Source organism: Bradyrhizobium huanghuaihaiense, assembly GCF_007830635.1.
Classification (GTDB): Bacteria; Pseudomonadota; Alphaproteobacteria; order Rhizobiales; family Xanthobacteraceae; genus Bradyrhizobium; species Bradyrhizobium huanghuaihaiense.
On sequence record NZ_VLLA01000017.1, the window covers coordinates 1 to 57,671 of the forward strand.

General features: G+C 62.7%; 39 protein-coding genes and 1 pseudogene (1 of these 40 running past the window's edge). 17 read left to right on the forward strand and 23 right to left on the reverse strand.

Annotated features, from left to right (window positions below):
• The coding region (locus tag IQ16_RS45245; protein ID WP_035666438.1) for an immunoglobulin-like domain-containing protein at positions 1–1,190 on the reverse strand (1,190 nt) is incomplete at its 3' end.
• Between the two features lie 1,021 nt (positions 1,191–2,211).
• Between IQ16_RS45245 and atzF the strand changes: the two genes are divergently transcribed.
• Positions 2,212–3,594: an allophanate hydrolase gene (gene atzF / locus IQ16_RS28655; protein ID WP_035666440.1), complete on the forward strand. Its 1,383-nt coding sequence runs from the start codon at positions 2,212–2,214 to the stop codon at positions 3,592–3,594.
• On the opposite strand, the gene IQ16_RS28660 is transcribed toward atzF, so the two are convergent.
• The 9 genes from IQ16_RS28660 to IQ16_RS28700 form a co-directional block, all read right to left on the reverse strand.
• A complete protein-coding gene (locus IQ16_RS28660; RefSeq protein WP_018642942.1) occupies positions 3,591–4,316 on the reverse strand; it encodes a Crp/Fnr family transcriptional regulator in 726 nt (241 codons plus the stop codon). The two genes, atzF and IQ16_RS28660, sit on opposite strands and share 4 nt — an antisense overlap.
• A 67-nt stretch (positions 4,317–4,383) precedes the next feature.
• The gene (locus tag IQ16_RS28665) at positions 4,384–5,259 is read right to left on the reverse strand and encodes an ABC transporter ATP-binding protein (protein ID WP_020607871.1); all 876 of its coding nucleotides are present in this window, start codon (positions 5,257–5,259) and stop codon (positions 4,384–4,386) included.
• A complete protein-coding gene (locus tag IQ16_RS28670; protein ID WP_080648053.1) occupies positions 5,247–6,026 on the reverse strand; it encodes an ABC transporter permease in 780 nt (259 codons plus the stop codon). Before IQ16_RS28670 ends, IQ16_RS28665 begins: the two co-directional genes overlap by 13 nt.
• On the reverse strand, positions 6,023–6,931 hold the full coding sequence (locus IQ16_RS28675) for an NrtA/SsuA/CpmA family ABC transporter substrate-binding protein (protein ID WP_244635876.1): 909 nt from the start codon (positions 6,929–6,931) through the stop codon (positions 6,023–6,025). The genes IQ16_RS28670 and IQ16_RS28675 overlap by 4 nt, the downstream gene beginning before the upstream one ends.
• Before the next feature lie 325 nt (positions 6,932–7,256).
• A complete protein-coding gene (locus IQ16_RS28680) occupies positions 7,257–8,216 on the reverse strand; it encodes a fatty acid desaturase (RefSeq protein ID WP_018642949.1) in 960 nt (319 codons plus the stop codon).
• 300 nt (positions 8,217–8,516) lie between these two features.
• Positions 8,517–9,494: a HEAT repeat domain-containing protein gene (locus tag IQ16_RS28685; protein ID WP_026311983.1), complete on the reverse strand. Its 978-nt coding sequence runs from the start codon at positions 9,492–9,494 to the stop codon at positions 8,517–8,519.
• Between the two features lie 2 nt (positions 9,495–9,496).
• Entirely contained in the window at positions 9,497–9,730 is a 234-nt protein-coding gene (locus IQ16_RS28690; protein WP_007593252.1) for a 4Fe-4S dicluster domain-containing protein, read from the reverse strand.
• 31 nt (positions 9,731–9,761) lie between these two features.
• A complete protein-coding gene (locus IQ16_RS28695; RefSeq protein ID WP_026311984.1) occupies positions 9,762–11,504 on the reverse strand; it encodes a fumarate reductase/succinate dehydrogenase flavoprotein subunit in 1,743 nt (580 codons plus the stop codon).
• Positions 11,505–11,606: 102 nt separating this feature from the next.
• On the reverse strand, positions 11,607–12,380 hold the full coding sequence (locus IQ16_RS28700) for a ferredoxin--NADP reductase (RefSeq protein WP_018642954.1): 774 nt from the start codon (positions 12,378–12,380) through the stop codon (positions 11,607–11,609).
• Between the two features lie 200 nt (positions 12,381–12,580).
• On the opposite strand from IQ16_RS28700, the gene IQ16_RS28705 reads away from it, so the two are divergent.
• The 5 genes from IQ16_RS28705 to IQ16_RS28725 all read left to right on the forward strand — a co-directional run bounded on the left by IQ16_RS28705 (position 12,581) and on the right by IQ16_RS28725 (position 17,217).
• Positions 12,581–12,880, forward strand: a complete 300-nt coding sequence (locus IQ16_RS28705; protein WP_026311985.1) for a gamma-butyrobetaine hydroxylase-like domain-containing protein — start codon at positions 12,581–12,583, stop codon at positions 12,878–12,880.
• 192 nt (positions 12,881–13,072) lie between these two features.
• Positions 13,073–13,846, forward strand: a complete 774-nt coding sequence (locus tag IQ16_RS28710; RefSeq protein WP_018642958.1) for a Crp/Fnr family transcriptional regulator — start codon at positions 13,073–13,075, stop codon at positions 13,844–13,846.
• 181 nt (positions 13,847–14,027) lie between these two features.
• Positions 14,028–15,449 carry an ABC transporter substrate-binding protein gene (locus IQ16_RS28715; protein WP_026311986.1) on the forward strand — a complete coding sequence of 474 codons (1,422 nt, stop codon included), beginning with the start codon at positions 14,028–14,030 and terminating at the stop codon, positions 15,447–15,449.
• On the forward strand, positions 15,446–16,348 hold the full coding sequence (locus IQ16_RS28720; RefSeq protein WP_018642962.1) for an ABC transporter permease: 903 nt from the start codon (positions 15,446–15,448) through the stop codon (positions 16,346–16,348). Before IQ16_RS28715 ends, IQ16_RS28720 begins: the two co-directional genes overlap by 4 nt.
• Complete coding sequence (locus IQ16_RS28725) at positions 16,345–17,217, forward strand: ABC transporter ATP-binding protein (RefSeq protein WP_026311987.1); 873 nt, start codon at positions 16,345–16,347, stop codon at positions 17,215–17,217. The genes IQ16_RS28720 and IQ16_RS28725 overlap by 4 nt, the downstream gene beginning before the upstream one ends.
• Positions 17,218–17,514: 297 nt before the next feature.
• Here IQ16_RS28725 and IQ16_RS28730 read toward each other — a convergent pair whose 3' ends face one another.
• Together IQ16_RS28730 and IQ16_RS28735 are read right to left on the reverse strand one after the other, a co-directional pair.
• Positions 17,515–18,330, reverse strand: a complete 816-nt coding sequence (locus tag IQ16_RS28730) for a sulfotransferase family protein (protein ID WP_018642966.1) — start codon at positions 18,328–18,330, stop codon at positions 17,515–17,517.
• A 30-nt stretch (positions 18,331–18,360) separates the two neighbouring features.
• Positions 18,361–35,391, reverse strand: coding sequence for a VCBS domain-containing protein (locus IQ16_RS28735; RefSeq protein WP_018642967.1), 17,031 nt, complete (start codon positions 35,389–35,391; stop codon positions 18,361–18,363).
• A 39-nt stretch (positions 35,392–35,430) separates the two neighbouring features.
• Between IQ16_RS28735 and IQ16_RS28740 the strand changes: the two genes are divergently transcribed.
• Positions 35,431–35,739: a hypothetical protein gene (locus tag IQ16_RS28740; protein ID WP_145831886.1), complete on the forward strand. Its 309-nt coding sequence runs from the start codon at positions 35,431–35,433 to the stop codon at positions 35,737–35,739.
• 140 nt (positions 35,740–35,879) lie between these two features.
• On the opposite strand, the gene IQ16_RS28745 is transcribed toward IQ16_RS28740, so the two are convergent.
• Complete coding sequence (locus IQ16_RS28745) at positions 35,880–36,743, reverse strand: hypothetical protein (RefSeq protein ID WP_018642969.1); 864 nt, start codon at positions 36,741–36,743, stop codon at positions 35,880–35,882.
• 268 nt (positions 36,744–37,011) lie between these two features.
• Between IQ16_RS28745 and cysD the strand changes: the two genes are divergently transcribed.
• Together cysD and cysN are read left to right on the forward strand one after the other, a co-directional pair.
• On the forward strand, positions 37,012–37,950 hold the full coding sequence (gene cysD / locus IQ16_RS28750) for a sulfate adenylyltransferase subunit CysD (RefSeq protein ID WP_018642971.1): 939 nt from the start codon (positions 37,012–37,014) through the stop codon (positions 37,948–37,950).
• Positions 37,950–39,827, forward strand: a complete 1,878-nt coding sequence (cysN, locus tag IQ16_RS28755) for a sulfate adenylyltransferase subunit CysN (protein ID WP_018642973.1) — start codon at positions 37,950–37,952, stop codon at positions 39,825–39,827. The genes cysD and cysN overlap by 1 nt, the downstream gene beginning before the upstream one ends.
• A gap of 16 nt (positions 39,828–39,843) precedes the next feature.
• On the opposite strand, the gene IQ16_RS28760 is transcribed toward cysN, so the two are convergent.
• The 5 genes from IQ16_RS28760 to IQ16_RS28780 all read right to left on the reverse strand — a co-directional run bounded on the left by IQ16_RS28760 (position 39,844) and on the right by IQ16_RS28780 (position 44,977).
• Positions 39,844–40,083, reverse strand: coding sequence for a hypothetical protein (locus tag IQ16_RS28760; protein WP_244635878.1), 240 nt, complete (start codon positions 40,081–40,083; stop codon positions 39,844–39,846).
• A gap of 180 nt (positions 40,084–40,263) precedes the next feature.
• The gene (gene metA / locus IQ16_RS28765) at positions 40,264–41,391 is read right to left on the reverse strand and encodes a homoserine O-succinyltransferase MetA (protein ID WP_018642975.1); all 1,128 of its coding nucleotides are present in this window, start codon (positions 41,389–41,391) and stop codon (positions 40,264–40,266) included.
• Positions 41,388–42,689: an O-acetylhomoserine aminocarboxypropyltransferase/cysteine synthase family protein gene (locus IQ16_RS28770; protein ID WP_018642976.1), complete on the reverse strand. Its 1,302-nt coding sequence runs from the start codon at positions 42,687–42,689 to the stop codon at positions 41,388–41,390. The genes metA and IQ16_RS28770 overlap by 4 nt, the downstream gene beginning before the upstream one ends.
• Positions 42,690–42,721: 32 nt before the next feature.
• Entirely contained in the window at positions 42,722–43,726 is a 1,005-nt protein-coding gene (locus tag IQ16_RS28775; RefSeq protein ID WP_018642977.1) for an amino acid--[acyl-carrier-protein] ligase, read from the reverse strand.
• Between the two features lie 24 nt (positions 43,727–43,750).
• Positions 43,751–44,977, reverse strand: a complete 1,227-nt coding sequence (locus tag IQ16_RS28780) for an acyl-CoA dehydrogenase family protein (protein WP_018642978.1) — start codon at positions 44,975–44,977, stop codon at positions 43,751–43,753.
• Positions 44,978–45,221: 244 nt separating this feature from the next.
• Between IQ16_RS28780 and IQ16_RS28785 the strand changes: the two genes are divergently transcribed.
• The 5 genes and pseudogenes from IQ16_RS28785 to IQ16_RS46670 form a co-directional block, all read left to right on the forward strand.
• The gene (locus tag IQ16_RS28785; RefSeq protein WP_026311989.1) at positions 45,222–45,491 is read left to right on the forward strand and encodes a phosphopantetheine-binding protein; all 270 of its coding nucleotides are present in this window, start codon (positions 45,222–45,224) and stop codon (positions 45,489–45,491) included.
• Positions 45,488–47,398, forward strand: a complete 1,911-nt coding sequence (locus tag IQ16_RS28790) for a long-chain-acyl-CoA synthetase (protein ID WP_080648055.1) — start codon at positions 45,488–45,490, stop codon at positions 47,396–47,398. Before IQ16_RS28785 ends, IQ16_RS28790 begins: the two co-directional genes overlap by 4 nt.
• A gap of 35 nt (positions 47,399–47,433) precedes the next feature.
• The gene (locus IQ16_RS28795; RefSeq protein ID WP_018642981.1) at positions 47,434–47,679 is read left to right on the forward strand and encodes an acyl carrier protein; all 246 of its coding nucleotides are present in this window, start codon (positions 47,434–47,436) and stop codon (positions 47,677–47,679) included.
• Positions 47,666–49,051: a class I adenylate-forming enzyme family protein gene (locus IQ16_RS28800; protein ID WP_018642982.1), complete on the forward strand. Its 1,386-nt coding sequence runs from the start codon at positions 47,666–47,668 to the stop codon at positions 49,049–49,051. Before IQ16_RS28795 ends, IQ16_RS28800 begins: the two co-directional genes overlap by 14 nt.
• Before the next feature lie 34 nt (positions 49,052–49,085).
• Positions 49,086–49,217, forward strand: a pseudogene (locus tag IQ16_RS46670) (SDR family NAD(P)-dependent oxidoreductase); the annotation flags it as partial.
• A gap of 95 nt (positions 49,218–49,312) precedes the next feature.
• Here the strand turns inward: IQ16_RS46670 and IQ16_RS28810 are convergent.
• Entirely contained in the window at positions 49,313–49,567 is a 255-nt protein-coding gene (locus IQ16_RS28810; protein ID WP_018642983.1) for a hypothetical protein, read from the reverse strand.
• 504 nt (positions 49,568–50,071) lie between these two features.
• A complete protein-coding gene (locus IQ16_RS28815; protein ID WP_018642984.1) occupies positions 50,072–50,719 on the reverse strand; it encodes a response regulator transcription factor in 648 nt (215 codons plus the stop codon).
• Positions 50,720–51,495: 776 nt separating this feature from the next.
• On the opposite strand from IQ16_RS28815, the gene IQ16_RS28820 reads away from it, so the two are divergent.
• The 3 genes from IQ16_RS28820 to IQ16_RS46330 all read left to right on the forward strand — a co-directional run bounded on the left by IQ16_RS28820 (position 51,496) and on the right by IQ16_RS46330 (position 55,024).
• A complete protein-coding gene (locus IQ16_RS28820; protein ID WP_244635881.1) occupies positions 51,496–52,239 on the forward strand; it encodes a LuxR C-terminal-related transcriptional regulator in 744 nt (247 codons plus the stop codon).
• A gap of 801 nt (positions 52,240–53,040) precedes the next feature.
• On the forward strand, positions 53,041–54,144 hold the full coding sequence (locus IQ16_RS28830) for a Wzz/FepE/Etk N-terminal domain-containing protein (RefSeq protein WP_080648056.1): 1,104 nt from the start codon (positions 53,041–53,043) through the stop codon (positions 54,142–54,144).
• A 544-nt stretch (positions 54,145–54,688) separates the two neighbouring features.
• On the forward strand, positions 54,689–55,024 hold the full coding sequence (locus tag IQ16_RS46330) for a hypothetical protein (protein WP_208751646.1): 336 nt from the start codon (positions 54,689–54,691) through the stop codon (positions 55,022–55,024).
• Between the two features lie 277 nt (positions 55,025–55,301).
• Here IQ16_RS46330 and IQ16_RS28840 read toward each other — a convergent pair whose 3' ends face one another.
• The 3 genes in view from IQ16_RS28840 to IQ16_RS28845 are tightly spaced (at most 4 nt apart) and all read right to left on the reverse strand, a layout consistent with a single transcriptional unit that may run on beyond the window.
• Positions 55,302–57,131, reverse strand: coding sequence for a carbamoyltransferase family protein (locus IQ16_RS28840; protein ID WP_018642990.1), 1,830 nt, complete (start codon positions 57,129–57,131; stop codon positions 55,302–55,304).
• A gap of 4 nt (positions 57,132–57,135) precedes the next feature.
• Positions 57,136–57,288 carry a DUF5989 family protein gene (locus IQ16_RS45250; RefSeq protein WP_018642991.1) on the reverse strand — a complete coding sequence of 51 codons (153 nt, stop codon included), beginning with the start codon at positions 57,286–57,288 and terminating at the stop codon, positions 57,136–57,138.
• Positions 57,288–57,671, reverse strand: partial view of a hypothetical protein gene (locus tag IQ16_RS28845; protein WP_244635882.1) — the 3' portion only. It continues 231 nt past the right edge of the window; 384 of the gene's 615 nt are visible here — the last part of the coding sequence; its start codon lies off the right edge, out of view; its stop codon occupies positions 57,288–57,290. Before IQ16_RS28845 ends, IQ16_RS45250 begins: the two co-directional genes overlap by 1 nt.

Consider the following 57,671-nt stretch of genomic DNA (forward strand, 5'->3'; position numbering starts at 1 on the left):
GTGCCGACCACCAAATGCTCGAAGTTGCCGCCTGACGTCCCCGTGATCGTTGCCGTCAGGCTGCTGGCATCCTTGTAGACATCCTCGCCGTTGCCTACGGCAATCGTCAGCGTGCCCGTGGTCTGGCCGTTCGCAATCGTGATTACGCCCTTGTCGGTCGTGATCGTGGTCACACCCTGCGAGGCATTCGACAACGTCGCAGTGAACACGTAGTTGGCAGCAGCACCCTCCAGCTGTGTCGACGCGCTCAGATTGACCGTAGTATCGGTGATGGTGTCGTTGACATGCGCCGTCGCTGTCGCCGTGCCGACCACCAGGTTCTCTAAACTGCCGCCCGACGTCCCGGTGATTGTCGCGGTCAGCGATGAAGAATCCTTGTAGACGTCCTCGCCGTTCCCCGCAGCAATCGTCAACGTGCCCGTAGTCTGCCCGTCGGCAATCGTGATCACGCCCTTGTCGGTCGTGATCGTGGTCACCCCCTGGGACGCATGGTCCAAGGTGGCTGTGAACACATAGTTCGAAGTCGGCCCTTCGAGCTGGGTGGACGCACTCAGGTCGACCCTTGTCGTGCCTTCGGCATTAAGCACTACGATCTGTTCGATGCCTGTAATCTTGAGATCGAGCGTCTTGAAGGTATAGGTTGAGCTGTCCGCCTGTCCGGTTTGCGCGTTGATGTGCTGCGGAAGCCAGACGTTCCTCACATACGCAATCTCTGCCGAGATGGCGGCGTCGTTCAACTGGGTCGGACTCAGCCAGATCTGCAGAGTGTCAATATCCGGCGTAGACCCGGCTTTGCCGAGCTGCACCGCGCCATTACCCCCGTCATAGGAGTCATAGCCTTGGAAAGCATTGCCTACGACCACGGTCTGACTGGAAACCGTACCGAGGACCGTCTGATCTGTTCCCGACCAAACAGTCCCGCCGCTCAATGAAAAGTCGGCACTCGTGATGGAGTAGGTCCCACCCAAGACGTACTGGTTCTCAAAACCCTTGTAGATCAGGGTATCGGTCCCCGATCCACCAAGAACGGTGTCAAAGCCGCTGCCGCCATTAAGGATGTCATCTCCGGAACCACCATTGAGACGATCATTGCCCGCGCCGCCGGACAGCACGTCAGCGCCGGAGCCACCGACTAAATTGTCGCTGCCGGAAGTGCCTGTGAGGATGGTGGTGCCACTGGCGCTTGCCATTGATGATGCTCCAAAATGTCGTGGTACAAAAATTCGCGCGTGCGTATGAATTCAGGTATTTTATGAACTAGATGCCGTAACGGTTTCGAATTTTTCAGGCCTCGATTGACGGGGTGGCAATGAGCTCTCGCCGTCGCAGCGCACCTCAAATAAAGCATGCCGTGCAATCGCCGGCAGTGCTTCCGCCCCCGGCGCAACATTTGTCCAAGACGGACTCGAAACTGGCCGGCCGATCGGAAGCGATCGGCGGCCTTCCGGCTCGCCGCTAAAGAAACAAGAATTTGGGAATCCCGGAGGACGCGATTCAAGCTCGGCCTTCCGAATGAAGCTAACGCGACCCAATACACACTCCTCAAACTCTGCGGACACAGAGCAGGTGTGATTGCAGTCGAAAATCAATTCACCGTGCTATTAACACTCGTTCGAGGCAATGAGGCGAACGTCTTGGCCGACAAGAAGTCGCAGCTTCTGCGCTGTGCCAGTCTGCCTTGCTGTGAAAGACTCCGAACGCACTAACCTGTCCACTTCCGATGCGGCCCTGCATTCCGCACGCGTTAAAAAATCTCTTGCGCTTAAAGTCATTGGCTTTGTGAAGTCTCTGCCTGGTGGTTACGCGTAGGCCCGACAGAACTTAACCCAAACGTAAAGATTTATTTAAGCATGCCGAAAATTTGCGCATCCGTCTAGAGCCGGTGGAGAATGCGCGTCTTAACTATTAATGCCACAGCGTCAAAGGGTTACTTGGCGGCGTAAATAGTTCCGTATTCCGGGAAACTACGGTCGCCCTTTCTGACCTGATGGCATTCACCGGAAGTGCCACGAATGCGTCTCACAAAGAGGGACGAACGTGGCCGAACGTCACGAAAAACAGTGACAGATCAACGGCCTCATCTTTTTTCCTGCCGCGCATAACGGTCTGCTCGCAGGTCGACTCGTGCCGGTGCGGCAGAGGCACTTAGTTGCTTTCCCTGCCGGGCAGCGGCTTCATATTTGTGCGGTCATGCCCTCAGGAGTTTATTCCGTGCCGCAAGCTATCTTATCCGCGCAGAGCCGACCTCAACGTTCGCCTGCCGAGTTGGCCTCCATCATCACAACCGCCTATGAGCGCATCGAGCGGGACCGGCTTCGCAACTGCTGGATCTATGTGCGGCCCATGGAAGAAGCGCTGGCCGAGGTTGATGCCCTTGCACAGCGAGCGGAGCGGGGTGAAGTCCTGCCGCTCCTTGGCGTGCCATTCGGCGTCAAGGACAATATCGACGTCGAGGACATGCCAACGACAGCAGCCTGCCCGTCATTCGAATATGTGGCTGCGCAATCAGCCAGATGCGTCGAGAGATTGACGGCCGCGGGTGCGATCTGTCTTGGCAAGACCAACCTGGATCAGTTCGCAACCGGACTGTCAGGCACCCGCTCCCCTTATGGCGCCTGTTCCAGCGCGGCCAACGATCTGTATGTCTCCGGCGGTTCGAGTTCCGGTTCGGCTGCTGCCGTAGCATCCGGCCATGTTGCCTTCGCTCTCGGCACAGATACCGGCGGCTCGGGCCGGATTCCCGCAGGCTTCAATGGGATCATTGGGATCAAGCCAACCGTCGGCCTCGTCTCATCCCGGGGGCTTGTGCCGAACTGTCCGACGCTCGATTGTCCCTCGATCTTCTGCAATTCCATTGCCGAGGGTCGAATTCTGCTCGGGTTGATCGAAGGATTCGACGACAGCGATCCTTATAGCCGCCAACGGATTGCCTCGTCCTCCCCGTCTCCTCGCAAATTCCGGTTCGGCCAGGTCTCTGTTGGTCATCTGAATTCATTCGGCATGCCGGAATGCAATGACCTGTACAGGCAGGCCTGCACGAGGCTTTCGGGACTGGGAGGCCAAGCCAGGCAAATTGACTTCGCGCCTTTCGCCGAAGCCGGTGAAATGCTCTTTTCAGGGCCTTGGATTGCCGAACGTCATGCGGCGATCGGCAAACTCCTGGACATCGATCATGGAGACCTGCTTGACGTCACCCGCAACGTGCTGAGCGCAGCTGCCCAGTTTTCCGCAACAGATGCGTTCGCCGCGCAACATCGGCTCTTGAAGCTGCGACGCCAGATCCAATCGGCTTTCGAGGAGATCGATGTCCTGGTGGTACCGACCGCGCCACGCCCCTTCACGATCTCGGAGATGATGGAAGATCCCATCACGCTCAACAGCCGCCTCGGTTATTACTCCTATTTTGCCAATCTCGTGGACTTGTGCGCGGTGGCAGTTCCCAACGCAACGCTCGGCAACGGCATGCCGATGGGCGTCACTTTGCTAGCGCCTGCGTGGCGTGATCAGGCTCTTCTCGACCTTGCCGAGCGATGGCTGCCCGATACGAAGGCTGCACTGTTCGATCTAAGAGTATATCCGAAGGCCGCGTCCTAGACGACCTCGAGATCGAGAGCGCGCAGATTGAGGATCACAATCAGGCCCCGGTGATAACGGATGACGCCCCTTGCCTGCATGCGGGAAAGCTGCACCGTCACCCATTGTCGGGTTGAGCCGATCAGATTGGCGAGATCACCATGTGTGAACGGGATCCCGATCACGATCTCGCGGCCCTGCTGCGAGCCGTAGACCTTCGAGAGAAAGATCAACAGACGATGCAACCGCTCAGTCACCGAACGGGTCCCCAGCATTTGCGCCATGGCCGAGTAACACCTTGCCTTGAAGGCGAGCGCATCCAGCAGCGCGACCGCGATACTTGCCGATTGAAGCGCCAGCGCGCGCAGAGCTGGGCCGGGCAAGAACGTCACCTGGCTCCGCTCCACCGCAACTGAAGACCATACGTGGGCACCAGTACCGAACAGATCCGGGCCCCCGACGAAATTGCCGGCGAACCAGTAAGCCAGCGTCACCTCGCGACCGGAAGGAGCCGCGTAGTAGCTGCGAATACGTCCCTCTTCGATCAGATAAATGCCGTTCTGCAGGTCGCCCTGCCGCCAGACATGCTGGCCTGCCTGAAAGACCTCCTTGCGGCCGATGGCAAGGATACGACGCCGGTCAGCCTCACAAAGCGGATCCAACAAGCTGGGCAGCGACCCGACCTGAGCGTCCGATCCGGCCAGCATGATGCTGGTCGCATTCCTGAGACTTGCCGCTGACATTTGCTCGCTCCCTTGCCGCCGCAAGGAAAACCATTCAAGAGCCATGCCAGACCATGGCATCAGGCGCCTATGTCCTGATTTCCATTTGCTCGAAGGCCCGGCGACCTTCCGAGCGGATCAGATCAAGGCAATCCCGCTTGAGGGCGAGATAGGCAGCCTCCGCAACGATGGCGCTGGAGCGCGGTCGCGGCAGGCTCACCTGAAGATCCCTCAGGATGCGGCCTGGTCCCGCGCTCATGATCAGCACACGGTCAGAGAGAAGGATCGCCTCATCGATGTCGTGTGTGACGAAGACGATTGTTGCGTTGATCCGCTCGCGGAGCTCGAGCAGATTGTCCTGCATGACCGCCCGGGTCTGCGCATCCAGCGCTCCGAACGGCTCGTCCATCAACAGTACGCGCGGCTGATTGGCGAGGGCACGGGCAATCGCAACCCGCTGCTGCATGCCTCCCGATAGCGTGTGCGGATATGCCGACGCAAATCTGGTCAGTCCGATCATCTCGATGAGGTCGTCGGCGATCCGCAGCGCCTCCGCTTTCGGCTTGCCGAGGGCGCGGGGCCCGTGCGCGATGTTCCGGCGCACCGATTTCCACGGAAACAGATGTGGCTGCTGGAAAACCATCCCGATCTCGGGCCGTGGCGCGCGCATTGCTTCGCCGGCTATGAGCACCTGGCCTTCGAACGGCCGCTCGAGGCCGGCCATCGCATTCAGGAGCGTGGACTTGCCGCAGCCGGATGGACCGACGATCGAGACGAATTCTCCCTGGGCTACCGCCAGGGATACGCGGTCAACCGCGATGACCTGTCCGCTCGGCCCATCGAAGACGATGCTCAAATCCTCGACCCGGATGATTGCCTGAAGCGCCGGGGCGGAAGGCGGGTACGTATCCACGAGCCTGAGCGGCTGGTCGGGACGAAGCAGGCTCGGGGTCATCGCCACCACACGGCACGTTCGGCAAGGGTGGCGAAGGAACGGTCGGCGACGAAGGAAAGCAGCCCGAGAGCCGCCAACCCGCCCATGACCTGACCCGTTTGCATGTTCTGTTGCGCAATTTCGATACGGTAGACGATACCGGAAAACGCTCCTGCCAACTCGGCGGCGACCAGCGTGTAGAAGGAGATACTCACCGCGGTCCGAAGACCGACTGTGATGTAGGGCAGCGCGCCAAGAAGGACGATCTCCCACAGCATGTGGCGCTGCGGCGTGCCGAGCATCTGGGCGGCGCGGATAAGTCCGCGGTCGACTTTCTGCACCCCGATGTGGGTCGCGAGCCATACCGTGAAGAACACGCCCCAGACGACCAGGAATAGCTTGCCTGTCTCCGAGAGGCCAAACCAGAGGATGACGATCGGCACGAAGGCGATGGGAGGAATTGGACGAAGGATGTGAAACAGGGGTGAAAGCAGGCTGGACACCAGCCGGAACTGGCCAGTCAGGACGCCGAGCACGATCCCGCCCGCAGCCCCGATGGCAAATCCCGCGGCCACGCGCGAGAGGCTCGCCACCAGGTCGCCGAAGAACTGTCCGCTGCGGATCCATTCGAGAACGGCGACAGCGACGGTCGATGGCGGCGGAAACAGCACGGCGTTCACGATGCCGGAGCGCGCAACCAGTTCCCATACGCCTGTGAAGGCGGGCACGGAGAGAACGGCGACCAGAACGCTCAGCCGTGCGGCCGTGCTCGTACTCCTGCGTCCCCCACCGCTCACGGGCGCGCCTCCAGTGTGACGCGAGCCGGATCGAGCGCCTTCAGCGGCGCCGTCACCAGGACTTTCGAGAAATCGGGCATGCTCGCGCCAGGGGGATGATTGCCGGTCTCGAGCCGCCAGGCGGCATGGGTTTTCAGAGTCGTGAGAATCCTGTCGTCGAGGCGCACATGGTAGACATAGTCCAGCCAGATCGAAGCCAATTCGTCGCGTTTCATCCCGGTCGCTGCGGCGATGACGTCGATCGCTTCACCCGGATTCGCCCTGAGCCAGCCCTCGGCTTCGATGAGGGACGCCAGGAACTTGCCGACGATCGCAGGATTGGCCGCGAGGTAGGACTGCGTCACGACAATATTGAATGTCTCCGAGTAGAGACCTTTGGTCTCAAGCGGGATCGCGCCTTCGCCCAGAGCCTTCTTCGCATTCGCGACGTGCGGCTCCCAGGTATCGAACGCGTCGATGCTGCCGGCCGCCATGGCGGGGAGCATCTCCTGAGGTCGCAGATTGACGAGCGTCACGTCCTTCGACGTCAGGCCCGCGGCTTTCAACAGAACCGAGGTGTAAACTTCGCTGCCGGTTCCGGCCGTAAAGGCGATTCGCTTTCCACGCAGATCAGCCTTCGTCTTGATCCCGGCAGAAGCCGCGGTCATGGTCTTGAGATCCGAATATTCCATCCCTGCCACGAAGGCGATCGGTTGTTGCGCCATCGCGGCCGCCGTGACCGGCGCCTCGGCGGTTGTCGCGATATCCGCCCCTCCCCCAAGCACCGTATCGAGGCACTGCTTCCCGCTGGTGAAATTGGAGACCGAGATATCAAGCCCCTGCTTGGCGAAAATACCCTTCGCATTGGCGACAATCGCCAGTCCCGAGATCGGCCCAAGATTCTGGGCGAGCCGCGCCTTCAGCAATTCCTCGGCCGTCGCGCGCTCAGACGGTGCAAACAGGAAGGACGCAGAAAGCACGAACACGGCGAAGCGAAGAGCGGTTGTTGATCGCATGCCAAACCCCTGTGATGCCGGCGACCGGAGTGATCGACCTTGACGATAGGATCGTCTGAAGATGGAAGGCCATGAAGCAATTAATCGACAAGGCCCTCCTGTCCAGTTTTTGCGCAAGCAGACCAGCTTCCGACCGTGACCGGGGCAATAAATTCATCAAGCTGCTCACACCTTGGGCGCAACATAGCCTGCGGCAACGGCACTCTGCTGGCTTTCGCCAAGCCCTGATCCCGATTCAATCAGAACCGATCGGGCTTTCGATGCCGTTGCGCGCGCGGCGAAACCAGGCCCACGTTTGCCGCGTCACTGCGATGTAGCCCGGGCCCCGGTAGACGATCTGATCGGCGACGATCCGGTTCAGTTTCGGCAGCGCATGGAACGGAATCGAAGGATAGGCATGGTGTTCGACATGATAGGGCATGTTCCATGCAAACCAGCGCACGAACATGGCGGTATAGGTGGTGCGGGTATTCTGGAAGGCGCTGCGCGTGCGATCACAACCGGTGTGTTCGGCAAGGAGATATGGACGCAGAAACAATTGACCGACGATCACGGGGACGACCCAGACCCACAACAGGATCATGGTGTGCAACGCGACCGATGCCAGCAACAGCGCGACGTAGCCTGCCAGATGCAGGCGCGCTTCCATCACGACGATGTGGCGTTTGCTTTCCGGAATCCAAGGCGACGTGGCATTGCCGGTCAACGCATGGCGAAGCATCAGTCCCACCCGGAAGGCAACCTGCCGCAAGCCGCTGTAGACGATCAGCAGTTGCGTGTTCGAGGTTGGGATCGGAACCGACAGCAGTTCCGGATCCCTCTTTGGATCCTGCGTATAGCGATGATGATCCCAGTGGAACAGGCAGTAATATTCGTAAGGCAAGCCGACCGCGAACGAGGAGAGATGACCGAAGGCGAGATTAAGCGCGCGGTTGCGGAACGCCGTCTTGTGGGCGGTCTCGTGTACCACCATGAACAGGAATGCGACAAAGTAACCTTGGACGACGACCAGCGGCAACGCCCATACGATTCCGTATCGCGAAGAGACCAGCCAGATCAGCGCGCCGACAACGACGATGACGCCGTAGTGGCTGGCCGCGCGGACCAGACCTTGCCAATCGGACCGCACCGACAACTCGCGCAGCATGGCCGGAGTCAGCGGCTTCTCTCCGGTGGCAGTGATGGCATTGCTCATGATCGTAGTCGCCTCTTTCCGGGATCACACTTGACCGTGCTCGAACCGACGCTGGAATTTCGTCAAGCACAGACCGATCCTAGGGAGCGACGCCGTAACGCAGAAGCAATTAATTTCGCTGGCGTTGGCCGCCGGGCATCCCGAGATTTGCGGCCCTCGCTTCACCACATCGACCTCGCGACGAATCGTCGCCGGGCCGATGCGCCGTTAGGGGCAGTCAGGTCTAACTCCTATTCCGCGGGCTCTGCGTGCGGCATATCGACGTGCGCGGTATAGGTAATGTCGAACTCAGATCTTGACCTACGATTCTGCTCGCGCCCTTTTCGCCGCGATCTGCTGGAGCGCCCAGCGCGCGTTCTTGCGCACGTCGGGATCGGGATCGTTGGCGACCACGGCGAGGTAAGCCTCACCCTCGGGATCGGCGATCTCGCCGAGCGCGGCGGCCGCCTCCTTTCGCAAATTGGCATGGTCGTGGTTGACGCAATTGCCGATCGGGCGCACCGCACGCTCGATCTTCATCTTGCCGAGGCTGCGGATCGCCTTCAGCCGCACCTGCCAGAACTCGTCCGCGAGGCAGATGACCAGTTGATCGGCGGCGAGCGAACCGTTGATGTTGAGGCCGAGCGTCTCCGCCGCCATCTCGCGGACCATCCAGTCGGAATCCCTCAACGCGCGCGTGATGGTCTCGGCCGCCGGCTTCATCTGCGAGAACGCAAGCGCGCTCACGGCGGCACGACGGACATGGGCATCGGGATCGTTGATCAGTGCGGTCAGCGCCGGAATGGATTCCTCCAGCTTAAGGAAGCCGATCACGCCGATCGCCTGCACCCGCACGGCGGCATCGGAATCCTGGAGCGCTTCCAGAGCGGGCTTCAGCGTGTCCTTGCAGCGCAATTCTTTCAGCGCGCGCAGCGCACCCATGCGGACGAAGGCGTGGGCGTGCTTCACCAGCGGCAGGATGATCTCGGCACAGGCCGGATCCTTGAACTCGGCCATGCTGTCGGCCGCGGCCGCCGCGACGATCCTTTCGGGATCGACCAGCAGCTTCACCAGCGCGCTCGCCGCCTCCGGCCCATCGAACTCGCCGAGCGCCATCGCGACCTGCTGGCGCACGCCGGCGTCGGGGTCGGCGACCATGTTGGCGAGATGCGCCACCGCCGCGGGGTCGCCGGAATGGCCGAGCGCGATGATGGCGACGCGGCGCTCGGCGGGATCGGCGGCCTGAAGCCGCTCGTCGGCGTCCTCTAAGTCGTCGTAGGATTCGAACGGGCTCGACATGATCACCTCAACAAATAGGGAATGTTGACGGTGACCGCGCCGGTCGGGCAATCGGCCTCGCAGGGCATGCAATACCAGCACTCGTCATAGGCCATGTAGGCCTTGTTGGTCATGTCGCTGATGCGCAGCACGTCGAGCGGGCAGACGTCGACGCAGACGGTGCAACCCTTGTCCGCGATGCATTTGGCGTCGTCGACGACCACCGGAACCGATGTCTGATAGGACGCGAGAGGCATTTGATGTCTCCTGTTGCTGTGTTCTGGTGGATCAGGCGGTCGCGCGGATGCGCTGCTTGTCGTAGAGGTCCTTCTCGTCGTCGGCGATCGGCACGACGTACGGCTCGACGGCGCGCTTTTCGCTGGTCATCTTGCCGTCGCGCTTGCTGAGCAGCGTGTGGCAGAACCAGTTCTCGTTGTCCTTCTCCGGAAAATCCGTGCGCCAGTGATAGAGGCCCCAGCGGCTCTCCTCGCGATAGAGCGAGGCATGCGCGGCCATGTCGGCGCAGTCCATGATCGACTGCACTTCGAGCGCGCGGAGCAGCTCGTGCGCGTTGCGCGCGATCATGCGCTCCTGCATGTCTTCCCTCGCCTCGGCAAGGCGGCGCATGCCGAGCTCGTACTTGCGCGTGACCTTCGGCGGCTGGAGGTAGTCGTTGACGAGGCGGCGGGTCTTGTACTCGATCTGGTTCGGCGGAATGCCGTCCTCGCGCTTGGTCGGCGCCATCACGCGGTCGCGTTCAAGGGCGACGTCGGCGGCGTCGAACTCCGCAAAGTCATGGCTGTCGGCGAACTCCATCGCGTCGATGCCGGCGACCGAGCCGTTGGTGAAGGCGCCGAGCATGTAATTGTGCGGCACGCTCGCCATGTCGCCGGCCGCGTAGAGGCCGGGCACGGTGGTGCGCGCGTTGTCGTCGACGAACACGCCGGAAGCGCTGTGGCCGGAGCAGAAGCCGATCTCGGAGATGTGCATCTCGATGGACTCGCTGCGGTAGTCGACGCCGCGCCCCTGCTGGAACAGGCCGCGCGTCGGACGCTCCACCTTGTGCAGCGTCGACTCGATCTCCGAGATGGTGTCGGGGTGGAGATGCTTGAGCTGGAGGAACACCGGGCCCTTGCCGGACAGCAGCTCGTTGTAGAACTCCAGCATCATCTGGCCGGACCAGTAGTCGCATTCGATGAAGCGCGAGCCCTCGTTGTTCGCCGTGTACGCGCCGAAGGGGCCGGCGACATAGGCGCAGGCCGGACCGTTATAGTCCTTGATCAGCGGGTTGATCTGGAAGCATTCGAGGTTCGCGAGCGCCGCGCCGGCGTGATAGGCCATGGCATAGCCGTCGCCTGAATTGGCCGCGTTCTCATAGGTGCCGAACATGTAGCCGGAGGTCGGCAGGCCCAGGCGGCCGGCGGCGCCCATGCAGAGGATCACGGCCTTGGCCTTGATCACCAGCATCTCGGCGGTGCGGGTGTTGACGCTGATGGCGCCGGCGATGCGGCCGTCCGACGATTTGAGCAATCGAGTCGCCATGTAGCGGTTGGAAATCAGAATGCGGGCGCGGCGAAGCTGGCGGTAGAGCGCCTTCTTCACGGTCTCGCCGTTCGGCATCGGCAGCACATAGGTGCCGATGTGGTGTACCTTCTTGACGGCGTAGTCGCCGTTCTCGTTCTTCAGAAAGCGGATACCGAAGCTGTCGAGCTCCTCGATGATTTTGTAGCAGTTCTGCGCGTATTTATAGACCGCCTTCTGATCGACGATCCCATCGTTGGCGATGGTGATTTCCTTGGTGTACTGCTCCGGCGTCGCATAGCCGGGGATGACGGCGTTGTTCAGCCCGTCCATGCCCATCGAGATCGCGCCGGAGCGCTTGACGTTGGCCTTTTCGAGCAGGACGACATTAGCCTTCGGGTTCTTCAGCTTCGCCTTAAGTGCCGCCATAGGGCCGGCCGTGCCGCCGCCGATCACCAGCACATCGCAGGAAACCTCTGAAAGTTCGTCGACGATCTGATCTAGTGCCATCACTTGCTCCTGGTTCGCCGATCCCCGGCGCCTTTGCATCAGATTTGTTCAGAGGGCGCGCCCGCGATAGCAATTAGTTGTCGCCGCGATACGATTTGGGCCTCAGCGCTGGACGAAGGCCTTTTCGATGACGAAATGGCCGGGCTGGCTGTGATTGCCCTCGACAAAACCGCGCGCGGCGAACATCGCGTGCAGCTCCTCCAGCATTCCCGGGCTGCCACAGAGCATGATGCGGTCGGTCTCGATATCGAGGCCGCCCTGTCCGATGTCGTCGAACAGCTGATTGGAGGCGATCAGGTCGGTGATGCGGCCGCGGTTGCGGAACGGCTCGCGGGTGACGGTCGGGTAGTAGACGAGCTTGTCGCGGATCAGGGGGCCGAAGAACTCGTGATTGCGCAGGCCCTCGACAAGGTGCTCGCCATAGGCGAGTTCCGAGACCTGGCGGCAGCCATGGGCGAGCACGATGGTCTCGTAATTCTCATAGACGTCGGGGTCCTTGATCAAGCTGGCGAAGGGCGCAAGGCCCGTTCCAGTCGAGAGCAGCAATAGGCGCTTTCCCGGAATGAGATTGCCGGTGATCAGCGTTCCCGTGGCCTTGCGGCCGACCAGGATGATGTCGCCTTCCCTGATCTTCTGCAGGCGCGAGGTGAGCGGGCCATCCTGCACCTTGATCGAGAAGAACTCAAGCGCCTCCTCGTGATTGGCGCTCGCCATGCTGTAGGCCCGCATCAACGGCTTGCCTTCGACTTCGAGCCCGATCATAGCGAACTGGCCGTTCTGGAAACGGAAGCCGGGATCGCGCGTCGCGGTGAAGCTGAACAGGGACTCGGTCCAGTGGCGAACCGACAGAACCGTTTCCTTCTGAAATGCGCTCATGGTCTCTCCTTCTCGATGACGCCAAGGTCTCGGAGAGAAGAGAGTCCGGCAATTCGGAAGTGAAATTCCCGGTCGATTAGTTTCACATTTCGCGGGTGATGATCGAAGAAGAGGCACGCGATCGCGTCCGTGCCGGCAATTAGTTGCTATTCGCGCGAAACCGCACCGGCGTAGATAGAAGCCGGAGGTTCGTCACGACCATGACCGCATTTGTGGCACCGACGGTGGCCGACTACGAAGCCAGCCCCGATCTCGCATCGCTCCTCGTCCGCACCACGCAGGACGATGCGCTGAGCGTCGCCGCCGAAAAGCTCCGCCTCTCTTGCAAGTGTGCCCACTGCACCCGCGCCCGCTTCGACGGCCGCTTTCCGGAAGCATTTCCGGGCATCGCGATCACCGAGATCGGCGATCTCGGCTATGGGCTGAATATCTCGTTCTCGGACGGGCATAACAGGGGGATTTACCCGAAGATGTATTTGCTGAGCCTGGCGGGGCGCTGACCCGCATCTACACTCGTCATTCCGGGGCGCCCGAAGGGCGAGCCCGGAATCCATAACCCCCGCTCGTGGCTATGGATTCCGGGCCTGCGCGCTGTGCGCGCATCCCGGAATGACGCAGGAAGTTTGCGCTTTCCCATCTGGCACGGACATTGCTCCTCTTTAGAACGATTTGAACGTTCCGGAGGCAGACCAATGTTGCAGGCGGCCAATGCGGTTCGCGGGGCTGTGCCCCCGGCAGTCCGGTCTGCCGGCAGTTCCTCGCTGCTGCTGACCGAGAACCAGCAATGGATCGGCGGGCCACCGCCGCTGATGGACAAGCTGTCACCGCGCGAGCGGGAGCTGGTGCTGAAGCAGGGCCGGCGCAAAGTGCTCAACCGCGGCCAGACGCTATTCAGCCAGGGCGGCAAGCATGACGGCATCTGGCTGATCGAGAGCGGCCGCATCCGCGTCTTCTACACATCGCCCCTGGGCCGCGAGATCACACTCGCCTACTGGCATGTCGGCAATTTCGTCGGCGGGCCCGAAGTGTTCGAAGGCACCGTGCATCAATGGTCCGGCGTTGCATCCAGCAATTGCAGCGTCGTGCATCTGCCCGGAAAGGAACTGCGGTCCCTTGCGGCAGAGATCCCGAACCTCGCGATCGGCCTCATCGAAGGCCTCACGTTCAAGGGCAAATGCTACTCGGCACTGGCGCAGATGCTGGGAACGCGCTCGATCACGCAGCGCCTCGCGCATCTGCTTTTGCATCTGGTCGAGCTCTACGGCGTCGAGGACGCCGACGGGCGTGTGATTGCGGCTGCCTTCACTCATGCCGACATCGCCCACATGGTCGGCGCCACCAGGCAATGGGTCACGATCAGCCTGAAGCGCATGCAGGAGAAGGGAATCGTCCTGACGAAGCGGTCTCAGATCGTGGTGTGCCGGACCGACGTGCTGGAGGAGATGCGCGGCCAGGGCTCGGATTAAAGAGCCTCGCGACCACGGCCGGTGCACAGGCAAGCGGCTTTATCGTGCAGGACTGCTCAAGGAGTATGCAATCAGCTTTTCCCGGCAACTAATCGACTGCGGCGGCCACTCCGGATTTGCCCTGCCGGTGCCCTCACCCAATCATGGCAACCACAGCACATCCAACCGAATGAGGATGAGAATGGTCCGCCATCTTCCCACGCTCTCGATCGCGATGTCGGTGACGTCGCTGGCGCTACTCGTCACGCAGCCGGCTTCGGCAGAGACCGTCACGCTCGGCATTGGTACGCAGGACACCACGACCAACACGGTGACCGCGGGTGTCGTCATCCGCCAGTTGCATCTGCTCGAGAAATATCTGCCCAAGGACGGCAAATACGCCAACATCAAGTTCGAGCTGGAGTGGCAGAATTTCACGTCCGGGCCGCCCGTCACCAATGCGATGATGGCGAACAAGCTGCAGATCGGCATGATGGGTGACTATCCGCTGATCGTGAACGGCTTCACCTTCGAGAGCAATCCGGAGAGCAAGAGCCGTCTGATTGGCATTGCCGCCTACAGCCTCTCCGGCTCCGGAAACGGCCTCGTCGTCCACAAGGACTCGCCCTACTATGACCTCGCCGATCTCAAGGGCAAGCTCGTCAGCGTGCCCTTCGGCTCCGCCGCGCACGGCATGGTGCTGAAGGCGATGCAGGACCGCGGCTACGCGTCCGACTTCTTCCAGCTTGTCAGCCAGAGCCCGGAGGTCGGCTCGACCAACCTGCAGGAGAAGAAAATCGACGCGCATGCCGACTTCGTCCCCTTCGCCGAGCTGCTGCCGTTCCGCGGCTTCGCGCGCAAGATCTTTGACGGCGTCGAGACCAACCTGCCGACCTTTCACGGTATTGTAGTCCGCACCGATTTCGCCGATAAATATCCGGAGGTCGTCGTTGCCTATTTCAAGGCGGTGATCGCCGCCAACCAGTGGCTGCGCGACGATCCGAAGCTGGCCGCAGAAAAAATCCAGGAATGGACCGGCATCAGCAAGGAAGTCGTCTACATCTTCCTCGGCCCCAGCGGCAACATGACCACCGATCCCACGATCAAGCCGGCGCTCATCGATGCGGCCGCGACCGACGTCAAAGTGCTGCAGAATCTCGGCCGCATGAAGGAGTTCGACCCGAAGAAATGGGTCGACGACAGCTACGTCCGCAAGGCCTATGCCGAGATGAAGCTCGACTACGACGCGCAGCTCGCGAGCACCAGGAACTACGAGATCTCGGGCGAGGACTCGTTCTGCAAGAAGCCGATCACGGATCCGCGCAAGGCCGGCGAGGTCTGGGTGGATGAAGCCGGCATCCTGCCGTTCTCGTCAGCCAGCTGTACGCTCGGTGCCTACGCCGACTTCAAGGCCAAGGGCAAGAAGATCAACGTCGCCTATGTCTTCGACACCACCCGCGGCATCAAGCTGTTCGCCGACCAGGCTTTCTTCGCGGTCGGTAACGGTGATGTCGCACCGTTCCTTCTGAAGAAGGACGCCGAAGCCTATGCCGCCAAAATCGGCGGCAAGGTGCTCGGCTTCGATGACGCCGTGAAGGCGGCAGTCGGCGGAGGCAAGACGTGAGCAGTCCCGCCCTCCTCAGACATCCCGAGGACAACATGCCGGCAATTGCAGAGGCGGGCCCTGTGCCCGCCGTCACGCCGCCCGCAACGCCCCCCTCCTTCGGCACGCTCGCGCTGCGCTGGTATCGGCTCAACCAGGGTCGGCTGCGTGCAACCGCGATCGGCATTGCCTCCCTGATCGCCTTCCTGCTGGTCTGGCACCTGCTCACGACCTACCGCGTCGTGTTCTTCGTGCGCTTCACCAACGTGCCCTCGCCGCTCACGGTCTATGCTAGCTTCACCAAGGCGATGCACGACCCCAAATTCCTGATGCATATCCTGCTCAGCTGCCGGCGCATCTTCATCGGCTTCTCGCTTGCGGCCATCGTCGGTGTGCCGCTCGGCCTGATCATGGGCCGCTTCAAGCTGGTGCATGAGATCATCTTCCCGGTCGCCGAAGTGCTGCGGCCGATCCCGGCGATCGCCTGGGTGCCGATGGCGATCATGCTGTGGCCGACAAACGAGCAGAGCATCGTCTTCATCACCTTCCTCGGCTCGTTCTTCCCGATCCTGGTCAACACGCTGCACGGCATGTCGCTGGTCGATCCGGTGCTGGTGCGCGCGGCGCAATGCCTCGGCGCGCGCGAGCGCTCGATCTTCCGCGAGGTGTATTTCCCGGCGTCCCTGCCGCACATCTTCACCGGCCTCACCGTCGGCATGGGCGTCGCCTGGGTGTCGCTGATCGCCGCCGAGATGATCTCGGGCCAGTACGGCATCGGCTATTTCACCTGGGAAGCCTATTCGCTGGTCCAATATGCCGACATCGCGCTCGGCATGATCGCGATCGGCGTGCTTGGCCTCGGATCGAGCCTGTTGATCCGCGGCGCCGGACAATTGGTGATGCCGTGGAGGTCGACATGAGCGAGATGCTTGCGAGCACGTCGAAGGGCCACATCGAGGTCAAGAACTTTTCCCTCGCCTACGAGACGATCGAGGGACCGGTGCAGGCCGTGACCGACACGCAGATCCACGTCAAACCCGGTGAGTTCGTCTCAATCGTCGGCCCATCCGGCTGCGGGAAGTCGACGCTGCTCAATGCGGTCGCCGGCTTCCTCAAGCCGACCACGGGCGTGGTGACTGTCGACGGTGAGTTCGTCAACGGCCCGAGCGCCGAGCGCGGCATGGTGTTCCAGCAATATTCGCTGTTTCCCTGGAAGACAGTGCGGGAGAATGTCGAGTTCGGCCTGAAGATGCGCGGCATGCCGCGCTCCCAGCGCGAGCGTGCCGCGCGCACGCTGCTCGGACTTGCCGGGCTGGAGGCCTTCGAGAAGCACTATCCGGAAAAACTCTCCGGCGGCATGAAGCAGCGCGTCGGCATCGTCCGCGCGCTCGCCACAGGGCCGAAGGTGCTGCTGCTGGACGAGCCTTTCGGCGCGCTCGACGCGCAGACGCGCGTCATCATGCAGCAGATCCTTACCAATATGTGGCAGCGGCTGAAGATCTCGGTCTTGTTCGTCACCCACGACATCGACGAGGCGATCTTCCTCTCCGACCGCGTCTACTGCATGACCGCGCGGCCCGGCTCGATCAAGGCGGAGATTCCGATCCCGCTGGAGCGGCCGCGGCAGCAATCCATGATGATGTCGTCGGAGTTCCTGGCGCTGCGCCGCGGACTGATGTCACTGATCCGCGAGGAGAGCCTCAAAGCGATGGGCGGCGAGATCAACGATTTGGGCATGCAGGGATTGAACATCGAGCTGCACGGGCATTCGCTGGTCGAGGTACTTTAGGCGAGAACACTCTTAACGTGTCGCTCTTGCGAGGAGATAGAATCGCATTGCAGATGCACGTCGTCCTTGCACTGCCGCGCTATGAGCCGGCAGACGTTTTCGCAACGCTCTGGCCTATCGCGTTGCGAGCAGGATTCGTGTTCTCTCGTCTTGGAAGTACTGAATCAGAAAAACGTCGGGATCCCACGGGGGGCAAAGCGCAATGGCAGGTATCGTCGTCACGCGAAAAGGCTTGAAAGTCGGCATGGCGCATCGGCGGCCTTTCGCCCCGCGAAACCTGATCCCAGGTATTCGCTCCTAGATCACCTTCACCTGGTTCGGGTTGCGCGCGGGATCGCCCCAGAAGGCATCGTTCTCGTATTTGCGCCAGAGATCGCCCGGCAGCACGGTTTTGCGACCCGGGGATTCCACGCGCTTGCCAACCTTGTGCAGACCCGGCGTGCCGATCCTGCGGTCGAACTCCTCGGCGTCGAACTCGATGTTCTGGAAATCATGCGCGAACGGCTTCTCGCCGATGAACTCGTAGACCGCCGCGATCGCCCGCTCCGGCTGGCTGGTCAACGTCTCGTAGGTCAGCGCCAGCAGGCAGGCGGTCTGCTCGCCGCAAAACGCTTCGCGCAGCGCATTCCAGGCAAAGCCAACCATGCCGTTCGGGGCCGCCAAACCTTCCACGCGCGAATACACCGTGCTGCCCGGTTCGAAATTGAAGATGCCCGACGGCTGATACTTGTTCTTGCGAATAAGCCGCTCGACCGAATCCAGGATCCAGGGAATTTGGCGCACGCAGCAGATCACCTTGGCGCGCGGAAACAGATCGGTGATCAGTGGCAGCCGCGCGCACCAATTGCGGTTGGTGTCGAACACCACATGCCCTTTCGGCAGATCGGCGTAGTAGGTCGAGAAGATCGACTTGATGAGGTCCCGGCGCTGCTCGTCGGTGATGAAGATCGCGGTCTCGTTGCTCATGCTCATGCTGCGCAGCATGCCGTCGACCAGCGAGCCGACCGGGCCGGTCATCCCGGCACGAAAGCGCGGGTTCTGCCGCAATATGGCCGACAGCAGCGTCGAGCCCGCGCGCGGAAGTCCGGAGATGAAATGGATATCGCCTTGCATGATCCTGCAAACCTGACCGGAGATTCGTGACTAGACTACCAGAAAATCCCGCTGCTGCAGCAGGTTCGGGCTGACACCGTACAGCGTGACCGAGTGAAGGGCATCGAGCGCGATGACGGTATCGGCCGGATTGCCGGCGTTGTGGGGATCGGCCGTGATCGCGGCCAGCGCTGCCGCCGCGTCTGCATAGACGGACTGGCTGAGCTGCAGAACGTCATGCGCCACGTCGAAATTGCTTATAGTCGCTGTGGCCGCCACCTGCGAATTGAACTGGAACACGTATGTATCGTTCGTACCCGAGGCCGTGAGCGCGGCGTTGGCCCCCTGCACCGTGACCGTGTGCGATCCGTCATTGTTGGTGACGTCCTGCGCGACCACGGCGCCATTTGCGTCATAGCTGACCAGAGACTTGGCGTAAGGCGGATTGGCGCCGAGATTGAAACTGGCGACCGTCTCATTGGCCGTCGACGGCGTCAGCAGCGTGTTCAGATGCGCATCATCCGTCGGCGTCGTGTTCTGGAATTCGATTTCCAGCGGGCCTGAGCCGACGTCCTGCACCAGGATATGCGCCGTACCGCCAGAGACGGTGATAGCGATGTCGGCGTCGTGGCCGCCATTGACTGATGTCACCGACACCGCGTTGGGATCGACGCCTTCGATGTGGATGCGATCGTGCTCGCCACTGCCGGTCGCCCAGGAGAAGTCGGTAATCTTGTCGGTTACGCCCGCGGCAAGATCGGTGCCGCGGAAGAAGAACACGTCGTCGCCGGTCCCGCCGGTGAGACTATGCGCGCCGACACCGTAATGGATCACGTCGTCGCCGGAGCGATCCGGGCCGGCGGTCACGGTCGTGCTGTTTGCCGCAGAGTCGTAGACGAAATGGAAATCCGACAGTGAGGCGATGTCGTCGCCGGTTACCGCAAGGCTGATCGATCCGCTCGTGCCGCTCAGCACCAGCACCCCGTTGCTGTAGCTTTCGCTCGTGGCATGGAAGCCATCAACGACGATCTGGTCACGCGTGCCGAAATGCTCGATCGCGTTGACGGGCGCGTTGGCCGCACTGAACTCCAGTGCGGCATGGCCCGCCGCCGAGAAGTCGATCGTGCCGGAGCCAGCCGCGCGGCTCGCGGTGAGGTCGAGCGTGCCGTTCTCGATCGTGACGCCGCCGGTGAACGTGTTCGTTGCCCCCAGCACCAGCGTTCCCTCGCCATCGAGCAGCAGATGTCCCGCGCCGGTCTGGCCGCTGGCATCATGCGAGCCGGTCATGTCGGCGATCACGTCGCTGATCGTGATGATGTGCGTCGCATCCGGCGCAAAGGTGATGGTCTGGTTGCCCTGAAGGAAGATGCCGCTGCCGAACGCCGAGCCTGCATGGGCGCCGGTCCAGGTCACGGCGGTGCCGCCAGTCACGCCGCCGTTCTGCTCGCTGCCGGAGCCGGCGAAGATGAGCGTGCCGCCCTGCTGCACGAAGATCGCGCCGCCGGCGCCGAGACCACCGCCGCCATAGCCGCCCGTGCCTCCGGCGCCGCCGCCAAAGCCGCCCGCACTGCCATAGCCGCCACCACCGCCGCCGCCGCCGAAACCACCGGCGCCGCCGCCATGCTGGCCGGCGCCGCCGCCGCCACCGAAGCCGCCGGCGCCGCCATATCCACCGATGAAGGACGGCCAGATAAACCCGCCGCCGCCGCCACCGCCGCCGAAGCCGCCCACACCGCCCGTGGCGATCGTGCTGCTGCCATTGACGGTGCCGACACCGCCCCCGATGCCACCGCCGCTGCCGGGGCCGCCGTATCCAGGAAGGCCGAAATAGACCGTGCTGGTGTAGAATCCGATACCCAGACCGCCGCCGCCGCCCTGTGCACCGCCAAGATAGGCCGGGTTCGTGCCGACGACCTGTCCGCCACCTGTGGCCGCGCCCACTGCGATGCCGGCACCAGCGCCTGTTCCGGCGTAATAGGGCCGCGGATGGCTGGCGCCGGATGCATGAATGCCAATTCCGCCACCGCCCTGGAAACCGCCGACACCGCCGAGTCCACCGCCGCCGCCGTAAAGCGCAACACCCATGTAACCGATCGCGCCGCTGCTGTTGCCGCCGATTGCCTTGTCGTTGGCGAAATTGACGTTGGACAGCGTCACCGTGCCTGCCGATGCGATGAACAGGCCGCCGCCGAGGCCGGCGCCGCCGCCGCCACCGAAATTGCTGTCGCCGCCCTTCGCCACGGCATTGATGATGCTGAGATCGTCGATCTCGACGCTGCCGGCGTAGACGAACAGACCCGGGAGGCCGTGAGCGTCGAGCACATGGCCATGGCCGGCGATGGTGAGCGAGGCGCCCGGCGGAAGATTGAAGGCCGGCAACTGATCAGCGAGCTGCAGATCACCGACCACGTCGAACGTGTAGTGCGCGCCGGCTTGCGCGCTCGCACCGGAGACGTCGATCGCCGCGATCGCCTTGGCGAGATCGGCTGCCGAGGTGATGGTCCAGGTGTTTGCCACCGGCGTGACCGTGACGTTCGAGCCTGCCGATGCCGGTCCCGTGATGCCGTCGACGGTCGTCGCGGTCACCGTGATGCTGTGCGCGCCGCCGCTGACCGACTGGAATTCGCTATAAATGTCGAAATGGCCTGATACATCGACCGTGCCGGTGCCGATCACCGTGGTGCCATTGTCGGCATAGAGCTTGATGATGGTGCCGGCCTCGCCGCTGCCCTTCACCTCGACGCGCCCGACCGCGTCGGGCACCGAGAGCACCGACGCGACGACGGGCGCGGCGGGCGCCACGCTGGCGTCGAACGCAGCCGCGGGGCTGGCGTGACCGAGGCTGTCGGTCTGGATGACCGTGACGTGCTGGAGGCCGGGGCCGAGCAGCGCGCCCGCCGCCGGGTCGGTCGTCACGTCGAAATGACCTGATGCGTCGACCGCGCCGGTGCCAATCACGGTGTTGCCGAGCATCAGCGTGATCGTGTCGCCCGGCTGACCCGAGCCCTGCAGCTCGATGACGCCGTGATCCGCGGCGACCCCGACCTGGCTGATGCCGGTGACCGGAGCCGGATCGACATACATCGCAAAGCCGGTCGACGGCGCGCTGACGTCGGCGCCGGCCGCATCGGTGGCCGTCAGCGTATGATTGCCGTTCGCGAGCGCCACCGTCGTCGTGATGGTGAAGGTGCCGTCGGCTGCCACGACACCTGTGCCGATCGGGGTTGTGCCGCCATCGGCATAGAGCGTGATGGTCTCGCCGACATGCTGACCGGTGCCCTTGACGATGAAATCGTGGCTGGCATCGATCTGTGTCGCGACCAGCGGCGCCACCGAGGTGATGACGGGCGCCTTCGGCGTCACGTCGATCGCAACGCCCGCGGACACAGGGCTCGTCAGATTGCTGCTATTGGTCTCGGTCGTGGTGATGACGTGGTGACCGCCGGGCGCATCGACGCTGAAATCGAAATGCCCGGTCTGATCGACCACGCCCGAGCCCAGCAAGGTCGTGCCGTCGGCATAGACCTTGACGGTCTCTCCCGCCTCGCCGGTGCCCTGAATTTCGATCGTCTGCGGCGCCGTCGCGATGACGGCCGAGATCACCGGCGCGGTCGGCAGGACGGTGACGTTGAACGCGGTGGAGAGCGTGCTGGTCAGGCCGTCGGCGTCCGCTGCCGTCGCCCGCAAGGAATGGACGCCCTCGGCGAACGTGGCGGTGGTGACGATGTCGAAAACGCCGGCGGCATTGGCAACGCCCGATCCGACCACCGTATTGCCCTCATAGAGCGTGACGGTGCTCAACGCGAGCGCATTGCCCTTGATCTCGACGGTGCCCCCGTTGACACTCTGCCCGACGATCGAGGTGATCACGGGCGCCTGCGGATCGACGTGGAACGTGAACGGGATCGCCTGGTCGCTTATCAGGTTTGCGGAATCCTGCGCCAATGCGAGCAGCGTATAGTTGCCGTGGCCGATCGGCTGGCTCGCGGTGAAATCGAAATGGCCTGTGGCATCGGACCTGCCGGAGCCGATGTACTGGTCGCCAGACTGGTTGCGGACCCAGATGTTGATCGTGATGTTGGGATCGGCGCTGCCCGCCACCTCGATCCTGGCACCGTCGAGCGGCTGCCCGACCACGGCGATCACCGGGGCTTTCGGATGGACGTCGAAGGCGAGCACGCCCGACGGCGGGCTGACGAGGCCTTGCGCGTTGGTCTCGGTCACATTGAGCGTGTAGTGGCCGTCAGGCAGGTTCGGCGTCACGAAGTCGTAATTGCCGCTGCCGTCGGTTGCCGTAGTGTATGTCAGGGAGCTGCCGCCGGGCCCGCTGACATGCAGCGTGACGGTCTGGTTCGGCTCGCCGCTGCCCTGCAGATGCACGCCGACATTGGTGGCCAGCGCCGTCTGTCCGGGCGCCAGCGCGACCGACGGTGCGCTCGGCAGCACGTCGACGACGAGCGAGGCCGTGATCGGAGTTTGGCCGGCGACCGTCTGCGTTGCCGTGACATGATACTCGCCATCGGCAAGCGCCGAGGTCGAGAACGTGAAACGTCCGGAGCCATCCGGCGTAGCGGTACCGACCTGATTGCCGTCGATGAAGATCTGGACGGTGCTGCCCGGCGCCCCGCTGCCGCTGAGCACGACCTGGTTGCCGTTCAGCGGCTGGCCGACGAGCGTGATGTTCGGCGCGATGATCCCGGTCAGCGCGATGCCGCCGTTATAGGCCGTCACGTTGAACTGGGTGGTCGAGTAATTGAAGCTCGGGTCGAGATGAAGCTGGGCGCTGTGCGTGCCGTCGCTGATCGTGAGCACATTGCCGGCGCCGAGCGTCGCGGTCGCGCCGGCGGCAAAGCCGGCCAGCTTGATCGTGTCGCCGGGGAGGAAGCCGTCGATCTCATTGGTGGGAGTGGCGCCCTGATCGATGATCAGGGTCGCCTGCGCACCCGACTGGAAGGTGATCGAGCCGCTGCCGGCTGCATTGGCGGCGGCAAGCTCGACCGTGCCATGGTCGGCAAGCCGAACGCCGCCGGTCACGGTCTCCGCGACCGCGATCGTGAGCACGCCATAACCCGCGGCGCCAAAGTGCCCCGCCCCGCTGAAACCAGTCGACGCGATGGTGTAGGTGGCCGAGCCCGACACGGTCAGGGAGTCGTTGATGAGCGAGGCAGGCAGCGTCAGCGCGCTGCTGCCGGTGATGTCGATGACCGTCGCCGTGATCGCGTCCAGCACGACCGTGCCAGCGCCGTCGATATGGAGCGTGCCGGTCATGTTGCCGGCGATCGAATCGGAAATATGGATCGTCTGCCCGAGCGAGGGAGCCAGCGTGACGTTGCTCGACGCGGTGAAGAGGCCCGCGCCGATGCCAGCGCCGTTGGCGCCGGCGTTCCCACCCGCGCCGCCGAGGCCGCCCTGCACCGCGTTGCCGGCAACGGATGTGCTGCCGCCAATGGTCAGCGAGCCGCCGGAGGCGACGAAGATGCCGCCGCCAAGGCCGGCGCCGCCGCCACCGCCGCCGCCGTGCTCCCTGTTGTTGCTGTCAGATCCGGCTCTGCCGCCGGCGCCTGCGCCGTAGCCGCCGGAGCCGCCCGGATATTGAAACTGTAACTGCCAGGGACCATATCCGCCGCCGCCGCCGCCACCCAGGCCGCCGCCGCCGCCGAAGCCGCCGCCCGACGTGTTCCAGTTGCCGCCATCGCCGCCCGTCTTGATTCCGGTCAACCCACCATTGGTGGCGCCGCCGCCGCCGCCCCGGGATCCGAAATTGGAGTAAAGCCCTTGGCCAGCGCCGCCATTGCCACCGACGGCCTGGTTGCTCAGCACGTTGACGTTGGTCAGCGTGGCCGTGCCGCCACTGCCGATGTAAAATGCGCCGCCCGCGCCGAGACCGCCGCCGCCGCCGCCGCCAGCCGCCGCCGCGTGGCCGAGATTGGTGATGCCGGCAAAGCCGTCCTGACCGCGCTCGACCATGTGCTGCATGGTGAGGTTATCAAAGGTGACGACGCCGGACTGAACGGTGAAGCCGCCATAGAGGTTGCCGCCGTCGATGGTGTGGCCGTTGCCTTCGAAGGTCAGCGTGTCTCCTGCCGCGATCGTCAGGAACGGCAGCACCGCGCTCAGGTTCAGGTCCGCGGTGAGATTGATGACGTAGTTGACGGGCAGACCCGAGATCGGATTGCCGTCGATGGTCTGGATGGCGGTGACGAGCTCGGCCGCCGTCGAGACGTTGTAGACCGGCTTGATCGTCAGCGTGCCGGTACCGGTGTGGGTGATGGCCTGCTGGCCGTGGAATTCGCCCTGCAACAGCACATTACCCGCCCCCGACACGTTGATGGCGGTGGCCGTGATGTCGTTGAGCACGGTGACATTGCCGGAGCCGGAAATGTTGAGGACGCCGGTTCCGATGCCCTGCGTCAGCACGACGATGCCGGACGCGTAGATGTTGAAGGTACCTTGCGTGCCTGCGACGAACTGATCGATCGTGAGAGTTTGTCCGGCGTTTGAGGTCAGGCCGATGGTGCCGCCGTAGTTGAAGAGATCGTTGCCGATGCCCTGGCCCGCGGTCCCGCTGGTGCCCCACAGGCTGCCGCCGGCTGCGCCGCCCGTTGCGCCATTGTTGGAGAAGGTCCAGTCGGTGATGTTCAGTGCACCGCCGGAAGCGACGAAGACCGCGCCACCGAGGCCCGCGCCGCCGCCACCACCGCCGCCGCCGCCTCCGCCTCCAGAGGTTCCAGTGCCGCCCATGCCGGCGCCATAGCCGCCGGCGCCGCCACCGCCGGGCGGAAAGGATGTGACCGGACTACGTCCGCCGCCGCCACCGCCACCGCCACCGCCGAAACTGCCACCGTCTCCGTTGGCGGTGAAATGACCGCCCGCCCCGCCATAGCCGAATCCCAGCTGGCCCGGGCTCGATGCGCCTCCCGTTGTAACACCCTGGTCGCCATTCGGCACGCTCGGTGCGTAGATGCCGCCCTGACCGCCATGTCCGCCGAAGACATGATTGTCGGTGAAAGCGACATCGGTCAGTGTCGCCGAGCTGCCGGCACCTATGAACAGCGCGCCGCCCGCACCGAGTCCGCCACCGCCGCCGCCATACTTCGATGCAGTTCCCGGTGACGACCCGTCACCGCCGTGCCGGACAAAGTCGGCGACGGTCAGGTGATCGATCGTCACGTCGCCGGATCGCAGGACGAAGCCGGAATAGGTGGCGGCGCCGTCGATCTCATGGCCGAGGCCATGGATCGTCAGCGTGTCGCCGCTGGCGAGATTGATGTCGGGCAGCGCGCCGTCCAGCGTGAAGCTGCCGACGATATCGATCTCGTAGTTCTGGTTGGTGGCGGAGAATACACCGCCGACGCTGATCTCGTTGATCGCACGGACGAGCTGCGCCGCGGTCGACACACGGTAGACCGGCGCCTCGTTGAGGATGACCTCGGTGCCGCCGGCACCATCGGACACCAGCACGAATCCGTGCGGCGCGATATTCTGCTGGGCTGGATCGAAGTGGATGGTCGCAACCGTCGCGCCACCGGGGCCAGTCAGCGTCAGCACGTTGTTGACGAAGCTGCCGATGCCTGTCGCGTTGATCGTCGCAAGGTCGATGGTGTCGCCGACGCCGAAACCATGCACGAAGGCGCTCGGCATCGCGCCTGTGATGGACAGGGTCTGCATCCCCGTGCCGAAATTGATCGATTGAACACCCGACAGCCCACCCTGGAAGGCGGCGACATTGTCGCCGTCGCCGAGATCCAGCGAGCCCGCCAGCGAGACCGACGCGGTGAAGGTGACGGTGATGATCTGGGCGCCGAATGCGAGATCACCGCTGCCGCTGAACGCATTGCCGAACGTGCCGGAATGGGCAATGACGAGGTCACCGTTGTCGACGACGGCGCCGCTGCCAAGCGTCCCCTGGCCGCCGAGCGTGAGCTTGGCGCCCGCATCGATCGTGGTGCCGCCGACATAGGAATTGGCGCCGTCGAACTCGACCGTGCCAGGCCCCTTGATCTCGAACGAAACACTGCCGCCATTGCCGCCCTGGTCGGCGATCCCGTCGGCGATCGTGATCGCGTTCCCCGCCGTCGGCGCGAGAACGATCGACTGATTGCCCTGGAAGAAGATGCCGCTGCCGAGCCCCTGGCCGGCGCCGGGCATATCGTACAACTGATGAGCCGCTTGAATGGCACCCGCGGCGCCTCCGGTCACGGAGCCGCCGGACAGCGAGCCGCTCTCGAGGATCAGCGTGCCGCCTTCCTGGACGAAGACGCCGCCGCCGGCACCAAGCCCGCCGCCGCCGACATTGCCGATCCTCGACTGGAACGATCCGTCGGCTCGATATGCGAGCGCGACGCCGCCATTGCCGGCGCCGAATCCGCCGAGGCCATCGTGACCGCGGAGCCCGCCGCCGCCACCCCCGCCGCCGAAGCCGCCATTGCCGCCGGCACTGTTGTCGCCGCCGCCGTAGGAGTTATTGCTATTGTAGCCGCCACCGGCACCGCCGCCGCCGCCGAAACCGCCCTGCGCACCGGCGCTTCCGGCTTTCAGGTTAGCGCGAAAGCCGCCGCCGCCGCCGCCACCACCGCCAAAGGCGCCGGAGGCCGGGGACGATCCGCGATACGACGTCGCTCCTGCGCCGCCTCCGCCCGGAAGATTCGACAGGCCGAGCCCGCCGCCGGCGCCGCCCGCATAGCCCCAGCTGGTCAAGCTCTGGTAGTGATTGAGATGGTACACCCCAGTCGTGGAGCCGGCGGCTCCATCGATGCCCATGCCGCCGCCGCCGGCGCCGCCTTGCCATAGCCGGGCCGCCGAGTTCACGCCGCCGCCGTCACCGCCATGCGCCGCGTTGTCGAGGAAGGTCACGTTGGCGATCGTCGCCGACGCGCCGGCCGCGACGAACAGGCCGCCGCCGAGCCCGGCGCCGCCGCCGCCACCGCCAATGCCGCCATCGCCGCCTTGCGCCAGCGTGTGCGCGATCGTGAGATTCTGGATTCTCACATTGCCGGCGTATTCGAAGAAGCCGCGATGGGTGCCGGCGCCGTCGAGTTTGAAGCCCGCGCCGTCGATCAACAGCGAGCTGCCGGTGTCGAGGTTGATCGCAGCCAGTTGGGCGGATGTGGCGAGAGAAGCCAGCGAGATGTCGCTGCTGAAGTGGATCGTATAGGCGACGTTCTTCGCGTAGGACGTGCCGCCCTGGCTGATCGCGGTCAGCGCCGCGTTGAGATCTGCGGCGGAGCTGACGTTGAAGGTGGTCTGGATGGCAACGACCTTGGTGCCGCCCTGACCGTCGCTCGTCACGCCGAACGGGCCAAGCGTCTGCGCCGGATCGAAATGCAACGTCGCGACAACGGCACCGCCGGCGTCCTTCAACGTCACGACGTTGCCGGCATCGACGGAAGCCGTGGTCGCCACCACCGACCGGAGGTCGATGACGTCGCCATTGGCAAAGCCTGTGATGGTCTGGGTCGGCACGCCGTGCTCGAACACGGCCGTCCCGCCCGACGTCCCGAAATTGATCGTGCCGCTGCCGGTGATCGATCCGGCGAAATCCGCGTTCGCAGCATTGATGGTGACGGTGCCGTTGTTGACCACCGTGCCCTGGAAGATCGCGGACGCGTTGATGTTCAGCGCGCCGTTGTCGGTGACGGTGTTCGCAAAGGTCGTCGCCGCATTGACGTTCAGCGCGCCGCTGTCGGTGACCGTGCTTGCGAACGTCGTCACCGCATTGACGTTCAGGACGCCGCTGTCGGTGACCGCACCGGCAAAGGTCGTTGCCGCGTTGACGTTGAGGACGCCGCCGTCCGTGACCGTGCTGGCAAACGTCGTCGCCGCATTGACGTTCAGGATGCCGTTATCGGTGACCGCGCCCGTTCCCAGCCCGCCGGCCGCCTCGATGTTGAGCGTGGCGCCGGCGTCGACGGTGGTCGTGCCGACATAGCTGTTGGCCGTGGCGAAATGCACGACGCCGGCGCCGGATATCTCGACATTGCCGGTGCCGCCATTGCCGTGCTGATCGGCGATGACGTCGGAGATGGTGAGATCATCGCCGGAGGCCGGCGCGAAGGTGACCGTCTGGTTGCCCTGGATGAAGATGCCGGAGCCGAGCGCCTGGCCGCCTTGCGCGGCCGTGCCGATGGTCCCAGCGGCGCCGCCAGCGACGGTGCCTCCCGACAGCGAGCCGCCGCCGACGATGAGATGTCCACCTTCCTGGACGAAGATGTCACCGCCGGCGCCAAGACCGCCGCCGCCAACCCCAAGCAGACCGGAGCTGCCATGGCCGCCACCGGCGCCGCCGCCATAGCCGCCGGCGCCGCCAAAATATCCGCCGCCGCCGCCACCGCCGAACCCGCCGGCGCCGCCGGTGGTGTGCAGTCCGGCCGAGCCGCTCGCCCCGCCGCCACCGCCGCCGCCGAAGCCGCCATTGCCGCCATTCGTGCCCAGCCGCGAGATTTGGGACGTATCGATGGCGTTCATGTAGCTGTAGAAGCCGCCACCGCCGCCACCGCCGAACCCGCCGGTTGCAGCCGGCGTGTAGTTGGTGAAGCTTCCGCTGGTCCACGCGCCGCCGGCGCCGCCATGCGCAAGCCCAGCCTGGCCGGGAATGTTGAGTCCGACGCCGCCGCCGGCCGTACCGTCGAACGCCGTTGCGACGTAGGTGTGATGGCCTTGCGGCCCTCGTGTCGCGTCGTGCTGATATTGTCCGGTGTTGGCGCTGGCGGACGATCCCATGCCGCCGCCGCCGGCGCCCCTGTTCGCGCCACCGTCGAGGCTGCCGCCGTTCCCGCCGACCGCCCTGTCGCCGCTGAAGCTGACGTCGCTGATCGACACCGTCGCGCCCGCCGCCACGAACAGGCCGCCGCCCAATCCGGCGCCACCGCCGCCGCCCTGCGTGCCTCCGGCGCCGCCCTGCGCCAGCGTGTGGTTGATGGCGAGATTGTCGATCGCGACATTGCCGCCGTACACGAACAGGCCGCGATAGAGGTTGCCGCCATCCAGCGTATGTCCGCCGCCGTGGATGACGAGCGAGCTGCCGCTGGCGAGATTGATCGCCGTCAGATTGGCGCCGAGCGAAGTGATCGAGATGTCGGCCGCGAGCTCGATCGAGTAGCTCGTGTTGGCAGCCGCTGCCGAGCCACCCTGGCTGACGGCGAGCAGCGCCGCGTTGAGCTCGGCCGCGTTGTGGACGGTGTAGACGTTGGCCGGCCTGATCACCGTGCCGGTGCCGGCGCTATCGGTTGCAGACGCGAAGCCGAAGGTGGGGCCGCTGAAGTGCAGGTTGGCAGTGTTGGTGCCGTCGGTGACCGTCAGGATGCCGGTCGCCGCATTGAACGACTGCGAGAACTGCGGGGAATTGTGGTTGATCCCGACCAGGTCGATGGCGTCGGTGGCGCCGCTGAAGCCGGTGATGGTGCCGGCGAAGCTGGCGGGATGATCGATCTTCAGCGTGCCCGACGAACCGCTGAAAGTGACCGTCTGCCCGGCGCCGACATTGCCGCCGAACTCGACCGTGCCGTTGTTGTCGACGATCACCGCGCCCGACCCGGTGACGTTGCCGGCCACCACCAGCGTGCCGCCACCTTCCGCCTTCAGCGTGCCAGAATTGGTGACGCTGCCGGCGAGATCGAGCGTGCCGGCCTTGGCATCGATGGTCCCGGTGTTGGTCAGCGCGGTCGAGATCGCCGTGGTGCCGCCGCCGGTCTTTTCATAGCTGCCGGCGACATTGACCGTGCCGGTGCCCGCGCTGGAGGAAATGTTGAAAGCCGTGCCGCTGGCGGACGCATCGGTGAAGGTGACGCCGGCGTCGATCTTGAGCACCGCGCCGTTGTTGAGATGCAGCGTATCGCCGGAAAACGCCCCGCTCTGCGCGGAGCCGTGCAGTTCCAGCGTTCTGCCGTCGAGCGTGAACGTCTGGTTGTTGGCGTTGAAGAACGTCGCAAGTCCATTGACGACCGTCGCGCCGCTGCCACTCTCGGTGCCGCCGGTGAACGTCGCCCCGTTGGCGTCGGTCAGCGTTCCCGTGCCGGACAGCGTGCCGCCCGACTGGCTCAGGCTGTGGATGGTCTCAGAGACGCCGCCGAGATCGACATTGCTGGTAATGACGAAGTCGCTGCTGACCGCGACATTGACGGTGATCCCTGCCGTGGTCAGGCTGCCATCGGTCGCGGTGACCGTGAAGCTTGCGGAGGGGTTTTGGGTCGCGTCGTTGACGAAGATCACCTGACCCGCCGCGAGCTGGGCCTGGGTGAAGCTGGTGATCGCGACGCCGGGCGCGCTCGACAGCGCCACATAACCGTGAACGGTGCTGCTGACGTTGAACGTCAGCTGGCTGGCCGTGTTGTCGACATCCGCGACGCTCAGATCGGCCGTGGTGATCGTCGTCGACAGCCCCTGCAGCAGCGCGGCCGAAGCATCGCCGGAGATGACCGGCGCATCGTCGGCGCCGGCAATCGTGACGGTGACGACCTGTGTGCCACCGCCTGACGTGGTGACGGTGAAGGTGTCGGTGAGCGTCGCGCCCGCATTGAGCGCCTGGACCGCGGCGTTGCTATTGTCGAGGGTGTAATTCCACACCCCGCCCGACGTCATGGTGTAGGTACCGAAGCCACCGGTCGTTCTCGTCGCCGTCGCGACCGCGACGAAGCTGCCGGCGGCACTATCGACGTCCGAGATCGTGAGCGTGCCGGTCGCAGTCGGCGTTCCGGCCACGCCATTGTTGACGCCGCCCGCCTCGATCACCGCGCCGATGCTGGTGCCCGATATCGACGGCAGATCGTCGCTACCGAGGATACTGATGGTGACGGAGGTGGTCGCGCCGTCCGAACTCGCGACGGAGAAAACGTCGGTGTAGGTTTGCCCGTCCACGAACTCGTCATGCGCCGAGCTCGCCACATAGCTCCAGGTGCCGTCGGTGGCGAGCGTGAAGGTGCCGTAGAGCCCGGCCGTGCCGGCCTGCGCAACGAAGGATGGCGGACTGTCGGGATCCTGGATCGTCAGCGTGCCGCCGGTCGACAACGGCGCGTTGGTTTCGGTCAGGTTTTTCGTCACTGGCGACAGCACAGCGGCGTCGTCAGTACCGTTGATGGTGATAGTGATGACCTGCGCGCTGCCGTCACTTCCCCTCACGGAGAACGTGTCGGTCATCGTCGCTCCGGCGGCGAGCGCCTGCACCGTGGCATTGCTGTTGTCCAGCGTGTAGGTCCACACGCCCGCCGAGGTCACCGTATAGCTGCCGAAGCCGCCGGTGCTGTCGGTCGGCGCGGCGACCGCCACGATGGTCACGGAGGGCGTATCGACGTCGAACAGCGTCAGCGTGCCGGTCGCGGTCGGCGTTCCCGCCAGCGCGTTATTGACGCCGCCCGCCTCGATCACCGAACCGGTCGTCGTTCCGGTCATTGTGGCCGGGTCGTCAGTCCCGAGGATGTTGATAGTGACGGACGAAGTCGTGCCGTCCGAACTCGCGACGGAGAAAATGTCGGTATAGGTGTGCCCGGCCACGAACTCGTCATGCGCCGAGCTCGCCACATAGCTCCAGGTGCCATCGGTGGCGAGCGTGAAGGTGCCGTACTGCCCGGCGGTGCCGGCCTGCGCGACGAAGGATTGCGGACTGTCGGGATCCTGGATCGTCAGCGTGCCGCCGGTCGACAGCGGCGCGTCGGTTTCGACCAGGTTTTTCGTCACCGCCGATATGACAGCGGCATCGTCGGTGCCATTGATGGTGATCGTGACGAGCTGCGGCGTCCCATCGATGGTCGTTACCGTGAACGTATCCGTCAGCGTGCCGCCGGCATTGAGCGCCTGAACCGCGGCATTGTTGTTGTCGAGCGTGTAGGTCCAGACCCCGGCCGACGTGACGGCAAAGGTGCCGTAGTGATGGTCGCTCACCGTGCCCGCGTTGACCGCCGTGAACGTGTTGGCGGGATTGTCGACGTCGGTGTCCGTCAGCGTGCCGGTCGCGCTTGGCGTCCCCGCCACCGCGTTGGCGACGCCGCCCGCTTCGGTCACCGAGCCGGTGCTGGTGCCCGAGACCGCAGCCGGATCGTTGACCGGCCGCACGACGATATCGACGGTCGCCACGTTAGAATCGGCGAGGCCGTCATTGACCTTGTAGGTGAAGCTGTCGGTGCCGTTGTAGTCGGCGACCGGCGCGTAGGTGAATGAGCCGTCGGCATTCAGCGTCAGCGTGCCGTGGGCCGGACCGTTGACGAGGATCGAGTGAAGCGCATCGCCATCGAGGTCGCTCGCCCCGGCAAGCACGCCCATGCCCGGCACCACCAGCGCATGGTCTTCGTCGGTCGTGTAGCTGTGCGCGACGGCCACCGGCGCGTCGTTGGTGCCGTTGATGGTGATCGTGACATATTGCGTGGCGCTGGTCGCGGTGCCGTCGCCGACCACGACCGCATAGGTCAGCGTGAGCGCCTGGCCCTGCTTCAGGAAATCGAGGTCTGCCGCGGCCGGCTGGTAGGTCCAGCCGAACGTCGTGGCGGAGCCGGTCGACAGGTGACCAGTGGAGTCGATCGCAAAGGCGGCATTGTCGGTGAGCGCCAGCGCACCGGCCGGCAGATTGAAGGCGTGCCCGTCGAGGCTCACCACGGGCGCGCCGACCACCGAAGCTGTCAGCGTGTCGCCGACGTCGCGGTCGCTGGCCGAGATCGAGCCCGCCAGCGAAATGACCTGCGCATGGGCATCGGCCGCCTCGTTGACCGCCGCGGTGTCGCCCGTCACCACGGGCACGTCGTTGGTGCCGGCGATGGTGATGGTCAGGGTCTGCTGATTGCTGGTGATGAGCCCGTCGCTGACTTCGACCGTATAGGTCAGGACCAGGCTCTGCCCTTCCCGCAGGAAATCCAGGTTGGCCACGGACGCATCATAGGTCCAGCCGATGCCGGCAGTGCCGCCGTTCGAGGTGCCCGCATGGAATGACAGTGCGTTGTTGATCAGTGCCGTAGCCCCTGCCGGCAGGGCGAAGGCGTGGCCATCGAGAGTCACGACCGGCGAACCAGCGATCGAAGCCGTCAGCGTATCGCCGATGTCGGGATCGGTCACCGGCACGGTGCCCGTCAGCGTGATGTGCTGCGCGGCGGCGTCAGCGGATTCCGTGGTGCCCGCCGATGCAGCGGCCAGCACGGGCGCATCCTCGTCGCCGGTGATCGTGATGGTGACGTTCCGGCTCGCCAGCCCGCCATGATCGCTGACGGTCACGGCATAGGTCTCCGTGACGGTCTGCCCGGCTCGCAGGAACTGGACGTCCGCGTTGTCGACGAGATACTGCCACGTCGCCTGCCCGCCGAGGCCATTGACGGTGTCGGCGGCCAGATGCGCGCTCATGGTCCCGAGCGCCAGTCCGCCTGCGCGGGTCGAGCTGACGAAGCTGGCCGAGACGACATGCGCGTCCGTCAGATCGACGTCCGTGAACGCGATCGTGCCGCGGGCAAGCAGCCGCCCCTGGGCATCGAGCGCCGTATCCTCCTGCACCGCGCCGGTTGTCTGCGCAGCGCCGATGACCGGCGCATCGTCGACCGCACTGACCGTCAGCTCGCGGGTGGCGATGGTCGTGTCGTGCCCGCCGTGAACGGTGCCGTCCGGGTCCTGCACCGTCACCGTCAACGTGCGGGTCAACGGCGACGGGTTGTCGCTGGTGTCGGTGTAGAAGACCGCTCGCAACGCGGCCGCAAAATCCGCAACCGTCGGCTGCTGGCCGGCCTTCGCCGTCAACGTCAGCGTGCCGGTGGCCGCATCGAACCTGCCCTCGATCAGCGCGGTGTTCGTAAACGACAGGATGTCTTCGCCCGGCTGATAGTTGCCGGTGATCCGGACCGTCGCCTGCAGCAAAGTGTGGCTATCCGGATCAGACAGCGTCAGCGCCGGCGCAATCGCGACTGGCGTTTGCTCGAACGCAGCCAACGGCGCCGATCCGGAATTGAAAGATAGCGAGGGCGGATCATTGACCGCCGGCGCCGGGGTCGATCCATTTCCGGGACCGGCTCCGCCGCTTGCACCTCCGGGCATATGCGGGGCGACGTCCGCACCGGAGTTGACCGGCGGGCCGTGGCCGGAAGCTCCATCAGGCAGAGACGACGGCGCGCTCCCCCCCATGTTGTACGAGACAGGTGGAGGAGACGACGAACCGTGCGTACCGGCACCGTTCGGCGAGTCGCTGCTATAGCGGTTCGCAAGGTTCTTGATCTGCAGAATGTTGTTCAACGCATCCAGCTCGTCTGCCCTATCGGCGTCCGTCTTTACCTGCTCGCTGGTTGCTATCTGAGCTGGACCGGTCGGCTTCAGCTCCAGCTTGCCGCCTTCGCTGCTGATGGTTGCAATGGCATTGCCGTTCCGATCGTAGGCGGTCGCCTGATGCTGCCCGTCGTTCTGATGAAAGATGGACAGCGTGACCGATCCATCGTCCGGAGAGATCTCGCCGCGACCGGCTGAGCCTGCAATCCTTGTCGAACCGATCGGCGTTCCAATCCGCATGTCGCCCGACTGGGCAATCTTGCCGGACGCGAAACTGAACGATCCCTGGATGAGATCGACGACTTCCAGATTGGCGCTGCCCTGCGGGTCGAATCTGAATTCACTCAGTACGAGGCGCGAACCATGCCCGATCTGGAACGCGCTGCCGTCGTTGAAAACCAGGCCAGCCGCGCCCCCGCTGTCGGTCTGGACCACGTCTCCCTTGAGCAGCACGTCGCCGTTGTTGAGCGCCACCACGACGCCGTTGCGCAGGACCGTCACCTGGCCTTCGACGCGTACCGCGTGTCCGATCGCCTGCATCGCCGGCGACGGTGCGTCCTTGGCAGCGTACTGTCCGGGAGTAACAGGCCCGGCCAACACAGCGACGATTTCGCCGCTAAGCCTGGCACCATCCGGCGACCGCAGCGCGTGCAGGTTTTCCGATTTGAAATAGCCGGCAACTACGTGGCTCTTTCCGTCTGAACCCGTCAGCACCAGATCATCGCCGGCGCGCTTCAATTCCGCGTTGAGGAGATGCGTGTCCTGAATCGCGGAGGCAGACGCGTCCGACGCGCCCTCGGCCGAAAGCTCTTGCGAAATAGAGAGCGAAAAATATCGATCACTGCCGACATGCAGCATCATTCATTCCATCTGAAAACGGTAGCGCAAACGAGGCGGAAGATGACCGCCGAAACACATCCGATCGACGCTGTTGTCGCGCGCTCCATCTGCCGACCGATGAGAGCAATCCTCCTCACCAATGCCATTCTCATTCAGCGCAGCTCGGAAGCGACGACTCCTCAGCGGGCCCATTGGTACGGTGTCGAACTGCCGAAGGCTGCGAACCAGCGTTCACACACGCTCATTTTCACCAATTGTGCTTACCCGCCCCGCGCGCATAAAATCCGAAAATGCGTTTACCTAGATCGCGACATGCTCTCATTCCGCGCACGAAAATCTGCTGCGAAATCAATGTTCGCAGCGATATGAGCCGCTGCGGCGTTTTCCGCAGCGGGCCCAACGTCTGCGGTAAAGGTCGAGACCGGCCGGAAAGGCCGACCACCAAAAATGGTCAGGCGACAGCGGATTGATCAATGCTGCCGATCATCGGTCCAACGATGTCGTTGACTTCATCGATGCGTCACGAAACAGGCGTCGAAGGCTGCGTCGATGATCGCGAGCTTGACGGCCTGCGCCCTGTGATATTCGCGGCGGAAGCCTTTCGAGACCCAGAGCCGGGACCTGCCGCGCGCTCCAACCCAGCCAACGCTTCCCATGGACTCCGCCTCGGCGAGCTTGCGGCCCAGTTGTGTCCGCGACAATTTCAGCCGCTGCGCCAGAGCGGAGACCGACGTCACGTCGGTCGTGATACGATCGAGGCTGGCGTCCTCTTCCTCACAGCCGACGATCAGGCGATCCATCAACACGCCCCCCTCGTCGACCCAGGTGAACAGCTTGAACGTCGGTTCGGGTTCGCGAACCATGTGAGACCCGAGCAAGCCGTCGGCAATCAGCGGCTGCATGCGCTGAACGACCTCTGGTCGGGCGGCCAATGTCGCCGAACGGCTTCCGCCATCAAGGCCATCCAGCGTTGCGAGATGCAGCAAATGCCATTGATACAGCGCATCAAGCGCTGCAGGTCCCGGCTCCACCGGGCGATGACGCTTGCCTTCGCTTCCCGCAACATGGCGCACGATGCCGTATTTCAACATCTCCTTGACGAAGGCAGCCGCAGTGTTCCGGCTTGCGATCTGGTGATGCTCGACAAGATCGAGCACACGTGCGGTCAACACTCCGGAGCCAGGGCCGGCCACAGCAACATCCCGGAAGAACTGCGCTACCGCCGCGTGGGCCATCAGCCAGCGCTGCTGCGTTGCAAACAACGATCCCATCCGCGGATCGGCAGCGTTGAGAAGCAAGAGCGCCCAGGCTTGTCCGCGCACGCGGGATTCAAGCGCGGGATTCAGAAGAATGTCGTCCGCATTCAATGCCATCGGGTCTCTCTAATCCAAAGTGTACCGGTGAACGCCGTCGACCGCGCGCGTCACCGGCACATTCAAGTCGCATCAGCCACTACCGCCTTCAGAATGCAAGGCAACAAGGCCCGCGCATTTACTATCGCACCAAGATCAAGAATTCATCGGCGCCGGCCTCCCACCGCGGGACGGCATAGCTCTGCGCGCCGTCGACATGAGCTATCGCTGCCGGCATGGCATGAAGTATGTTGGCATTCCCAATGAGATTCCCCTGAAGGCGCCTGCAATGAATTTCGTCGCATCGACCACTGACGGAACGCAGTGCGGGCTTCCGAAACACCTCAAGGGTCTGGAAGCTCAATCAATCGAGATCATGCGCGAAGTCGTCGCCGAATTCAGACGCCCGGTGATGCTCTATTCGATTGGCAAGGACTCCAGCGTCATGCTGCATTTGGCGCTCAAGGCGTTCCACCCCGCTAAGCTCCCGTTTCCACTTTTGCACGTTGATACGACATGGAAGTTTCACGAGATGATCGCGTTTCGGGACGAGACCGCGCGGCGCCTCGGCATCGAGCTGCTCGTTTACATCAACCAGGATGGTCTTGGCCGCGGCATTTCGCCGATCACATCGGGCTCGACGATCCACACTCAGGTGATGAAGACCGAAGCGCTCAAACAGGCGCTCGATCTCTACGGCTTCGATGCGGCTTTTGGCGGCGCTCGCAGGGACGAAGAGAAGAGCCGGGCCAAGGAGCGCATCTTCTCGTTTCGCTCGCGCGGACATGTCTGGGACCCCCGCAACCAGCGCCCAGAATTGTGGAACCTGTACAACACCCGTGTCGGACCGGGCGAAACCGTTCGCGTTTTCCCGCTATCGAACTGGACCGAACTGGATGTCTGGCACTACATCCATCTGGAAAGTATTCCCGTGGTGCCGCTCTATTTCGCCAAACACCGCCCGGTCGTGGGGCGCGGCGCCTCCTGGATCATGGTCGATGACGAGAGACTGACCCTCAATGCGGACGAGCAGCCGGAATCGCGGCAAGTTCGATTTCGAACGCTGGGTTGCTATCCCCTGACCGGAGCGATCGATTCCAGTGCCACAACGCTGGAAGATATCATCTCGGAAATGAGATCGACGCGGCTCTCGGAGCGGCAGGGTCGCCTGATAGACAGCGACGAATCCGCATCAATGGAGCGAAAGAAGCGCGAAGGCTACTTTTGATGGACAGCCGCGAGTTTCCCGTCGAAGCGCAGAGCAAGGACCTGCTTCGTTTCCTCACCTGTGGATCGGTGGATGACGGAAAGTCCACTCTGATCGGCCGCCTCCTGCATGACTCCAAGCTGATCTTTGAAGATCAACTATCCTCGTTGGCAGCGGAGTCGAAGCGCCACGGCACCACCGGAGACGACATCGACCTTGCACTTCTCACGGATGGGCTCGAAGCCGAACGGGAGCAAGGCATCACGATCGACGTTGCACATCGCTTCTTCAGCACGCCTCGACGTTCTTTCATTGTCGCCGACACACCCGGCCACGAGCAATACACGCGGAATATGGCCACTGGCGCATCGACAGCCGATCTCGCCATTCTCCTGATCGATGCGCGCAAAGGTGTTTTGCCGCAGACCAGACGACACTCCCTGATTTGTTCGCTGCTCGGCATACGTCATGTTGTCCTGGCCGTGAACAAGATTGATCTGATCTCCTATCAAAGCGACATTTTCGTTCGCATTGTCGATGAATACAGAACCTTCGCCGGGGAACTCGGCTTTTCCTCGATCGCACCGATTCCAATCTCGGCCCGACATGGCGACAACGTTACGAAGGTGTCGGACAACACGCCCTGGTTTCGCGGGCCAAGCCTGCTCGACTATATCGAAACCATCGATGTGAGTAGCGACACGATCGAAAGTCCGTTCCGCTTTCCGGTGCAATGGGTCAACCGACCCCATCTTGATTTCAGAGGATACGCCGGCACGGTGGCATCCGGGACAATCAATGCCGGCGACCCCATCGCCGTCGCGAATTCCGGCAGACTCTCAAGGGTGAAGGAACTCTTGACCGCCGAAGGCGCTCAGACCTCCGCCCAGGCCGGTGACGCGATCACGATCACGCTCGCAGACGAGTTGGACATCGCCCGCGGCGATCTCCTGATCAGTCCGGATTCTCCTCCCGAAGTATCGGACCAGTTTGCCGCACATGTCATCTGGATGAGCGACCAGCAACTCATGCCTGGCCGCTCCTATCTGGCCCGCATCGGCACCCGGACGACGCCGGTTACGGTCACCGGGATCAAGTACAAGATTGACGTCAACACGCGCGAACATCTTGCCGCCCGCACCCTCGGCCTCAACGATATCGCGTTCTGCAACCTGTCGACGGACACACCCGTCGCGTTCGACCCGTACGGGCAGAATCGCAAGACTGGATCATTTGTCGTCATCGACCGCTTGACCAATCATACGCTCGGCGCGGGGATGATTGCGTTTGGCCTGCGTCGTGCCACCAATGTCCACTGGCAGGCCACATTGATAGGAAGGTCAGAGCGCGCTGCGCAGAAGCACCAGAAGCCAGCCATCATATGGTTCACTGGCCTGTCGGGTGCCGGCAAGTCGACGATTGCCAACATCGTCGAGCGCCGGCTTCACGCTGGCGGCCACCACACCATGATGCTGGACGGCGACAATCTGCGCCATGGCCTCAGCCGGGACCTCGGTTTCACGGAGGCGGACCGCGTTGAGAATATCCGGCGTGCCGGAGAGGCGGCAAAACTCCTGGTGGATGCAGGCCTGATCGTGCTCTGCTCGTTCATTTCTCCGTACCGCGCCGAGCGGGACATGGTGCGTCGTCTGGTGTCCGATGGAGAGTTCATGGAGGTATTCGTCGACACACCCCTCGACGAATGTGCACGGCGTGATCCAAAGGGCCTCTATGCCAAAGCGAAAGCCGGCAAGATCAAGAATTTTACCGGCTTCGATGCCCCGTACGAACCACCGACAACTCCCGAAATACACCTGCAAACGATTGGTCAGCAGCCCGAGGAGTTGGCGGACCAGATCGTGAAGAAATTGGCCGCACTCGGAATTGTATTCATCTAACAGGCATTGGACCACTTCATCGATGCCCGATTGGCGAGGAGAACACCGGCGGCGGCCGGTAGGGAGCGACGGAAACGCCGAAGTTCCGGCCATACTGTTGCTGGACACCAGGGATGTTGACGATCCCGACCTTGAGGTCGGGCGATCTGGCATCGACGGGCGGCAGATTGATGCTTGGATTGACCCGATCGACCTCCCTCCTGAGCTTCTGGTTGAGGCAGTCCATCGACCGGCTGGATCCGATTTCCACTTCCACGCATCTGTCGGGCGAGGCCGACGTCCGGCTACCGCTCGACGAAGCCGGGGAGCGACCATCAGCAGCGCTTTTCGGCGTGCTGCTGTATCGGAAAACCTCTTGTCAGAAGATCGGCGACGGCATCGAGATCGGCTGTTCCTATCTCACGGCATCGAACCATCGTCTGAACTCTCACTCCTTCTATCCGAGCCGCCTCGTTGTCCCCGGGTTTGGCGAGTGCGCCAGGCGAGCGGATCGAGCGGCAACTCGTCCGTGGCGGCGTGCCGGAATTCCGGCTGCAGCGAGAGCTGCATCTCGCACCGAGCGTGAGCGTCGCTGCGAGACGATGTAGCGCAACCAGTTGCGGTATATGCGCTGGGCCGGAAGACGCCAGACGTTGCTCAGGTCCTTCGTCAGCTGATCGACCGGAAAATCGGCAAAAAGCTCCGGGTTTCTGTCGGAAAGGGCCTTCTGTCGGAAAGCGATCAGCATCTCTTCCGCGCCTTCATTCAAATAGCCTCTCGGTATCGTCGGACAGACTTCGTTTTCCCCCCGGAGGAAACGCCCCATGTCTCTTCGATATTCACCCAGCAGGCTCTGGGTCTCATATTCCGGGTGGCCCTGGAAATGGACAAAAAGGCTGGTCTTCTGCTGCTTGACGAAGCAGTCGGCTCCAGCGTCCGCCGACCAGCTGAGAACCGAGTATCCGCAGTCCGTGAGATCCTCCTCCTGCACCTCGTTCCACCGGGCGTGCGGTATTCGGAAGGTTCTCGGTACATCCTGCATCAAGGGATGATGTCTCGTCTTTGTTTGAGCGAAGACACCGAAGCATTTGGCAGGCAGCTTGTGGCGCGCAACGCCGTCCAGGTGCAGGACGGCTCCATGAACAGCCAGGCAGGAAAGCACCGACGACACGGTATTCTCCCTCGCCCAATCGGCGATCTCGGCGAAGGTGGTCCAATATGGCTCGTCTGTCAGGCTGGCGGCCCTGGGTTCGGCGCCTGTCACGATCACTCCATCCAGGCTCCTGTTCAGCAGATCGCCGATGCCACGGTAGTATCGACGCACGTAGTCACGTCCCCATTCGGAACGGGGGGTCGACTCCATCGTATAGAAGTGCAGCCTGACGCAAACTCGTCCCGCGGCCGCATTCAGCAGGTCGAACAGCTGGCGTTCGGTCGACATCAGGGCAGCATCCGACATGTTGTTGATAAGCCCGATATCGAGACAATCTCCCCGGCTTCCCGGGGGCTCCTTCGCATAGGCGCCGCTCGGTGCCCTGGAGAAGAGATGGTGCTCGTGCGAATCTATATCGATTAGGACAGTCATCCGAATGCCTTCACGGTTGCCGAAACATTCGCGGCGCAGAGCGCCTGATCGAGATCCGCGAGGATGTCGTCGATGTGCTCAATTCCGACGCTCAGCCTGATCATCTCGGGTCGCACGCCGGCCTTCTCCTGCTCTTCGACTGACATTTGCCGGTGCGTTGTCGACGCGGGGTGGCAGGCCAGCGTCTTCGCATCGCCTATGTTGACCAGCCGCTTACAGAGCTTCAGCCTGTCGTAGAACCGCTTGCCCGCCTCGAAGCCTCCGGCGACACCAAACGTCAGCAGCGAACACGCACGACCATCGAGATACTTCTGCGTTAGCGCAAAATAGGGACTGTCGTGGAGGCCCGCGTAATTCACCCACCCGACACGACCGTCGTTGCGCAGGAATCGCGCGACCTTTGCGCCATTCTCGACGTGCCGCTCGATCCGAAGCGCGACGGTTTCGATGCCCTGGAGCAGCAGGAAAGCGTTCATCGGCGCAAGCACGGCACCTGTGGTTCTCTGGGAAACGGCGCGGCAACGCGCGATGTAGGCAGCGGCTCCGTAGCGCTCGGTAAAGACCAGGCCGTGGTACGATTTCTCCGGCTCGTTCATCATCGGGAAGCGCCGACGATGCTCCGTCCAGGGGAACCTGCCGCTGTCGATGATAATTCCACCGAGCGTCGTGCCATGCCCGCCCATGAATTTCGTAAGCGACTCCACAACGATGTCAGCGCCGTACTCGATCGGCCTGAGAAGGATCGGTGTCGGCACGGTGTTGTCGACGATCAGGGGAACGCCGTGCCGGTGCGCCACCTCAGCCATCGCCTGGATGTCGCAGACGTTTCCGGCCGGATTTCCGACGCTCTCACAGAACACTGCCCGTGTATCGTCGTCGATCAGCCGTTCGACGCTCTCCGGCCGGTCGTCTTCCGAAAAGCGGACGGCAATGCCCTGCCTCGGCAGGATGTGCGCGAACAGCGTATGCGTGGTGCCGTAGAGCTGCGGGACCGAGATGATATTGGAGCCCATCTCGGCGATGTTGACGACCGCATAGTTCACCGCGGCCTGCCCACAGGCAACGCTGAGTGCCTCGATGCCTCCTTCAAGAGCGGCAACGCGCTTTTCCAGCACAGCGTTGGTTGGATTGCCGATCCGGGTATAGCGGAAGCCGTCGACTTCGAGGTTGAAGAGCGCCGCTCCATGGTCGGCGCTGTCGAATGCATAGGCGGCCGTCTGGTAGATCGGCACGGCAACGGCCTTCGTTGCCGGATCGTCTTCGAAGCCGCCATGGACGGCGACAGTCTCTCTTCTCATGGTAGCTGGCCCTTCGGCTCTCCTGCCCCGGGCTAGCTCCCGACTTCCCTGGCGCATCGGACCTCCTCGCTTGCTGAAGGTGCTCGGCCGTCGGTCTGCGCGAAGCCCAGCAGTTCGCGCACTGCGGTCGGCCACAGGTCGACGTCTTTGCCGTGGGTATGAAACATGGCGACGGCCAGACGATCCATTCCGAACGCCACGCAGGCTGTGTGGGCCGGCTCGGAGGCTGCATCGACAATGCCCCAGGTCGTGCCGAAATGATCCCGATGGTAGTTGAAGCTCATGCAGGCAGTCGGTTGCTCCTCGGAGCGCAGCGGCACCAGCAGTTCGAACTTCAGCGACTGCTGCTTCTGGCTTACCGCCATCATCTGGCCGACCCGGCCGAAGAACGGGTCGTTGGCATGGTCGACCCTGAAGGTTAGCCCGAGATCCCGTGCAATCGTCTGCGCACGTATGATCCAACGCTCCCGGAACGCCGAGACGTGATCCGCACTGCCGATGCAGACGAATTCCCGCATTCGGAAGGACTGCAGCCGGTCGAGGTGGCGTGAAGGTTCGCGGCGGAAACAGTCGGCGGCCACGTCGAAGCTCCAGCCGCCGGCCGGCACGGGCCCTCGGCTCGCCGCGATCGGATAGACCGGATAGCAGGCGGCCGGCGACAGCACGAGGTCGGCGGGCGATAGCGACGTGGTCCAGTCGCCGCCGGCATCGAAGCGGCTGACCGCCGCGTCAATCTCGCTTTCCATGCCGTGCAAGCCACAGACGCAGCCGAGGAGATTGGGAAAGCTCTTCAGGTAACCCGACCTCTCGAGCTGGGCGCGATTCATGACGGGCGGAAAACGCATCACCTCGGTGTTCGGGTCGCGATTCCGTGAGATCACCGCGGCGATCCGCTCCACGACGTCTTCGTAGAGCGCGGTGCGGCCATAGACGCCGGGAGATCCCATCTCGTGGAAAAGCGCATCGGCAAGATGGTCCAACGGATCGGCTTTAGGTTGAGTGGAGAGCGCCGGTGCTTCAACAATGGCGAAGTTCATCAGGCCTTTCCTTTCAGAAAAAAATCAATCGCACAGAGAGTCAGGAATCGTGCTCATGAGCGTCGCCGGCCCGATGCTGGCGAGGATGCGATCGTTGTTGATCATGATCGGAGCGGAAAGCACGTCCCGCAGGTGGCGTCCGATACTTACGTCGGTGTCGTTGCGGTAACCGGACAGGCCGCAGGTGCGCATCGCGTGCATGACGGTCGTAACCGCAAGCTCGGAGGCCTCCACCTTGAGAAGATTGATCGAGGACTGGAAGTCCACGGACGACAGCGCGCGCACGTCTCGTCCGCGGGCTTCGTAGAACTGCAGACTAGCCGCAATGACGGCGCGCAATTTCGTCAGGGTCATCCTGGCGGCGGTGAAGTGCGCCGCGGCAGGAGGCGTATTGCCGCCCGACCCGCGAGCGGCCTTGCGGACGAAGAGCTGCGCCCGGTCCACCGCCGCCGCCGCGATTCCCGCCCAGACCGAAGACCAGCACAGATGAGCGACGGGCGTCATCGTCTGCGCATGGATCTTTTCGTATGCCACGGGGAATATCTGGTCCGCAGTTCCCCGGAAATCCAGCTTGAAGCCTGCGCTGCAGGTCCCGCGCATGCCGAGCGTCTCCCAACCCAGAGTGCGCTCCAACGTATAATTGTCACGGGTGATGGCCAGCAGCACTTGATCGGATCCGGCAGCGGATTCGGAGCGGCGGGCGACAGTGATGATGCCGTCCGCCTCGGCGCCGTACGAAATCACCGTCGCATCGCGCACCAGCGAAATCTCGGTGCCTGCGCGCTCCACTGCGGCGGAGCTGAAGCGTATGTTTCCGCCGTTCTGACCTTCGGTGGTCGACGATGCCAGCAGCAGCTGCTCGGCAGCCACGCGTCGCATGAGACCTTCGTGCCACCCGCTATCCGCCCCGTGGCGAACCAGGCACGCGACCTTGGTCTGATGCATCGCAAAGATCATCCCGACCGAAGCGCAGGCCCGGCCGAGCGCGTAGCACATGTCGGCGACCTCGGAAATCGACGCCCCCTCCCCGCCGAACTCGATCGGAATCTGAGCTCCCAGAAGTCTTTCCTTCCGCGCCGCGTCGATCGCCGTCCGCGGAAAGCGCGCCTCGCGATCGACCCCTTCTGCCTCCGCCGCAGCGACCTCCGCGACATTTGCCGTTCGCCGTTGGAACGAGGATTCGGCGGGAGAGAAGGCAATTCGACCAATTTCGGTGGCGCTGTTGCGGAACTGAACTTCCTGCACAGTCATGGGCCAGAGCCTCCCGCTTCATGGTTGTCATGATTGGACGTTGCGAGCCGGGTCGAGACGGATTCCGATGAAAAGCCGACAACTAACCCACTTCCCTCGCCGCGTCGTTGGCGCAGAAGTGGGTATCAGGAAGCTTCCGCTCCCGGGCGAGGTACCTCTGAAGCAGAGCTATTGGCCGAAGTTACAGTTGGGTATCGTCGCCCTTCATGTGATCACGCCTGGCCACGGCAGGAGACCGGCTGAAATGCACGACTTTGCCGTCAACGTTCAGAACCGCGTTCTATCGGTCGTCAGGAGCGTCCTCCAGCAGAACGCAATCATCGCTGAGGTCCACCCGGAGTCGCGACTCGTGGACATTGGGCTGAGCTCGATGGGCATGGTCGAGTTGATGCTCAAGGTCGAAGCCGAGTTCGATCTCATCCTTCCCCAACTCGAGATCACACCCGAAAACTTCCAATCGGTGAAGGCGATGGAGCGGATGATCCTCAACCAGCTCGGATCCGGGTCGGGATGAAGCCAGTTGAACAAAGGTTGTGCTTCGAGAGCCAAGCGAGCCGCATCGAGCGGGTGCGCGAGGATACCGATCCAGCCCGGCCGCATGAGCAATCCATAAACAAAGCCGCGATTCAGCACGCGACCAGACGCGAGGCTCCGCGCCGCTCCGCCGCCAAGACCTGGCTGCAAGCCATCGCACTGACCGCACGGCTCGAAGCCCAGCCGCATCGTCTGTTCGCCGACATCGTCGAGGATTGGGCACAACGGCAGCCCGGGCGGCCCGCCTTGCTCTCGGATGGCCAATCCTTCACCTACGGCGAACTCACCGACCGGATCAACCGGTATGCGCGTTGGGCACGGCACCTTGGCCTTCAGGAGGGCCGCACCGTCTGCCTCCTTGCACCGAACCGGCCGGACTATCTCGCCTGCTGGCTCGGTATCAGCAGCGTCGGCGGAACGGTGGCGCTGATCAACACCAGGCTGGTCGGCCGGTCGCTCGCCCACTGTATCGATGTCGCTCATGCCGATCACCTCATCCTGGCTGCCGATTGCGTGGACGCCTTCGAGGGCGCCCGTCCCCACCTGCACCGCGTGCCGCAATGCTGGAGCCTTGGCACCGGCGATCGACGCGACGATCTGGATGCGGCGCTCGCCGCCTTCGAACCACGACCGCTGTCCTCCGCCGAACGTGGCGACGTCACGATCGATGAACGCGCGCTCCTCATTTACACCTCGGGCACCACCGGCCTGCCGAAGGCGGCGAACGTCAGTCATCGCCGCGTTCTTGCCTGGGGCGGGTGGTTTGCCGGACTGACGGACGCGTCCACCGACGATCGCCTCTACGATTGCCTGCCGCTCCATCACGCCGTGGGTGGCGTCGCGGCTCCCTGCAGCATGCTCTGCGCGGGCGGTTCTGTCGCGATTGCGGAGAAATTTTCCGCCGGCAGATTCTGGCGCGACATCGAGCGCTTCGACTGTACCGTCTTCCAGTACATTGGCGAGCTCTGCCGCTATTTGCTGAAGGCGCCAGCATCCGAACAAGAGACGCGGCACCGGCTGCGGCTGGCTGTCGGCAACGGATTGCGCCGCGACATCTGGGAGACGTTCGCCAACCGGTTCGCGATTCCGCAGATCCTCGAATTCTATGCCGCAACCGAAGGCAATTTTTCGCTGTTCAACGTGGATGGAAAGCCGGGTGCGATCGGCCGAATACCGCCGGTTCTGGCGCATCGCTTTCCAACCTCGATCGTCAAGGTCGATGCTGACAGCGGCAGCCCAGTCCGTAACGAGGCCGGGCTCTGCATCGCGTGCGCCCCCGGCGAGACCGGCGAGGCTGTCGGACGTATTGGCAAGGCCAATTCCGACGGCCGCCCTTTCGAGGGCTACACGGATCCTGCCGAGACCAAGAAGAAGATTTTACGCGACGTCTTCGCAATGGGGGATGCCTGGTTCCGCAGTGGAGATCTGATGATGCGCGACGCGCAGGGCTACCTCCACTTCATCGACCGCGTCGGCGACACCTTTCGCTGGAAGGGCGAGAACGTCGCAACCAGCGAGGTGAGCGACGCAATCGCGGACTGCCCCGGCGTTCTCGACGCCTCGACGTATGGAGTTGCGGTGTCCGGGACCGACGGCCGCGCCGGCATGGTGGCCCTAGTGGTGGACCCAAATTTCGATTTCGGAATACTCAGAGAACATCTTTCGTGTCGCCTGCCGCCTTACGCAATCCCGGCTTTCGTCAGGTTATGCCCGGCGCTGGATACGACCGACACTTTCAGGAAGAAGAAGCAGCGATTGATCAGCGAGGGGTTCGATCCTTCGGTCGTAGGTGATCCCCTGTTCGTGCGCGATCCAGCAACCGGTCGCTATCGTTCGATCGACCGGGCCGTCTACGCGCGCATCATCGAGGGCGCAATCAGGCTCTAACATCGGCCCGGAAGCCGAAATGGGAGGTGTTTATCATGTCGGTCAGAACGAAGATCTTCTCCGCGATGAAGCAGATCGCCGAAGAACAGAAAGTCACGCTTCCACCGCTTCAGGACGACCTGTCCCTGAACGAAACCGGATTCGATTCGCTGGCTTTCGCCATCCTGGTTGCAAGGCTGGAGGACGAACTCGGCGCCGATCCCTTCACTGTCGCCGAGGATGCAGCCTTCCCGTCTACCCTTGGCGAATTCATCAGAGCCTACGAGAATGTTCCCGCCTGACAGCATCGCGCTGCGCCACTACCTTGGCCGGGGGCCGAAAGACCGCACGATTTCCGATGCCCGGCACAGTGTATTGCTGACCGACATTATCGAGCACAGCGGCCTGACTGGCGGATGTTGCGAGTTATCCGGTCGCTCGGTGCTGATTGCGACATCGCGACAGCTGTTCGCCGCGCTTGCAATGATCGAGCTCGACGGCGTCGCACGCCGCATGCTTCTATGCCCGCCCGATCTCGATTGGGAGCGCCTGCAGGCTCTGGTTGAGCAGGCCGGGATCGACACCATCGTCACCGATCAACCGCTATCCGGATACTGTGCTGAACGATGCAGTGTTCTCGGCATCGACCTGCCTGAACGGAGGGCCGCAGGACGGACGGTCGATCATGCGACTGAATGGTTAATGCTGACCTCGGGGACGTCGGGGCTGCCGAAGATCGTCCGACATACACTCGACGGGCTCGCCGGCGCGATAATTGCCGAGGGGCCTGCGCGTCACAGTGACGCAATCTGGGCAACGTTCTACGATATCCGCCGCTATGGCGGCCTGCAGATCCTCCTGCGAGCCGTAATCGGCGGTGGATCGATGGTGCTATCCGAGCCCGGGGAAACCATCGCGGCTCATGTGGCGCGGCTGCGCGCCGGCGGCGTCAGCCACATCTCCGGCACACCGTCGCACTGGCGCAAGCTCCTGATGAGCGGCACGGCCGCCAACTTTTCGCCGCGCTATATCCGCTTGTCCGGCGAAATTGCTGATCAGGCCGTGCTCGACGGCTTGGCCCAGGCATTTCCGCACGCGTCGATCGGGCATGCCTATGCCTCAACAGAAGCCGGAGTCGGATTTAGCGTCGACGACGGGCGCGAGGGGTTTCCCGCTCACCTGATCGGGAGAAATCGGGACGGCGTGGAAATGAAGGTCGTCGAAGGCTCGTTGCGGATCCGCTCCAAGCGTACTGCGCGCGCCTATGTCGGCGCCGATGCGCTGCCGCTCGCCGACGCGGAGGGCTTCGTCGATACTGGCGATATCGTCGAGTTGCGCGGCGATCGATACCATTTCGTCGGCCGGCGAGGCGGCATTATCAATATCGGCGGGCTGAAGGTGCATCCGGAAGAGGTGGAGGCCGTGATCAATCGTCACGCCTGCGTTCAGATGTCGCGGGCGCGATCGCGCAGGAGCCCGATCACGGGCGCCATCGTGGTTGCCGATGTCGTCCTCACGGGCGGCACCGATGAGAAGCGCCACGAGACCATCCGCGCAGAGATACTCAGCCGATGCAAGGACGGCCTGGCCGCATGGAAGGTTCCCGCGGTGATCCGTTTCGTCGAGCGGCTCGAGGTCACGGCAGCGGGGAAACTGGCGCGCACCGATGCGTAACGTCGTCACCGGCGGCAGCCGCGGTATCGGCCTGATCGCTCGCCGCAGCGCGCTACGCCACCTGCCCGAGGCTGACGACGTTGCTTCCGTGGTCGAATATCTTCTCGGTGAAGGAGGCCGGAACATCACCGGCACCCTGGTAACAGTCGACGCTGGTAACACCGCCTCACTGCTCGATATATTTATCGGCGACCTGGCGCTAGCGCCACGTCAAGTTGGATGCCCCTCCCCGCAGCCTGGACGCAGCTTGCGCGGTTCAACTCAGCGACACCCCGTCAGATGCCCAAGCATCGTGTTGCAGGCGTTCTCGGCCTCCGCAAGAGTTAGAAATGCCGAACCACCGATCTTGATCGCGCCGTTGCCCCCATAGAGCGGCCGCCACGACGCCACATAGCCCGCGCGTCCATGAAAACCGGCGCCAACCGGGCTCTCGTATGTGATGACAAACGAAAAGCCGTCGCCGGTCGCGCTCCAGATTTCCATGTCCTCGACGGCACGGTGAAACTCGAGGGACATTTAGCTGCGCCCCATACTGGCCTTCATCTGAACCACAGAGTTATCGTCCTGCCGGCAAGGCCCGAAGGGAGAACGGCCCTGACCACTGGGGGGGCAGGAAGGAAGGCCAGGGCCGCCGCTCCGCAGTTGCCGAGTTCCAATCGGCATATCTCTGCGATGCTATCTCGAGCCGTTCGCATAGCCCGTGACGACGCTTTACCTGACAGCGGACCACTACGATCGACCCAGAGCCGCAGATGATGAATGAATAGCCCTCTCTCTCCTTGCATTGGCTGCCATTCCGGATGAACTGACAGTCCTGACGGATTACCCCATTGAGCTTGCGATGGACGCCGAAGTCGGAGGGCTATCGTGCTCGCGACGGAGACTTGGCCTTGGGCTACCAAAGCGGGCTCCTGGCGCGCTCGCGAGATTCTTTCGGGGCGGGCCGGCGCATCTGGTCCAGGGCGCCCGCTCATTGCGGTCGGAGGCGTGACCAGGATTTGGCGGACCGCGACGATCCTCTTAGCGCTCACCACCCGTCGGACGATCATGTTGACCGATAGCTATTGCCGCGAGCACCGTCCGATTGCTGATTTCAAGTTTTTGAAAAATGTTGTGTAGGTGCACTTTGATGGTGCCGACGGAAATGGTCAGCCGTCTCCCGATTTCCTTGTTCGACAATCCTTCGGATACCAGACGCATGATCTGGCGCTCGCGGTCTGTCAGAGCCGTCGTCATCTTGTCCGAATTCGCGCCCTGTTCCTGCGATTGGATCGAATCGGATGGCATCATCGGCAGCAGACTTCGGTCATTGGCGATGTGCCGCAAGGACTCCACCAGCGCCTCTGGCTCCGTATCCTTCAGGACGATGCTGCAGGTAAAGGGGGCCGCATCCAAGAGCATTTCGCAATCTTCACTCGAGGCGAAAAACACCAAATGCATCGAACGATTTTCTGAATTGACGGAAAGACCCATCAGCGCGGCGAGCTCGGGCATCGCGGGATCAACAATCGCGATGTCGGGCGCCAAGTGACGAATCGCCTGGATGCAGCTTGCAGTGTCGCTACAAGATGCAATGACGTTGAAGTCAGCTGCGGTACTGAGCACGTTGCTCAGTCCCTGCAGGACGACGGGATGCCGGTCTGCAATGACTACATTAGTACGTCGCATTGGGCGCTCCTCAGCGTGACGCCCCCAAAAACTTTAACGCCGTTAACGTGCTGCTATTTCCCAAGGCGCAGCACCGATCCCTCGAAATTTCTTCCAATACGACCAATATCCATGTCGCAGTGCAAAATTAGATTGGCTTAGCTCGCTCTCCGACGCTCACGCGGCAATCTGCGCTTCCGATGTCCGTAACGCTCCTGAGACTACACTGCCGCCGGCCAGAGCGCTCCGAAATTCGGTCGCAGACCGGATTCGCACGGGGGCGGCATTGGCGACCGAAGCCCGACGACTTTCCACCTTGAATAAACACGACCGTGTAATTCACGCATAGACTGCGGAAAAAAGCAACGCTGCGAGCCGGGCTGAGGAGTGGGCGGCGCCTGCACACCTATAACGAAGGATATATAGGGCTATCGCAAATTCGCATCTAACATTCTTAAAGGCTTCAACAACATGGAGGGATATAGTTTTCCGGACGATGCTGCGTTCGGAGTACTGCAAATTCACTAGTTCAAAAGTGTGCAAGCAGGGCGGAGATGACCACTAACAAGGCCTGTTCGCCCGTCGCGAGATTACATTGAATTAATTTTTTGTTGTGTCAGTGCGTTGGACGGAGGGTAAAAATGAGGAGGCGTCAAATTTACGGAATGGTGCTTCTCGGAAAGAGCGTTTTAATCCGTGAAGGTATTGCCAGAATATTGCACAAGGCAAATTTTCGCATTGCCCTGTCTGCTTCGAGCTCTGAGGAGTTGCCAAGCTCCCTTCAAGCTGAGCAACTGATGTTTCTCATCATCCACAGCGGTGATGATTTTGGCCTCGAGATAGCGCAGATCGGACATTTGAAAGATCGCTATCCCGACGCGCCCATTGCAATCGTGTCGGACAATTATCGGCCGGTCGAGCTTGCCTCCGCATTTCGCGCAGGCGCCAATGGCTACTTCGTCAACGTCAATTCGTGCGACGCCTTCATCAAGTCGGTCGAACTCGTGACGATGGGCGAGACCGTCTTCCCGCCTGCGTTCCTGTGGTTCGCTCTTGACGGGAATCGTGAACGCGAAGGCGAATCCACGCAATGCGACCAGAACGAGCACGCGATTCTCGTTGCTCCAGAGGACGCGATCTCGCCGCAGCTCTCTCCGCGCGAAAGGGCAATTCTGTCTTGCCTCATTGAAGGCGATTCCAACAAAGGCATCGCTCGCAAGATCGATATCGCCGAGGCCACTGTGAAGGTCCACGTCAAGGCGATCCTGCGAAAGATACGAGTTCAGAACCGGACTCAGGCCGCAATCTGGGGAATGAACCACGGATCGCAGGTGCGAGCGTCAAACAACCACGCGCCGGCAGCCATCGATGCAGGTGCAGGCGTCGTGACTCCACTCAAGATGATCTCCGAGACGGATCATCTCAATCAGACGCCTCCCTTGGTCCCCCAGTCTGATCACGCAGCGACGACGCCTATCGACGGCCGGATCCGCAAGGGCATCGATCGAGGGTCCGGCGCGGCCGTGCGGTTGTACAAGTAGTCCTAGGGGGCCGGAGACGACTCCCACCATCGGAATGCTCCCATTACGGGTGCAAGCCGCGACATTTTTCGTCGATTTCACGACAGGCATCCCGGCAGGATACCTTTCCTGCCGCCTTCGCGCGACAGCATGCGGACAGTGTCGACGTCCCCCTTGTCGGGACGTCGAGCATCGGCGTTGCGAGAACTGGCCGCCTACTTAACGCTCCCGCAGCGCCTCCTGCTTATATTTCGCTAAGGGCCAGAGAAGGGAGCTGATGATCCTGGGCGCGCCGGTATTGATCTCGACCGTCAGCGCCATGCGGGGACCGAGTTTGACGAGCTTGTCCTCCCACCAAACTCCGGTGGAGTGCCGCAGGGCAGCGTGCCCAGACCAAAATGCACTCGCCTGCTGAGCACTTCGCCCTCGTCCAAGTGACGGATCAGAGCGACAGTCCCGCTAGGCTCATGGGCGCGCTGGCGGCTTTAAACTGGTAGCGCCGCGGCTCAATGGACCATCCTAGTTACCTATTTATTGCCTTTCCCAACCAGTGAGGTGGAATGTACTGATTCAAGCGCAGATGAGCGACTGGGTCGTAGAGTGCCATGGGTTATGCGTTCTTCACCGATTTGCCGGCCTCTACACAATTTCCGGCACATTTAGTCGACGGCGGCAGGGCGGCCCCACCAAGCGTCGGTAGGGGCCGGCTAGTTGCCTCGTGCGACTTCATCTGCTGCATCTTCCGCCAACCGACGATCGCCTTATCGACATATTTAGCTTGGTCATCGTCGCGAAGCCTCAACTATCAGCGCTGGTGCGAAAATGGTGCAGACCAATAGAACGGATAATTGGGTAAATCGGGACAATATGCCGCCTGACTTTCGTCCGGCACCCACCATGTCCCTGGTAGAAGTGCTAGCCTTCATACGACGACATCTCTCGATCATATCGCTGGCAACCTTGGCAACGCTTGTCATTGCCATAATTTACCTCATTACCGCGGCACCCACGTATACGGCGAAGGCGGAACTCGTGGTGGACTCGAGAGCGGTCGACCCTACCTCGGTGTCAACGATCGTGGAAAGCCAGATCAAGATCATAACGTCTGAGAGCATCGCCAACGCTGTGATCGAAAAGCTCGGCCTTGCTCAAGATCCGGAATTTGAGGCCAGCCAAGCCAGCCCCCTGCACAGCATGACCAGATCGATATCCCGTCTGCTCGGCTGGAGTAAACTGGAAACGAAAGCTAATGCGGCGCGGTATATTGTGGAATCGTTCCAACGCAAGCTTTCGGCCAAGCGTCTCGGCGCTACGTATCTTGTCGAGATTACCTTCGACTCCAGAGATCCCGATCGAGCGGCGCAGATCCTAAACGCCGTCGCAGAAAAATATATTACCCGTCAAATGGACTATGCCGGCTTACGAGATGATTCGTGGATCAAGGATCGAATGAACGAATTGAGCGCTCAAGCATTAGCTGCCCAAAAAGCATTGGAGGATTTCAGTAGAAACGGGAAAGATACAGCGGATTTCGCTGCTACTAACGATAGACTGGCAGTCGCTGCTGAATCATCCAAAAGCGCCTATGATAACTTTCGCCACGTGCTGCGTAAGATGGAAGCCACGCGACAACAATCCTTGCCGGTGTTTGAGGCGAGTCTCATCAGCGGGGCGTCGCCTCCTTTGAGGGCCAGTTCGCCAAAAGCCAAAGTCGTACTTGGAGCAGCGATTGTTGCGGGAGCGCTTCTTGGCATCGCTATCGGAATACTGCGCGAACTGTCCGAAGTTCTCGCCATCGGGCGGGAACCTCGTCTAAGCGCACAAGACGACTGGATCGATCGACCTATTCCGGACGTGCTACGATCCGATCATCAATCTGAAATATCGGCAAAGACAAGGCCAGCGCGCCTTACGGGTTCGGGGTGAGCGCGATCTCGCGGCTCCCCATGGAGACGCCCGACCCCGGTGACAGGTTCAACCTATTCGATCGCGTGGATCGCCTGCATTCCAAGGGGCTCTCAGCTTGGCCGCTCACTCGCGACACCTTTATCGTTTTTGCCGGAGTCCAGCGGCGCGTGCTACTGTCCCACTAGGCTCGGGGTGTCAGGTGCGAATTCTCTCGATAGGTTTTACATACCCGATCCATTGAAGGATGATAACTATCCGATTGGCGGCTGGATCATCCAACTTTCAATATGACTTCGCGCATGCGACTGACGACGCCCGGCTAAGATTTGCCGAGGATGACATACCGGCGCCTAGCCCGGAGCATCTACGCGGCCGATCTCATTCGGCCGGTTGGTTGCCGTCTCCGAAGTTCGAGGTCGACGACGTCGCGATATCTTCATCGCTGCGCACGGCAAGTTCGGTCGCAGAGCCAACAAGCGCGCTTCCTACCGTTCGCGCAGGACGTCATGCTCGTACCTGGCGAAGGGCGAGAGTATAGCCGATGATACGGCGGGATCCGGTCTTGACGACCACCACCGTGACCGCCAATGCCCGGGCCGAGATCGGCGACGCGATCCTGTGGGACAACCACGGCGAGCACCTAGGCCGGCGTGACGACGTCCCCCACCGTATGCACCGCAAGCTGCTGGACGACGCCGTCGACGGGGGCCACGAGACCCAGGAGCTTCGTTCGCCGCTCGGCCTTGATCTCATCGTGGGCGACGCCGGGAAGTTCGCGAGCGGATCGCCGCCGTCGAAGAGTATTGCCTGCAACCTCGCGACGTCGAGCCGAGCGGCGATGAGGTCTGCCTTGACATGCCCCTGTCGTGGTCGGATCGAGCTCGATCATGTCGACTGAGACGCGCGCCGCATATTCCAGCTCGGCGATATCCAGACCGATTGTGATAACTTTTGACACGGACGCCTTCCTTAAGTGGTGCTCAACACCTCCACTTTGGCATTTGGCACATCGATTCCGTCGGGCGGGGCTTCCACCCCCATCATAAACCCGCGCCCCTGGCCCGCTGGTCGAAGCCCGTAGAGGACTCGTTGCCTATTGCGAGACACGGTTCGCGACCGCGGGCGCTTTTACTTCGGCGGTGGACCGCGCATCGGGAATTACTCCCGCAAGCCCCCTAATCCAATTCAAATGCAGAGCTATAGTCCTGCCTGAGCGCAGTATCTTGCTCTGACTTTTTGAGCACGCAATTGCCGACCACGAGCAGGTCGAGTTCACTTCCCATGAAGCATCGGAAAGCGTCTTCCGGCGTGCAGACGATCGGCTCACCGCGTACGTTAAAAGAGGTGTTGACTAGCACCGGGCATCCTGTGAGCCGCTTGAATTCGGTGAGCAGCCGATGAAATTTGGGATTGGTGTCGCGGCTCACCGTCTGGATACGCGCGGAATAGTCGATATGGGTCACGGCCGGAATTTCCGAGCGCGACACGTTGAGCTTGTCGATGCCGAACAGCGCCCGCTCGTCCGCGCTCATCGCGCGCCGCTTGTCCTTCAGGACGTCGGCGACGATCAGCATATAGGGACTATCGGAGTCGAGCTCGAACCAGTCCGCGACGTCCTCCCGTAACACCGCGGGCGCGAAGGGCCGAAAGCTCTCGCGATATTTGACTTTCAGGTTGAGGTTCTTCTGCATGGTCGGTGAGCGGGGATCGCCAAGGATCGAGCGCGCGCCAAGCGAGCGCGGGCCGAATTCCATGCGGCCCTGGAACCAGCCGACCGCGAGTTGGTCGGCAAGCGCCTTTGCGGTGGTCTTGATGACAGTATCTTCGGACAGCACGTCGAAGCGCGCGCCCACCTCCTTCAGCCTGCGTTCGATTTCGCCTTGTGAGTAGTGAGGCCCGAGGAACGCGCCCGACATACCGTCGGACGACGCAGGAATGCGTGGGTTGCCCTTGAACTGGTGATAAGCGGCGAGCGCCGCCCCAACCGCCCCTCCGGCGTCACCCGCCGCCGGCTGGATCCAGATTTTGTCGAACTTGCCGTCGCGCAGCACCTTGCCATTGGCGACGCAGTTCAGCGCCACGCCGCCGGCAAGACACAAATTGCGCGCACCGGTCTTCTTCGCAAGACTCCGCGTCAGGCGGAGCACCGCCTCATCAAGCACGGCCTGGATAGAAGCCGCGACGTCCATGTGAAACGAAGTCAGCAATTTGTCGGGCGTGCGCACCGGCGCGCCGAACAGCTTTGCGAACCGCTCATTGGTCATGGTGAGCCCGGTGCAATAGTCAAAATAAGACATGTCGAGCCGGAACGAGCCATCCGGCTTGAGGTCAATAAGATGGTCCAGAATCAGCTTGGCGTATTTCGGCTCGCCATAGGGGGCGAGCCCCATCACCTTGTACTCGCCGGAATTGACCTTAAAGCCGGTGTAATACGTTAGCGCGGAATAGAGCAGTCCCAGCGAATGGGGAAAGTGAATCTCCTGAAAGATCTCGAGCTTGTTGCCCTCGCCAATCGCAGCCGACGTCGTCGCCCATTCGCCGACGCCGTCCATGGTCAGCACCACCGCCTTCTCGAAGGGCGATGGAAAAAAGGCAGACGCCGCGTGGCTCAGATGATGCTCGGTGAAAAGCAATTTGCCGGACGATATCTCTTCGTCAAATGGCTTCAGTTGCTTGCGTAGCAGGCTCTTTTGAAACAGCTTTTCCTTGAGCCAGAGCGGGATCGCCATCTTGAAGGAAGAAAACCCTTTTGGCGCCATCGCGATGTAGGTCTCGAGCAGCCGTTCGAATTTCAGGAACGGCTTGTCGTAAAAGGCGACGTGCTCGATCTCGGAGAGCTTTGCGCCTGCGGCATCCAGGCAATAGCCGACCGCGTTGTGCGGAAACGAGGCATCGTGCTTCTTGCGCGTAAAGCGTTCCTCCTGCGTGGCCGCGACGATGCGGCCGTCCTCGACCAGCGCGGCGGCGCTGTCGTGATAGAATGCGGAGATGCCGAGGATGCGCATAGCCTTAGAAAACCGTGTAGATGAACGGCGCGAACACCGTGCCCTGGGTCAGCACGACAAGGCCGCCGAACACCACCATCATCACAAAGATCGGCAGCAGCCAGAATTTCTTTCGCACGCGCATGAAGCGCCACAGTTCGGCAAGAAAATCTATCATCAGAACTGATCTCTCATGGTTTCAGGCTGAGGCCCCGGCGCGCGCGCGATCCAGTAGGTGTCGGAAGCCGGTTCCCGCTTCAGCCGCAACAGGTCCTTGCCCCGCATGCGCACGATCAGGCCCGTGGGCAGGATCGCGCCGAACAACAACAGTCCCATCACGATCGGGTTGACGATCTTGTGCAGGACGAGACCGAGCATCATCCACAGAATGTTGAGCGGATGAAGCCAGGAGGGCTTGAGCCAGCCCGCCGCCGCAAACAGCACGGCGGCCAGCAGCATCCCGGGCCACAGCCGGCCATGATGCCAGCCGTTGAAGAGGCTTAAGACGGCTAAAGCCGCTGCCATCACAAGGCCGAACGTCCGGTCCGATCCGGGGGGCGC

Excerpts from the sequence above, each read along its gene's own strand:
- IQ16_RS28790 (WP_080648055.1), top strand. The coding sequence starts at position 45,488 with ATGAAGCCAGTTGAACAAAGGTTGTGCTTCGAGAGCCAAGCGAGCCGC.
- IQ16_RS28830 (WP_080648056.1), top strand. The coding sequence starts at position 53,041 with ATGGTGCAGACCAATAGAACGGATAATTGGGTAAATCGGGACAATATG.
- IQ16_RS28705 (WP_026311985.1), top strand. The coding sequence starts at position 12,581 with ATGACCGCATTTGTGGCACCGACGGTGGCCGACTACGAAGCCAGCCCC.
- IQ16_RS28745 (WP_018642969.1), bottom strand. The coding sequence starts at position 36,743 with ATGGCATTGAATGCGGACGACATTCTTCTGAATCCCGCGCTTGAATCC.
- IQ16_RS28680 (WP_018642949.1), bottom strand. The coding sequence starts at position 8,216 with ATGAGCAATGCCATCACTGCCACCGGAGAGAAGCCGCTGACTCCGGCC.
- IQ16_RS28770 (WP_018642976.1), bottom strand. The coding sequence starts at position 42,689 with ATGAGAAGAGAGACTGTCGCCGTCCATGGCGGCTTCGAAGACGATCCG.
- IQ16_RS28710 (WP_018642958.1), top strand. The coding sequence starts at position 13,073 with ATGTTGCAGGCGGCCAATGCGGTTCGCGGGGCTGTGCCCCCGGCAGTC.
- metA (WP_018642975.1), bottom strand. The coding sequence starts at position 41,391 with ATGACTGTCCTAATCGATATAGATTCGCACGAGCACCATCTCTTCTCC.
- IQ16_RS28840 (WP_018642990.1), bottom strand. The coding sequence starts at position 57,131 with ATGCGCATCCTCGGCATCTCCGCATTCTATCACGACAGCGCCGCCGCG.
- IQ16_RS28715 (WP_026311986.1), top strand. The coding sequence starts at position 14,028 with ATGGTCCGCCATCTTCCCACGCTCTCGATCGCGATGTCGGTGACGTCG.
- IQ16_RS28735 (WP_018642967.1), bottom strand. The coding sequence starts at position 35,391 with ATGATGCTGCATGTCGGCAGTGATCGATATTTTTCGCTCTCTATTTCG.
- IQ16_RS28775 (WP_018642977.1), bottom strand. The coding sequence starts at position 43,726 with ATGAACTTCGCCATTGTTGAAGCACCGGCGCTCTCCACTCAACCTAAA.
- IQ16_RS28820 (WP_244635881.1), top strand. The coding sequence starts at position 51,496 with ATGTTTCTCATCATCCACAGCGGTGATGATTTTGGCCTCGAGATAGCG.
- IQ16_RS28785 (WP_026311989.1), top strand. The coding sequence starts at position 45,222 with ATGCACGACTTTGCCGTCAACGTTCAGAACCGCGTTCTATCGGTCGTC.
- IQ16_RS28685 (WP_026311983.1), bottom strand. The coding sequence starts at position 9,494 with ATGTCGAGCCCGTTCGAATCCTACGACGACTTAGAGGACGCCGACGAG.
- IQ16_RS28700 (WP_018642954.1), bottom strand. The coding sequence starts at position 12,380 with ATGAGCGCATTTCAGAAGGAAACGGTTCTGTCGGTTCGCCACTGGACC.
- IQ16_RS45250 (WP_018642991.1), bottom strand. The coding sequence starts at position 57,288 with ATGATAGATTTTCTTGCCGAACTGTGGCGCTTCATGCGCGTGCGAAAG.
- IQ16_RS28810 (WP_018642983.1), bottom strand. The coding sequence starts at position 49,567 with ATGTCCCTCGAGTTTCACCGTGCCGTCGAGGACATGGAAATCTGGAGC.
- IQ16_RS28690 (WP_007593252.1), bottom strand. The coding sequence starts at position 9,730 with ATGCCTCTCGCGTCCTATCAGACATCGGTTCCGGTGGTCGTCGACGAC.
- IQ16_RS28815 (WP_018642984.1), bottom strand. The coding sequence starts at position 50,719 with ATGCGACGTACTAATGTAGTCATTGCAGACCGGCATCCCGTCGTCCTG.
- cysN (WP_018642973.1), top strand. The coding sequence starts at position 37,950 with ATGGACAGCCGCGAGTTTCCCGTCGAAGCGCAGAGCAAGGACCTGCTT.
- IQ16_RS28740 (WP_145831886.1), top strand. The coding sequence starts at position 35,431 with ATGACCGCCGAAACACATCCGATCGACGCTGTTGTCGCGCGCTCCATC.
- IQ16_RS28695 (WP_026311984.1), bottom strand. The coding sequence starts at position 11,504 with ATGGCACTAGATCAGATCGTCGACGAACTTTCAGAGGTTTCCTGCGAT.
- cysD (WP_018642971.1), top strand. The coding sequence starts at position 37,012 with ATGAATTTCGTCGCATCGACCACTGACGGAACGCAGTGCGGGCTTCCG.
- IQ16_RS28780 (WP_018642978.1), bottom strand. The coding sequence starts at position 44,977 with ATGACTGTGCAGGAAGTTCAGTTCCGCAACAGCGCCACCGAAATTGGT.
- IQ16_RS28725 (WP_026311987.1), top strand. The coding sequence starts at position 16,345 with ATGAGCGAGATGCTTGCGAGCACGTCGAAGGGCCACATCGAGGTCAAG.
- IQ16_RS28800 (WP_018642982.1), top strand. The coding sequence starts at position 47,666 with ATGTTCCCGCCTGACAGCATCGCGCTGCGCCACTACCTTGGCCGGGGG.
- IQ16_RS28795 (WP_018642981.1), top strand. The coding sequence starts at position 47,434 with ATGTCGGTCAGAACGAAGATCTTCTCCGCGATGAAGCAGATCGCCGAA.
- IQ16_RS28660 (WP_018642942.1), bottom strand. The coding sequence starts at position 4,316 with ATGTCAGCGGCAAGTCTCAGGAATGCGACCAGCATCATGCTGGCCGGA.
- IQ16_RS28730 (WP_018642966.1), bottom strand. The coding sequence starts at position 18,330 with ATGCAAGGCGATATCCATTTCATCTCCGGACTTCCGCGCGCGGGCTCG.